Genomic DNA, 57671 nt, shown 5'->3' on the forward strand with positions numbered 1-57671 from the left:
CCGGCTTCCACGGCAGCAGCGTCAGTGTGTCCATATCCGGCATCACGAGCACATCGGGATCGGCCGGCGTCATGTCGAACCAGGCGGCAAATCCCGCGAAACCCGCGCCGGATTTGGCGACGCTGTCCATCGCGGTCGCCGGCACCAGCTTGGCGCGCATACCGCCGAACAGATCGACAAAGGCAACGAGGAAATATTTGAGGTCGTGCTGTTTGGCTAGTTCGGTCCAGGTCGTCATTGACATCTCCGAAGGTAAACCAGCCATTCTGGTTCGTAAGAATTACGGCGGCCTGTTAGATATTGCTGCCGGGAATCCAGTTCGTTCCGGCGAGAGGGACTCTCGCCATGGCCGCCGACTCCATTGTCAGCGCCACCAGATCTTCCGGTTCGAGATTGTGGACGTGGCTCTTGCCGCAGGCGCGCGCGATGGTCTGCGCTTCCAGCGTCATCACAGAGAGATAGTTTGCGAGCTTGCGGCCGGCGACCACGGGATCGAGCCGCGCGGCTAGCAAAGGATCCTGCGTGGTGATGCCGGCGGGATCGCGGCCTTCATGCCAGTCATCATAGGCACCGGCCGTGGTGCCGAGCTTCTGGTATTCGGCTTCCAATGCCGGATCGTTATCGCCCAACGCAATCAGCGCGGCCGTGCCGATCGCGACAGCATCGGCACCAAGCGCAAGACACTTGGCCACGTCGGCGCCATTGCGGATGCCGCCGGAGACGATGAGCTGTACCTTGCGATGCATGCCGAGATCCTGCAGCGCCTTCACGGCCGGCGGAATCGCGCACATGGTGGGCAGGCCGACATTCTCGATGAACACGTCCTGCGTCGCAGCCGTCCCGCCCTGCATGCCATCGAGCACGATGGCATCGGCGCCGGACTTCACCGCGAGTGCGATATCATAATACGGGCGAGAGGCACCGACCTTCACATAGATCGGAATCTGCCAGTCGGTGATCTCGCGCAATTCCTGGATCTTGATTTCGAGATCGTCGGGCCCGGTCCAGTCCGGATGTCGGCACGCCGAGCGCTGGTCGATACCGACGGGCAGACGTCGCATGCCGGCGACGCGCTCGGTAATCTTCTGGCCCAGCAGCATGCCGCCGCCGCCGGGCTTGGCGCCCTGCCCGACCACGACTTCAATTGCATCGGCCTTACGCAGGTCATCCGGGTTCATGCCGTAACGCGACGGCAGCACCTGATAGACGAGCAGATCGGAATGACCACGCTCTTCCGGCGTCATGCCGCCATCGCCTGTGGTGGTGGATGTGCCGACCGCCGACGCGCCGCGACCGAGCGCTTCCTTGGCGGGGCCGGACAGCGCACCGAAGCTCATGCCAGCGATGGTGATCGGAATTTTCAGATGGATCGGCTTCTTCGCAAAGCGCGCGCCGATGACGACATCGGTGGCGCATTTCTCGCGATAGCCTTCCAGCGGATAGCGGCTGATCGAAGCACCGAGAAACAGCAAATCATCGAAATGCGGCAGCTTGCGCTTGGCGCCGGCGCCGCGGATGTCATAGATGCCGGTCGCGGCAGCACGACGGATTTCCGCGATCGCGGCATCATCGAAGGTCGCGGACTTGCGCGGCGGCGTATGGATCCAGCGGTCTTGCGCGCTCATCAGTATGATCCGACGTTATCGATGTGGAAGTGATAGAGCTTGCGCGCCGAGCCATAGCGCTTGAACTCGTCGGGGCTGACGCCTTCGACGCCCGCGTCATCCAGCAGCTTCTTCAGCTCAACCTTGTGTTCGTCCTTGAGCGGCTTCTCGACGCAATCGGCCCCTAAGCTCGCCACCGTTCCGCGCACGAACAGCTGCGCCTCGTAGATGGAATCGCCGAGCGCCTCGCCGGCATCACCGAGCACGACGAGCTTGCCGGCCTGCGCCATGAAGGCCGACAGATGGCCGACCGAGCCTTTCACGACGATGTCGATACCCTTCATCGAGATGCCGCAACGCGCGGACGCATTGCCGTCGATCACCAGCAGGCCGCCATTGCCGCTGGCGCCGGCTGCCTGCGAGGCATCGCCGGTGACATGCACGCGGCCCGACATCATGTTTTCGGCGATGCCCTGCCCGGCATTGCCGCGCACGGTGACGCGCGCCTGCTTGTTCATGCCGGCGCAGTAATAACCGACGTGACCGTCGATCTCGATCTCGACGGGAAAGTCGAGACCCACGGCGATATTATGCTGGCCGCGCGGATTGCTGACGGTCCAGTGCGTCGCGTTGGTGTTATCAGTCAGCGCATGCAGCGCGCTGTTGAGTTCGCGCAGCGGCGAGGACGCAAGATCGACCGAAGGCATCAGTGCCGCTCCCACAGATAGACGCGGGCCGGCGCAGGCTCCCAGACTTTTGCCGCGTCGATGCCCGGCAGATCGACCAGCGCACGATATTCAGTGCCGAAGGCGACCCAGCGATCGGTCTCGGCCATCACAGCCGGCTTGCAGGCGATGGGATCACGCAGCACACCGAATCCGGTCTCGGTACCGATAACGAATGTATAGAAGCCATCCAGCGCGGAGAGCGAAGAGGTCATCGCATCCTGCAGCGATGCACCTGCCGCCATCTGCGAACTGATATAGCCGGCGGCGACTTCGGAATCGTTTTCCGTGCGGAACGTCATGCCCTGGCGGATCAGCTCGCGGCGCACGTCATTGTGGTTCGACAGCGAACCGTTATGCACCAGGCACTGATCGGTGCCTGTGGTGAAGGGATGCGCGCCATTGGTCGTCACGGCGGACTCGGTTGCCATGCGCGTATGACCGACGGCATGGGTGCCGGTCATCGCGTTCAAGCCGAAACGCCTGGCGACATCGGCAGGCAGGCCGACTTCCTTGAACACGGCCATGCGCTTGCCGCGCGCGACCATATCGACGTCTTTCATGCCGACGAGCGCAGACGCGACGGCAGCCTCGCGATCGGTGGGGATGCTGATGACGGCGTGGGTGTCGTGTACCTGATAGGAAATCGGCGCGCCGGCGAGTTTGCCCAGCGAAGCCATCAGTTCAGCGAAATCGAACGACGGCGCAGCGCGCAGCGTCAGCTTGATCTGGCCGTTATCTCCATCGCCATAGACCGCGAAGCCTGCAGAGTCGGGACCGCGATCGCTCAGCGCTTCCAGCATGCCGGACAGCAGCCCGCCCAATTCGGGGGCCAGCTTTTGATCTTTCAGGAACAGACCTGCAATGCCGCACATGAGGAACGTCTCACTCGTTGAATGCGCGTGGACCTTGCCCGAAACAAAACCGCCATGTCAACCATAGAGAAAATAGTTTTCCTGACAGGAAATATCGCTATTGTCGGGAAATCATCGCACGCAGGAAACGCCACCGTGAAAGCGAAACCGAAGAAGACCAAATCATCACCACCCGCGCGATCGAAGCCGGAGGAGCTACGCACCGGTTCGAACGCGCCGCTGGAAGTCGGCGGCTCGCTGGAATCGAAGATCGGCAACGAAGTGCGGCAACTGCGCAAAGAGCTGGAGCTGACGGTGGCCGAGCTCAGCACGTCGGCGGGTATCTCCACCGGGATGCTGTCGAAGATCGAGACCGGCAGCATCTCGGCATCGCTGGGCACATTGAATGCGCTGTCGAAAGCACTCAACGTGCCGATCAGTCGCTTTTTTCGCGAGACCGAGGAAGAGCGTGACTGCTCCTTCGTCAAGGCCGGCGCGGGCGTCAAGATCGAGCGGCGCGGCACCAAGTCCGGCCACCACTATCAATTGCTCGGCCAGTCGATCCACGGTGAACTTGGCGTCGAGCCATATCTGATCACGCTCAATGAAGACGCCGAGGCCTATAGCAATTTCCGCCATGCTGGCGTCGAGATGATCTACATGCTGTCAGGCAAGGTGCGTTATCGCCATGCCGACCAGACCTATCTGATGGAGCCCGGCGACACGCTGTTCTTCGATGCCGCCGCGCGGCACGGGCCTGAGGAGCTAGTGAAAGCACCGATGACATATCTGTCGGTGATCATCTATCCGCGACGGAGCTAGGTGCTGGCTTTTTTACCTCTCCCCGCTTGCGGGGAGAGGTCGGATCGCGAACGTCAGCGAGTGATCCGGGTGAGGGGCTTTCACTGCAGCGGCGCCATTCGCACACTCTCGGTTCGGAAACTTTTGCGATCCGTGATTGCGAGCATGATGAAGCGCCGTCTCCCGCCCCTCACCCGTCTCGAACCCGCTTCGCGTGTTCGATCCACCCACTCCCCGCAAGCGGGGCGAGGGAAATCAGCGCGCCTTCGTCGTCCCCGACATCCGGTCCTGCGACGGTGGCACATCGAAGGCCCGCCGATACATCCGTGCGAAATGGCTGGCGCTGGCGAAGCCGCATTCGGCCGAGACCTCGACCACCGGCATGCTGGTCTGCTGCAACAGCGCGCGGGCCTTGGCGAGACGCAGGGTCAGGTAATGCTGCTCGATGGTTACGCCGAGATGCGCGGTGAACAGCCGCTCGAGCTGGCGCACGGACACACCGGCCGCCTTCGCCAGCTCGTCGCGCGGCGCAGGGCTGGCCAGACGCCGTTCCATCACGGTGATCGCCGAGAGCACGGCGCGATTGCTGGTGCCGAGGCGCTCGCGCAATGAAATGCGCTGGCTGTCGTCGCCGAGACGCACGGCGGTTTGCAGAAACCAGTCACTGACTTTCGCTGCCAGTGCCTGGCCGTGATCGCGGCGGATGATGGCATGCATCATGTCGAGCGCGGCGACGCCGCCGGCGCAGGTCAGCCGGCTGCCGTCGATCTCGAACAAAGTGCGCGTCGGCTCGATCTCGGGAAAGGCCTCGATGAACGCATCGAGATGTTCCCAATGGATCGTGCAGCGGACATCGTTGAGAATGCCCGCTTTGGCGAGAATAAAAGGCCCACCAGAGACGCCGCCAATGGCGCAACCCGAACGCGCGAGGCGTCGCAGCCAGGCCAGCGTCTTCGCATCGTCAAACGCCGCGGGATTGCCGCCGGCGCAGACCAGCACCGTGTCATAGCGCACGCTGTCCGCAATGGTGTGATCGGACGCCACCGACAGGCCGTTCGACGCCAGGACCGCGTCGGCGCCGGTCGAGATCTGCAGCCACTGATACAGTTTCTTGCCGGCCAGCACATTGGCGGCGCGCAGCGGCTCGACCGCCGATGCGAAGGACATCAGCGCGAAGCCGTCGATCAGGAGAAAGCCGACGCGGTGGGGCTGGGCCATGATATCCGCGTCGGTTCAAGCCATGACGTCAGGTTACGCCCACTCGCCCTTGCGGAACACCGGCACGCGACGGCCGTCGGTGTGGACGCCGTCGATGTCGATCTCGCCGGAGCCGATCATCCAGTCGATATGGATGAAGCTCTTGTTGCCGCCCTGCGCCGCGATCTGCTCGGGCGTGAGGTCGCCGCCATTGACGAAGCACTTCGAATAGCACTGGCCAAGCGCGATATGGCAGGCAGCGTTCTCGTCGAACAGCGTGTTGTAGAACAAGAGGCCACTCGCCGAGATCGGCGACGAATGCGGCACCAGCGCCACTTCGCCGAGCCGGCGCGAGCCTTCGTCGGTGTCGAGCACCTTGTTGAGCACCTCCTCGCCGCGCGAGGCCTTGGCCTCGACGATCTTGCCGTCCTCGAAGCGTACCGCGATGTCGTCGATCAGCGTGCCCTGATAGGATAGCGGCTTGGTCGAGCGGACATGGCCATTCACCCGCGCAGCGTGCGGCGTGGTGAAGACTTCCTCGGTCGGAATATTGGCATTGCAGATGATGCCGTTCTTGGCTGTCGACGCGCCGCCTTCCCATTCGTGGCCATCGGCGAGGCCGACCACGAGATCGGTACCCGGTCCGGTGAAGTGCAGCGCGTGGAAGCGCTGCGCGTTCAGCCATTCGGTGCGGCTACGCAACGCAGCATTGTGCTTGGCCCATGCCGCGATGGGACCGGCATTGTCGACCCGCGACGCCGCGAAGATCGCATCCGCGAGCTTCTGCACGGCGATATCGTCCTCGTCGCCGGGAAACACCTGCTTGGCCCACGAGAGCGTCGGATAGGCAATGATGTTCCAGTTGATGTCGAAGCCGGCGATCTTCTGCAGCGCCGGCTGATAGGCGATGGAATTCGCCTTGCTGGCGCGCGACACCTTGGCGGGATCTTCGTTGGACAGCAGCATCGGATTGTCGCCGACGATGGCGAGGCGCGCGGTGTTGCTGCCGAGCGCCTTGGCCATGCCCTCATAGAGCCAGCCGGCGGCGCGATCGAACGACACATCGTGGCCGTAGCGATAGCGCGCCAGCGTCATCTCTTCATCGGAGAAAAACGGCGTCACCAGGCCTGCGCCGGCCTTGTAGGCATGTTCAGCGATCTTGCGTACCAGCGGCAGCGCCGCAGCGGGGCCGGTCAGCAGCAGATCCTGCCCCGGCGCCAGTTGCAGCCCGACTTTCACGGCGACTTCGGCCAGACGGTCGAGCTTCACGGGATCGATAGGGGTGGACAAATTGCGCTGGTGAACGGTCATGCAGAGGCCCTGACTGGTGTGAACGTAGCTGGACCCGAATGTAGGCGCAGATGCGCCTTGCCGCCAGCCGGTCAACCGCAAGCCTGCCGAACGCTTATGTGAGCGCGGGCTGCGGGACGAGGGCCCGGTAATGGGCCAGCGCGTAAAGACGAATCGCGGAGGAGAGATTGTTCTGCTGGCGGTTCTTGTCGATCTCGCCGACGAGCTGCGACATCGTGATCCGGCGCATGCCGGCAATCTCCTTGAGCGCCGTCCAGAACGCCTCTTCAAGACTGACGCTCGTCTTGTGTCCGGCAACAACGATTGATCGTTTCACGACGGGTGATTTCACCGCGCCTCCTCCATTTCCGCCCAGTGGTCATTTTCTTTTGAGAGCAGCTTATACGGATTGAAACCTGCGGCAACAGATCAGATCATCCGACCTTAGACGAGTACTCGCACACAACCGCGCGATCACGACACAACCTCTACGGAACTGTCGATGCCTTGCCTTCGCGGCGCGCATTGAGCAGAAGCAGCATAGCGCACAACTTCGGATTCGACTTTCCTAACTGACTCGATGGATTCCACTACGCTCGCACTTCCGGACGCCCGACACGTCGCCGATCAGATCGATCGCTGGATGCGCGAGCACGCCGCTTTTGCACTGCTCATCGAACAGGCCGACGGCGCAAGCTCGGCGCTACGGCAGTTTGCATCAATCAGCCGCAATCATGGTCAGAGCGATACGGCTATCGACGCGCTTCGTGCTGCACTTGCGTTGATGCCGACGGATGTTGCTGCGTGGCGCGCGCTTGCTTCGGACTACCAGGTGAGCGGGCGCGACGAACTGGCTGAAGCATGTGCGCGACAGGCGCTCGCCATCGATCCGGACCACGCGACGACATGGCTGCAATATGCGAGCCTCACCTACCGGCTACAGCGTATCGATGATGCTGAAGCGGCCTATCTGCGCGCTCTGTCCGGCGATGCCTCGCTTGGTGACGCTCATCTCGGCCTGGGCGTGCTGTATCTCGGGTCCCGACGGCCCGAGCAAGCGATCGTGCATCTGCAACGCGCACTGTCCTGGGGCGGCATCGACGCGGTCACGCATCTTTGCCTGGGACAGGCCTTCTACATGGCCGGCCGGTTTGGCGAGAGCGCCGATGCCTTGGCAATCGCAACCGGCTTTGTGCCGCTGGAAGGCGTGACACTGCGTCTCTACGCCCGTGCGCGTACCTTTGCCTCGATGCTGGACGGCGATGTTCACGGCGCCATCGCCCGCTACCCGACGCTTGCGGGACAAGAGACCGAATCGCTGGATGAGGTCTTGCGCACCGCATTCGCGTTATTCAGCGCCTATGGCATGCATGAAGCCGCTGCCACGGTCGGACATCTGCGACTGGAAGGCCAGCCGGACGATCCCGTGCAGCGCTACTTGCTGGATGCCGTCGGTGGACAGACACATGATCGCGCACCGGCAGCCTATGTCGAAGCGCACTTCGACGAATTCGCCGCAGGCTTCGACAGCAAGCTTGTGGACATTCTTGGCTACAAGGTGCCGCAGCAGCTCGCCGATATGGTTGCATCATGCCAGCCAACGCTTTCGACCATCCTCGATCTCGGCTGCGGAACGGGACTGGCTGCAGAGCCGCTTGGGCGGTTCGGCGCACGGCTGACCGGCATCGACCTGTCGGAGAAGATGCTCGCCATCGCGACACGGCGGAACACCTATCACGACCTTATCAAGGCCGATGTCGTGACCTATCTCGCGGACAGCCCGCGCAGCTTCGATCTCGTCTTCGCTGCCGATCTTCTGATCTATCTCGGCCGGCTGGACGAACTCATCGGCCTGATTGCGCACGTGCTGCCTGCAGGCGGCCTCTTCGCAGCGAGTATCGAGCGCGCGGATCACGGCGACTTCACATTGCTCTCGTCAGGCAGGTTCGCACATAGCGAGACATATTTCGAAGCCTGCGCCGCGACGAACTTCGAGATCCTGCGCAAGGAGAATTCCGAACTGCGCCTCGAAGCCGGGCGCCCTGCCCTCGGTACGCTCTATGTGCTGCGTCGCCGTGGCCGGCCGAGCACCGAGAACGGCCAGCTCACCACCGCAACAGACCACCAATAAATTGACGAGATCTTCGCCAAGCGCGCGTCGGCCGTCGAACCTGTTGTCTGCACAGATCGGGAGCCATCTCGAACCTGAAGCGCGCCGCACAAGATTTAATCACCTGCCTAGGAAATCAGTAACGCCGCTCGTTTTAACGGCACGACTGATCTGCGACAGCCGAGCTCATTTAGAAATAGTCGAAAAATCAGAATGTTAGACGACAGGTACGTTGGCACGCCATTTGCTAATAATATCTACGTCAATGATGACCGCCGTCCGCCGGATGCTGAAACCGCTGCTGGTTTCAAGCGCAGGGACACAGCTCGCTTCCTGATTGTCAGGTGCGAAGCGGTCATCGTGACTCCATCCCTACCGGGCTTGGTGTGCGAGTTCCTGTTTCCGATCGGCAGCGGTCCAAACAGGTTTGCACATGCTCGATCAACCGAATGCAAAGAAGCTGAAGCTCGTCATCCTCGGCAACGGCATGGCCGCCGGCCGCGTCATGGACGAGCTGTTCGCGCGCGCGCCAGAGCGCTACGACGTTGTGGTCTTCGGCGCGGAGCCGCGTGTTAATTATGACCGCATCATGCTGTCGCCGGTGCTCTCCGGCGAGAAGGCATATGCCGACATTCTGATCCACACCGATGAGTGGTACGCGACCAACAAGGTTGATCTCAGGCGCGGCGAACTCGTCGTCGCGATCGATCGCGCTGCGAAAACCGTCACCACACAGTCCGGCGCGGTCGAAGCTTATGACACGCTGATTATCGCAACCGGCTCCAAGCCGATCCTCATTCCGGTACCCGGCGCGGAACTGCCCGGCGTCGTCACCTATCGCGATCTCGACGACGTTAACTTGATGCTCGATGCAGCCGGCAAGGGCGGCCACGCTGTCGTCATCGGCGGTGGTTTGCTCGGCCTCGAGGCTGCAGCCGGCCTCGCCATGCGCGGCATGACAACGACCGTCGTCCATCTGATGCCAACACTGATGGAGCGCCAACTCGATCCCAATGCCGCTTATCTGTTGCAAAAGGCGATCGAGGCGCGCGGCATCGAGGTGCTGACCGGAGCCAACACGGCAGCCATCCTCGGTGACACATGCGTCGAATCAGTCCGGCTCGACGATGGTCGGACCCTGCCGACCGATCTCGTCGTGATGGCGGTCGGCATCCGCCCGAACACCGCACTCGCCAAGCTCGCCGACCTCAACGTCAAGCGCGGCATCGTCGTGGACGACCATCTACGAACCAGCGACGATCACATCTACGCGGTCGGCGAGTGCGTCGAGCATCGCGGCCAGTGCTACGGCCTTGTCGCGCCCCTGTATGACATGGCGAAGACCCTCGCAGCGACGCTCGCCGGCGAGACCGTGGACGGTTATATCGGGTCGACCACCTCGACCAAGCTGAAAGTCACCGGCGTAGATCTGTTCTCCGCTGGCGATTTCGCCGAAGGCGATGTCAAGGATGAGATCGTGCTACGCGATCCTGCCCGCGGCATCTACAAGCGTGTCGTCTTGCGCGACGACCGCATCATCGGCGCGGTGCTCTATGGCGATACGGCCGACGGCTCGTGGTATTTCGACCTGCTCAAAAAGAACGTCGATATCGGCGCCATGCGCAACGCGCTGATCCTCGGCCAGGCCTATCAGGGCGGCGTTGCACTCGATCCGGTCGCTGCTGTCGCAGCGTTGCCGGACGATGCCGAAATCTGCGGCTGCAACGGCGTCTGCAAGGGAGCGATCACGCAGGCGATCACCGCCAATGGCCTCACCACCCTCGATGACGTGCGCGCCCGCACCAAGGCATCGGCCTCCTGCGGCCAGTGCACCGCGAAGGTGGAATCGCTGCTCGCGGCCACGCTTGGCGACAACTACTCCGCCGCCGGCCGCAAGCCGATGTGCAAATGCACCGACCTCACCCATAGCGAAGTCCGTGGCTTCATTCTCTCGAAGGAGTTGAAGTCCGTTCCCGCCGTGATGCAGGAACTGGCGTGGAAAACCTCTTGCGGCTGTCCGTCCTGCCGCCCGGCGCTGAACTATTACCTGCTCTGCGCGTGGCCGGGCGAATATGCCGACGATGCGCAGTCGCGCTACATCAACGAGCGCGTCCATGCCAACATCCAGAAGGACGGCACCTTCTCCGTTGTGCCGCGCATGTGGGGCGGCCTGACTACACCTGACGAATTGCGCGCCATCGCCGACGTCGCCGACCGCTTCAAGATACCGACGGTGAAAGTCACCGGCGGCCAACGCATCGATCTGCTGGGCGTGCGCAAGGAAGACCTGCCCGCAGTGTGGGCGCAACTCAACAGTGCGGGCCTCGTCTCCGGCGCGGCCTATGCCAAGGGCCTGCGCACGGTGAAGACCTGCGTCGGCTCCGAATGGTGCCGCTTCGGCACGCAGGACTCGACCGGTCTCGGCGTCAAGCTCGAGCGCTTCATGTGTGGCTCATGGGCGCCTGCGAAGGTGAAGCTCGGCGTCTCCGGCTGCCCGCGCAACTGCGCGGAATCCACGGTGAAGGATATCGGCGTGATCTGCGTCGAATCCGGCTACGACATCCACATCGCCGGTGCGGCAGGCCTGCATGTCCGCCAGACCGATCTGCTTGGCCATGTCGATACGGAGGACGAGGCGATCGAATACATCGCCGCCTTCATGCAGATGTACCGCGAGGAAGCGGGCTATCTCGAACGCGTCTGGAAGTGGGTCGAAAATGCCGGCCTCGACAAGGTACGCGCGGCGATCATGGATGATGCCGACAACCGCCGCGCGCTGCTGGCGCGTTTCGAAAAATCACAGCGCGCGGTCCGTAGGGATCCCTGGGCCGAACGCGCCGCCGGCCGCGAACAGCATGAATTTACGCCGCTCGCAACACTCAACTCGATTATAGCCGTCCCGGCAGAATGAACATGACAATGGTCCCATCCAACGACTTCTGGTTCGACGTCGGCCCACTGCGCGCGATCCCGCAACGCGGCGCGCGCACGGTGAAGACTCCGCGGCGCGAGATCGCGGTATTCCGCACCGCCAGCGACGAGGTGTTCGCGCTGGAAAATCGCTGCCCACACAAGGGTGGTCCACTTAGCGAAGGCATCGTGCACGGTCGCAAGGTCGCCTGCCCGCTGCACAACTGGATCATCAACCTCGATGATGGCGAAGCCTCGGGCGCTGACAAAGGCTGCGCGCGCAGCTTTCCGGTCAAACTCGAGAACGGCCGCATCTATCTCAACATGAGCGTCGCCGCCGCCCCATAGGTGCACGCCACATCAACCGACCCCGCTCCAAAGAAAGTTTTTAAGTAATGGCCTATCTCGTTCCTTCAGAATTCGTGACCAAGATGGTGGATGCCGGAGAATCCAAGATCTTCATGTCCACGCGCGACACCATCATCCGCGCCTTCATGGCCGGCGCTATCCTGGCACTCGCCGCTGTATTCGCTGTCACCGTCACGGTGCAAACAGGCTATCCAATTATCGGCGCGATCCTCTTCCCGGTCGGTTTCTGCATGCTCTATCTGCTCGGCTTCGACCTGCTCACCGGCGTCTTCGTGCTGACGCCTCTGGCGTTGCTTGACAAGCGCCCTGGCGTCACTGTCGGCGGCGTGCTGCGCAATTGGGGGCTCGTCTTCGTCGGCAATTTCATGGGCGCGATCGTCGTCGCCATCATGATGTCGATCGTGTTCACCTTCGGTTTCTCGACGCCCCCAGACAAGGTGGGTCAGGTGATCGGCCATATCGGCGAAGGCCGCACGCTTGGCTACGCGCAGTATGGCGCAGCCGGCATGCTGACGCTGTTCATCCGCGGCATGCTCTGCAACTGGATGGTCTCAACCGGCGTGGTCGGCGCGATGATCTCAACGACCGTCAGCGGCAAAGTCATCGCGATGTGGATGCCGGTCATGGTCTTCTTCGCGATGACGTTCGAGCATTCGATCGTCAACATGTTCCTGTTCCCTGCCGGCCTGATGCTCGGCGGCAAGTTCACGATCATGGATTACATCATCTGGAACGAGATTCCGACCGTGCTCGGCAACCTCATCGGCGGTCTTACCTTCACCGGCCTGACGCTTTATGCCACACACATCAAGACAGCTCCGAAGCGCACTGCTAGTCTCGCCCGCTAGGCTGATCCGCAATCCTCGCAACACGACGCCTCGGCTTCTCCAGCTGGGGCGTCCTCTTAGTGCGTGACCCATGCCGCGTGAACTAACGATCTCGGTCGGCCAATATTCGGACAAGGGCCGCAAGGACACCAATCAGGACTTCCACGGCGCCCTGATTCCCACCGAGCCGCTGTTGAGCCTCAAAGGCATTGCCGTCGTCATCGCCGACGGCATCAGCAGCAGCGCAGTCAGCGGCGAAGCCAGCGAATCTGCGGTCAAGTCGTTTCTCACCGACTATTACTGCACCTCCGAATCCTGGTCGGTGAAGACATCGGCGCAGCGCGTCATCGCTGCGACCAATTCATGGCTGCAATCTCAGACGCAGCGCGGCCGCTACCATTACGACAAGGATCGCGGCTATGTCTGCACACTGAGTGCAATGGTGATACGCGCACGCGCAGCGCACATCTTTCATGTCGGCGATTCCCGCATCTATCGCGTATCGGACCGCGCACTCGAGCAACTCACCACCGACCACCGCGTCGTGATCTCAGCCGAGCAGAGCTACCTCGCCCGCGCGCTTGGCGTAAACCCACAAATCGAGATCGACTATCAGGCGCTGCAGATCGATGCCGGCGATGTCTACGTCCTCGCCACCGACGGAGTCTATGATTTCGTCGGGGCGCGCTTCATCACTTCGGCGATCGCCGATCACGCTGACGATCTCGACGCCGCCGCGAAGCTGATCGTCGACGAGGCCTATGCACAGAACAGCCCGGACAACCTCACCGTGCAGATCGTGCGGATCGATGCGGTGCCGGACGGCGAGGCCAGCGACATTCTGATGTCGCAATTGCCGCTGCCGCCGCTGCTCGAAGCCCGCGCGGCGTTCGACGGCTACAGGATCATACGCGAACTGCACGGCAGCAGCCGTAGCCACATCTATCTCGCGGTCGATATCGAGAGCGACGACCAGGTTGTCATCAAGATTCCGTCAATCGATCTGCGCGACGACCCGGTCTATCTCAAGCGGTTCATGATCGAGGAATGGGTGGCGCGGCGCATCGACAGCGCGCATGTGCTGAAGCCGTGCCGACAGTTGCGCAAGCGCAACTACCTCTACATCGTCGCGGAATTCATCGAAGGTCAGACGCTGAAGCAGTGGATGCTCGACAATCCGAAGCCGGATCTGGAAACCGTGCGCGGCATCACCGAGCAGATCGCGCGCGGCTTGCAGGCGTTTCATCGAATGGAGATGATCCATCAGGATATCCGCCCAGACAACATCATGATCGACAAGACGGGCACGGTGAAGATCATCGATTTCGGTTCGACCCGTGTCAACGGCGTCGCCGAAGCTGATTCACCCGGCAAGCACAGCGACATTCTCGGCACGCCGCAATACACCGCACCCGAGCTGTTTCTCGGCAAGCGCGCCACGTCGAGTTCCGATCTCTATGCGCTTGGAATTCTGACCTACCAGATGCTGTCCGGGACGCTGCCTTACGGAGCGGAGGTTGCGAAGGCGACGACGGCCGCACAGCACCGCAAGCTGCATTATCGATCGCTGCTCAACGACGCCAGCGATATCCCTGAATGGATCGACGGCGTGTTGCGTAAGGCCGTGCACCCTGACCCGGCGAAGCGCTACGACGAACTCTCCGAGTACGTTTACGACCTGCGCAATCCGAAGGCGGAGTTTCTCAATCCGCCGACCGTGCCGCTCCTGGAGCGCAATCCGAACATGGTCTGGAAGGGCCTGTCGCTGCTGCTCGCCATAGCTGTCGTGGTATTGCTGGCGAGGCGCTAATGGCGTAGCTAGACCGGCTGACCGCCCCAATGCGCGGCCGCTGCATTCATCGCCGATATTCTGAAGTCGGCGTCCACCGTCAGGTAGGAATCGGAGACCCGGTCCAGGATCGCGCGCAGATCGGTCTCGCTTGCTCCTTCGAACTGACCGGACTTGTGTGCAAGGGTCTCGTTCATCTCGCCCCCTTATCGAAGTCTTTCGTCGAACTTAGCTCAACGTTTCATCGACAAACGTGCGTGAAGCACAGCGCACGCTGCGGTTGCAGGGTATTCCAATCCAGCAGGCAACGTCAGTGTATTTCTTGGATTTCTGGAAGATTTCTATAGCTCTCGCTGCAGAGACGTCGCCGTTTGCGGGCGAGGCGTCGAGGAACTTCATAGAAATCAACAACAGCAGTCTCTGCGTCTGCGACGCGGCCGCGATCAACGCAACCCCGGTTGGATGTATGGGGACATTCCTGCCCCATCGGTCAGGGTTTCGTCGGATATCGACATTGCGGATCGGAAGATACCATCCAAAGCCTGCCGATCATCACGCAGATCAGGAGCCTGGCATGACAGTCTACGATCGCCAGTCCGGCATTGAGGCCCTCGGTCCACCTCCACTCTGGGCTTGCGCGCTGCTCGGCATCGTGATGATCGCCGTCGGAATATTCGCACTCCGCGACGTCGCGTTCGCGACCATCATCAGCGTCAAACTGATCGGGCTGACAGCAATCGCAGCTGGCGCGTTCGAGATCATGCATGCGTTCTGGACCAGGGGATGGGGCAGCATCCATTGGCAGATGATCCTCGGCGCGCTCTATCTCGCTTTCGGACTCGTGCTGCTCACGCAGCCGGCCTTTACCCAGGTGATGGAGGAAACCGTGCGCAGCAAGAACCGATGGCTTCTTGCCGCCCTGCTGGCAGCTCTTCTTGTTGGGGCAACCTGGTACTGCGTATCGGTATGGCGAGCGGCGCCATCAATGCCACTCTACGGCAACATCATCGTGGGAGTTGCCGCCATACTGGTTCTCGTGGCCGGGTGCGGCCTGATCACGCTCATATTCTACACCCATCGCAAGGGTTACGACGAGTCAGCGCGCAGCAATCGGCCTCCGCGAGAGTGAGCGAGGTCTAGCAGGTCTTCGAAGAGTACTGGCCCAGCAGTTGTTTTCCGAACTCGGGGCAAGGAGTGCAAGATGTACCTTGCCAAGGTCTCGTTCAGACTGTTCGCGGCGAGCCTTGTCACGATCGCGACCGGCGGAGCGGGCTTGACCCAGCCAGCTCCGGCCGGTCCGCCCGCGGTTGGCGTGATCGAAGCGACCAGGCGACCGATCACCGAGACCAGCGAATTCCTTGGGCGGATTGAGGCGATCAATCGGGTCAACGTCGTCGCTCGAGTCACCGCGTTTCTGGAGCGGCGCCTGTTCGAGGAGGGCGCCGAGATCAAGAAAGGCGATCAGCTCTATCAGCTCGAGCGTGGTCCCTTCGAAGCCGATCTCGCATCGAAGCAGGCGCAGGTGGCGCAACTCCAGGCAACACTCGAAAATGCCAGGCTGACGACCGAGCGCGCGCGCACCCTGCTGGGCGGGCCAGCAGGGCAACAGTCGACTTACGACGCGGCCGTCGCAAACCAGCGCAGCCTCGAAGCGCAAGTCCAGGCCGCGGAAGCGCAGGTCCAGGCGTCCCGGATCAATCTCGACTACACCATGATCAGCGCGCCGATCGACGGCAAGATCGGACGCACAGCGGTGACGGAAGGTAACGTCGTCGGTCCAAGCTCGGGCGTGCTGACCACGATCGTCAGCCAGGACCCGATGCATGTCACCTTTCCGGTGCCGCTGCGCCAGGGGCTGGAGCTGCGCGAACGATACGGGCCGCAAGGCGGCCTGGAAGCCGTGGTGATCAGGCTAAGACTGCCCGATGGCCGCATGTATGGTTACTCAGGCAAACTGAATTTCGTCGACAATACCATCGCGCAAAACACCGACACGATCACCGTGCGGGGCGAGATCGTCAATCCGATCCTGCGTGCTCCATCCGTGGCAGGCGTGACCATTCATGAGCTGACCGACGGCGAATTCGTCACCGCCGTGCTCGAAGGCGTCCATCCGATCGAGGTTCTGGCGATCCCGCGCTCGGCGGTCCTTTCCGACCAGCAGGGCGATTACGTTCTCGCGGTCGGTCCCGACAACAAGGCCGAGCAGCGCCGTATTCAACTCGGACAATCGACTCCAACTGTCGCCTCCGTCATCAGCGGCCTTGCCGTCGGCGACAAGGTGATCGTCGAGGGCCTGCAGCGGGCTCGTCCCGGTCAGGCCGTATCGCCGGGACCGGCAAGTCCGCAGATTCTGTCGAGTATGAAGGCCGCCGCCGGCGACGCAACTCCGCAAGCGGATCGCGGCGCCTCCAGCAAGACGCACCCGGTGGACAACAAGCCATGATATCTGCCGTCTTCATCGATCGTCCGCGGCTTGCGATGGTGATCGCCTTCATCATCACCATCGCCGGCGCGTTGGCGCTGATGCAGATCCCGGTGGCGCAATTTCCGGACATCGTGCCGCCGCAGGTCACGGTCGCCGGTACCTTCCCCGGCGCTTCCGCCGAGGTCGTTGAGAGCAGTGTTGCCCAGCCCCTGGAGGCGCAGGTCATCGGCGTCGACCGCGCACTCTACATGAAATCGACCAGCGCCAATGACGGCAGCTACACACTGACGGTTTCGTTCGCGCTCGGCACCAATCCCGACATCAATACCGTCAATGTCAACAATCGCGTGCAGAGCGCCCTGTCGCAATTGCCGACCGAAGTGCAGCAGCAGGGGCTGACGGTACAGAAGAGATCCTCATCGATCCTGCAATTCCTCGTGCTCTACAGCGCCGACGGACAACAAGATCCGCGGTTCATCACCAACTATGCCATCATCAACGTGCTCGATGCGATCGCGAGTACGCCGGGCGTCGGCCAGGCGAATCTGTTCGCCAAGATGAACTATTCGATGCGGATCTGGTTCGATACGCAGCGGCTCACCAGCCTCAATCTCACGCCATCGGATGTCATTGCCGCGATCCGCACACAAAGCGTCCAGGCGCCGGTCGGCCGCATCGGAGCGCGGCCGATCAGCGACGACCAGCAATTCCAGTTCAACGTGCAGACCCTGGGTAGGCTCGCCACCGTCGATCAATTCGCCAATATCGTACTGCGCGCCAATCCGGACGGTTCGTCACTGTTGGTGAAGGACGTCGCCCGTGTCGAGATGGGCGCACAAAACCTCGACAGCGAAGCGCGGATCGATGGGCGCGCGGCAGTGCCGATCGCGATCTATCTGGCACCAGGTGCCAATGCCGTGACCACCGCGCAGGCGGTCGCGGCTACGATGCAGCGCCTGTCCAAGCGATTTCCAACGGGGCTCAGCTACCTCGTGCAATACGACTCCACGAGCTTTGTGCGGGATACGATCACGGAGGTGTTGCGGACGCTGGGCGAGGCCTTCGTCCTGGTCGTGATTGTCGTCTACCTCTTCCTCGGCAATCTCCGCGCCACCGTGATCCCAGCTGTTGCCGTTCCCGTCAGCCTGATCGGTACCTTCGCCGTCCTGCTCGTCCTCGGCTATTCGGCGAATACGGTGTCGCTGCTCGCAATGGTGCTCGCCATCGGCATCGTGGTGGACGACGCCATTGTCGTCGTGGAGAACGTCGAGCGCGTTATGGAGGAAGAGCCTGATCTGTCTCCGGCCGAGGCTAGTAAAAAGGCCATGACGCAGATCACCGCGCCGATCATCGCGATCACGCTGGTGCTGCTCTCCGTGTTCGTGCCAATCGCATTCATCCCCGGCATCTCCGGCACACTGTTTCGTCAGTTTGCGGTAACGATCAGCGCCGCCATGATGATTTCGGCGCTGAATGCACTGACGCTGTCGCCTGCATTGTGCGCGCTGTTCCTGCGTCACACCGGCCCTCGGCGCGGCATCATGGGCCGCGTCCTCGGCGGTATCGACTGGCTACGCGATCGCTACAGTGGCGGCGTACGCCGGCTGGTGCGCGTGGCAGGCCTCTCCCTGCTGCTCGTCGCCGTCTTCGCCGCCAGCATCTTCGGCATGTCGCTGATCACGCCAACGGGGTTCCTCCCCGAGGAAGACCAGGGCGCCTTCTTCACCTCGGTGCAACTGCCGGATGGCGCGTCGGTGGCACGAACCAGCGAAGTCACCCGACAGGTCGAAGATATCCTGAAGCAGATGCCCGCTGTCGACCACGTCCTTGCCATCATCGGCTTTTCCTTGCTCGATGGCGCATCCGAACCGAACAGCGCGCTGGTGGTCACGCGCCTGAAGCCGTTTGCCGATCGCAAGGCAGCAACAGATTCTGCGCTAGCGCTGATCCGACAAACCTTCGCGGTCGGCGCGCAGATCCGACAGGCCAACGTGCTGCCGTTCAACCTGCCGCCGATCATCGGGCTCTCCACCAGCGGCGGGTTCGAATACCAGCTCCAGGCGCTGGAAGGACAGAGTCCAGCCGCGATCTCCAGCGTCGCGGGCGCGCTGATCGGTGCTGCCAACGCCGATCCACGGCTTGCACGCGTCTTTTCGACCTTCACTGCGACCAATCCATCCATCTATCTCGACATCGACCGCCGCAAGGCACAGGCGCTCGGAGTGACAATCAGCGACATCTTCACAGCCCTGCAGGCAACGCTCGGCGGCATCTACGTCAACAACTTCAACCGGTTTGGCCGCACCTGGCAGGTCAACGTTCAGGGCGAAGCGTTCGACCGCGCCGACATCTCGGACATCTGGCGCATCTATCTGCGCAACGACACCGGCCAGATGGTGCCGATACGGTCTCTGGCTGGCATCAAGATCGTCACCGGACCGCAGGTGATCACCCGCTACAACAACTATCGCTCGGTGACGGTGAATGGCAGTCCGGCGCCCGGTGTCTCGTCCGGCACTGCGATTGCGGCGATGGCTGACATCTCCAATGCGGTGCTGCCTGCGGGCTACAGTTTCGCTTGGACCGGCACCGCCTATCAGGAGCAACAGGCTGCCGGCCAGACCGGTATCGTGCTCGCACTTGCCGTGCTGTTCGCCTATTTATTCCTGGTTGCACTCTATGAGAGTACGATCATCCCTATCCCGGTGCTGCTGTCGGTCATCGTCGGCGTGTTCGGCTCCTATGTCGGCATCAAGTTCGCCGGCCTCAATCTCGATCTCTACGGCCAGATCGGGCTCGTGGTCCTGATCGCGCTCGCCGCCAAGAACGGCATCCTGATCGTCGAATTTGCAAAGGAGCAACGCGAAGCGGGTGTGGCGCTTAACGAGGCTGCGATCCTGGGCGCACATATGCGCTTCCGCGCGGTCATGATGACCTCGGCCGCCTTCATCCTTGGTCTCTTGCCGCTCGTGATTGCAACCGGTGCCGCTGAGCTGAGCCGCCGAGCTGTCGGTACCGCCGTCTTCGCCGGCATGCTCGCCGCAAGTTCGATCGGGATCTTTATGGTGCCGATGCTCTACGTGACGTTCCAGCGCTTGCGCGAACGCGTGAAGGGAGCTTCCAAATCAATCAATCAGCTGACGCCGCCTGTCGATGAACGGTCTAGGCCATGACAGGCAATCGAAAACGCCGGCTGATCGCCCTCCTCGCTGTGGTCCTGCCGCGCGAAAGCGCCCACGTGCCGGCAAATCAGACCAGTATCTCGGTCGCTGAAGTCGCCAAGTTGCCACTCATTCTCCCGACCAGCGTCGGTGCGCAACTCAGGTGAAGGCGTTCGGCCTATCACGCGCCGACAGAATTTAGCTGAGCGACTGATGATGATCGACAAAATGTGCCGGAAGTTAAACACAATGCAAGGCTGTGAAGCTAAGAGCTTCTATTGATCCAAGGGTCACGCACTCGTGTCCGATCAGCGCAGATAGCTCGCCAGATTCAGACTCTGGACCTTGGCAATCGCAGCGTAGGATGCCGTGAGCTGCGCCTGATAGGTCGATAGTTTGGCGGTGACCGCTGCAACGTCCACACTGGTGAGATCGCTACCGAGCGTCTGGGCATAGGATTGATAATCGGTCTGATAGGCGCTGGCCCGCTCGATCGAGGCCGATGCATTGGATATTCGCGTCTGCACCACGCCAAGCTTGTCGATCGAATCGACCGCCAGATCGAGCGCCTCATTGAGCGTGTCGGTCGAGAGCGGCGAATTGCTCGCCACCAGATTCATCGCCCGCATGATCTGCTCGAACGCAGTATTGTCCGCCGTCACGCCGTAAGAGACTGTCTGATTGTCCGAAACGCGCACGGCAGCAAGCTGGCTGTCGCCCTGATAATAGCCGGTATCAGCAGTGGACGGCGACGACGCTGCGGCATAGACGGAGCTTGAGAGGTCTACCGGCGCGGTCGTGGTGGCGGAGCCGCCGAACAGATAGCCGCCGTTGTATTGAGTGTTGAGCAGCGACGCCATCTGCTCAAGCATGTTGCGAGCCGTTTCGGTGACGCTGGCCGCGTCGGTGCTCGACGCGCTCGAGGCACTGGTCAGCAGGGTCCGGAACTGGGTGACCAGATCGGATACCGAATTGACGGCCGAATACATCACCTGGACCTTGCTATTGGTCAGCGTGGCCGCATCGATATAGGACTGCGCGCGGGTGACCGAGACCTGCAGATTGAGCACCTGTTGCGCCGACGACCCGAGCCCACCGAAATCCGACGAGACGAGCCCCGAGGCTTCCTGGATCTGCTGATTGGCCATCGTGCTTTGCGTACGCAAGGCGGATGCGATCATCTGATCATTGATCGCAAAGGTGGCAACGCGCATCTGCATCAGTTCAGCTCCCGTCAGCTTGCGCTCTGCACCGCGGCGATCAGTGACGAGAACATATCATTGATGGCCTGCATGAGCTGCGATGCGGCGGTGTATTGGTTCTGCAGCGTGCTGATCTTCGCGGTCTCTTCGTCGAGATTGACGCCTGACTGCGAAGCCAGCGCATTTGCAAATGACGACTGCGCCGTCGACTTCGACGTATAGGTGGTCGCTGCCAACGTCGCCTTTGACGCGACATTGGCAATCACGGTGGCCGCATAGTCGGCAAAGGAGCCGGTCGACGAACCGAGCCCGCCAGACGCGCCAAATGTGCGGGAATCCGTCAGTGCCGAATAGATCTCGTCAACCACATCGGTCGCGCCTGCGCTCAGCACCGTGCTGCCTGTGGTCAACGTCGCCGACGCATCGAGGGTCGCGACAGCGAACAGACCGGAATTGCTCAGGAGATCGCTGCGCACGGCAATGTTGGACGCACCGGTTCCGGTCACCAGGTCATTGAGGCCGAGATAGTCCGACAGACCGATCGCGCTGCTGCCGACGGCACTCGTCATCTCGTTGATGGCGATACCGTTGGTGCTACTGGTGCTGGCAATCACCACCTTACCGCTGGCATTGATCGACGCGCTCAGGCCAGAAATGCCGTTGATCGCAGAGACCAGGTCGCCCACCGTCGCATAGGTCGACAGATCGAGATCCGCGTAGGACACCAGGCTACCGGACTGATCGGCAACGGCGATGCGCACTGTGCCGGTCGCATCCAGCGCGGTCGCCGCGGTGACCGTCGTGGTCCCGGTCAGCGTCGTCGGCGGCGGCAGTGACGTGCCTTGATTGTTCGCGGCGTTCAGGCTGTCTGCCAGCGTATTGGCGAGCTGGTCGAGCTGCGACTGCGCTGCGGGCAGCACGCTATCACGCAGGCTGAGCAATGAGCCGATCTCACCGGATGTGATCTGTGCGGTCACATCGACGCCATTGACCGAAATACCGCTCAATCCGCTGGAGGAACCCGCGGTGTAGCTGACATTGGCTGTGACGGACGATGCAGCCGTGAAACTGAGCAGATGCGCACTGCTATCGACCAGCGTTTGGCCCGATGCCGTATAGACCTGCATATCGCCGGTCGATGAGATGAAGTAGCTGACATTCATCTTCGACGCGACGGTCTGCAGCGCGACATTGCGCTGGTCCTCAAGATCGCCAGTCGGCTGGCCGGCGGCCGCCGCCTGTTTGATCTGGGCATTCAGGCTGGCGATGGCCGTCAGATTGGCATTGACCTGATCGACGTCGGAGGAAATCGCAGCATCGGCCGTCCCGCGTAGTTGCTGGATCCCCGACGACGTCTCGCGCAGTTGCGAGGCGAGATTGTCGAGTGCGCTGACGACGTTGGCCTGCAAAGATGCGCTGCTGGTGGTACCGGCCAGCGACGAGACGGCGGTTTCAAGGGATGCCAGGGTATTGGCGATCGACGTGCCGGTATCGTCCGCTCCCGTCATGCTGCCATACAGCGCCTGCAACCGGTCCAGATAATCGGTGTTGATGTCGGCTGCGCCGAGGTCCGAGGTGGCGGAGATCAGCGATTTGAACAGCAGGCGGTCGACGCTGCTGGTGATACCCGTGATCGACACGCCGGTGCCGACGCCGCCACTGGTGGTCGCCACCTGATTGGCGGTCTTGACCGTGTAGCCGGTAGTGTCCGCGTTCGAAATATTCGACGAGGAAACACTTATCTGAACCTGGCTAGCCATCAGGCTGCTGACGGCAATGCTGCGGGCTATCTCCAGCGACACGGCGGCGACCTCATTTTGCGGTTGGGTTCAAATCCGCACGTTGCGTGCGTAGGATGCCGATTGCGCGCTGACGCGACCATTGGCGCCATAAGGCGCATTGTCCGACATCTGCTCCCGGATCGCCACCATGACCGCATCGATGCGACGTTGGCTCGCTTCGATCGCCGCCCGCAGGCGGGTGACGTTCTCGTCCATCACGGTACGGAGTTGTTCGAGCCGCCCAAGGATACGCGTCTGCAACTGGCGATCCTGGGTGCCGAGCATCATGTTCTTGCGGTCGACTTCCTTGACCCACGCCTCGAACAGCTCGGATAATTCGAGCTTGGTCGCTGTGTGCTGCGACTGCGAGGCCGGAAGCCCCATGGCCAGAGCGATATTTTCCTCGGTGACGACGTCGATCAGGCGCTCGATCAATTCGATGAGATCCTCGATGCGGGATCCGTCATCGGCACCCGCGGGCTGCAGCGGTGGGCTTCGAGTCATCATGTAGTCACTCCGTGATCGAATGGGTTGTGGCAACGGCGTGCCGTCCAAGTGAGGCTATCCGTGAATATGTCGTCGCCGCCTTGCTGCGTGCGCTGGCGATGTTGAGTTTCTGCGCGAGTGCATCGCGCCGTTGATGCAAGACGGCCCGCAAGGTGTTTAGATCGCCCTGCAACGCCAAAATCATACGCCGGTCGCCGCCCTCGATGCGCCGCGCAACCGCGATCAGCCGATCGAGCTGCCGCATCAACGCATCGTCGTCCGTTTCGACTACCATCCCGATCACCGCATGCTCGAAATCAAGGTATCGAACATCTTGTTGACCGCGGTGATCACCTGCGATGCAGCCGAATAGGCCTGCTGCGCCGAGATCATGCTACTGAACTGCTCGTTCGTGTCGGTCGTGCTGGATTCCAGCTCGCTGCCGTAAATGGTGCCCGCGCCATTAGTTCCGGATTCCTGCAAAGCGGCGGTGCCTGACTCCGCCGTGGTCGAATACAACCCGTTGCTCTGGGCTTCCAACTGGTCCGCCGCCGCAAAGGTCGCCACCGGAATCTTGTAGATCGCAATGGTCTGGCCATTCGAATAAGTGGCATTGACGACCCCGTTGTCACCGACCGAGATGTTGCTCAGCTTGCCGAATGCAAGTCCGTTGGACTCGATGCGCGTGATATTGACCGCGGGCGTGGACAGGCCGGACGCATACTGCGTCAGACCATCGGTTCCGCCCACCGTTCCGAGATTGAGCGTGATCGTATTGTCGGCTGCGCCGGTGGTCGATCCTGTGAGCGCAAGCACGGGAGGGTCTGGCGTTGTGCTTGCCAGGGTGCCATCGGTATTGAACGTGACCGCTACTGTGCTGGTTGGCGTCGCGGCCGTCGTCACCGTCGAGTCGGATGAAAGAGTCGGCTGGCCGAAGCTCGCAGACCAGGTGTTGTCGGCAGTCTTTGACCACGTCACCTGGATCGAGCTTGAGGTTCCCAAAGAGTCATAGGCAGACATGGATGTCGTAAACGTATCACCAACCGCCGCATCGGCGGGCAAATTGGCCGAGAAGGTCGTCGTCGTCGTCGCACTGCCGCTGGTCTGCGCCACGCTGGTGTCGATCGCCGTGAGGTTGCCGCTGCTGGCGCTGCCGATCACATTGCCTGACGCATCGGTGCGCCAACCCAGGAGATATGCGCCGTTATTGACAAGATATCCGTCGGAGTCCGTCGTGAACGCGCCGTTGCGCGTATAGAGTGTCGATCCGCCAGTCAGCGACGTCGTCACCGGGAAGAAACCGTTGCCCTGGATCGCGATGTTGGTGGAGGTCGACGTCGCAGTCAGCAGGCCTTGCGTCGTGATGTTGGACTTCGACAGCGTCGACACACCGCCGGAGGAATAGGACGATGCGCTCGATGAACTCGTTACCAAAGATTCGAACGACGCCGACGTCGTCTTGTAACCGACCGTCGATGAGTTTGCGATGTTGTCGGAAATCATCGCCAGCGCCGAGCTCTGGGCGTTGAGAGCGGAGATCGCAGACGATAGCGCGCCGGAAAGACTCATAATCAGTACTCCAGAATGAAATTAAGAGGTCACGCCGATGACGTTGCTGGTGCTCACGGATGTGCTTCCGATGTTGAGCATCGGAGTGCCGGACGAGTTGTCGATCGAGGTCACCTTTCCGGTGACGGTCGTGTAGCCATAGACCGACTGCCCGGTGCTATCGGTCGCCGAGACGCTGAGCGTGTACTGGCCACCGTCGGTCAGCTGCGTGCCGTCCGTCGTTGTGCCGTCCCAGGTAAAGCTGTTGGTGCCGGAGGTCGTCGTTCCGCTGCCGGTCCACACTGTGTTGCCGGATGAATCCTTGACGCTCAGCGTGACATCGGAGGCGGCGGACTCCAGCGAATAGCCGAACGAGATCTGGCTATCCTTCAGCGTGCCGGTATCGGTTTTCGCAGTGACAGTCTGGCCGATGTAGTTCGACGAATTCAACGTGAGCAGGCTGTTGAGCGACGACACCAGCGTGCTCATATTGCTGTTCAGCGTCTGCTGCTGATCGAAATTCGCGTAGGACGTGAGCTGATTGATGAAGTCGGTCGAATTGGTCGGGTCGAGCGGATTCTGGTTCTGCAATTCGGTTACGAGCAGGCTCAGAAACTGCTGCGACGTGATGGCGGAGGTCACCGACGAAGACGACGTTGTCGAGGCTGTCGTGGTCGCGGTCGACGTCGTTGCAGCTACAGTCATGGCGTGCTCCGGCCATTTCCGCGCGCACGGCGCTGCGGAATTGCATAAGTAAGAGAAGTGCTCGTGAAGTCCGTTCCCTATTGAAACGGGCCGTCCTGGCCATTCAGGCAAAGATTCTTTGCGGGCCGATCGGGTGCGTGAACCATCGCACGTCGTTGCAAGAAGCCGCTGTGCCGCAGGGGTTTTGCGAAATCAGATGCAAAGACCACGCGTGCCACGCGCGCGGCAAAAATTGCCCCGAACATTGAAGGAGGCGATTGGGCGGCTGTCCGGATCAGAATGCAGTCGTGCGCGATCTACCCGCGATCATTGGCGGGGTGAAATCACCGTAGCGGGAGGTCGGCTAGTTTTTATCGGGCTTGGTTGCCGGTCTTGTGGGAGCCACATCGGATTGCCGGGCCTTCTGCATGATCCGGTCAACCAGACCATCCGGCGCACGCACGGTTCCTGGCGACAAGGCGCGTCGCAGCAGTTGCGCCTCGGCTAAGGCCGCACGCGCCTGTTCCGACGTCCGCAGCAATGCGAGCGCGGCGTCCCGCCGGTCCTCTGGCCAGCTCGACACGTCTTCACCGTGCCGACCCAGCAGGTCTTCAAACTCGGGAATGTCCATTCTGGAAACTCGCCCGGCACGCACTTGATCGTGCGGTGCATGTCAGCCCTGGTTGAGACTGTCACGCCAGCGTCCTAAAACAGACCGGGTTGCGAGGCAATGCTGCCCCGACTTTTCAACCACAAAAAGACGTCGAATGATCCTAAACCTTGCAGGTGCAATGACCCTACCCTGCCCGCCGGTATCGGTCCGGTCAGACGGGCTTTGCCGTGCTCCGGGCGACGACAACCCAGGCGTCACGAAGCTCGGTCAGGCTCGCAATGATGCGGCCATAGCACTGCGCCGCGTTGGGCTGGCCGAACGACCGCAGGCAGGCCATGATCAGCGTATGATAGGTGGCGTGCAGGCCCTCCGCGACCTCGCCTCCGCGATCGAAATTCAGGTTGTGGCTCAGCCCGCGCAGGATGGCAGTCGCCCGGATCATCAGATCGTGGCTCTCCTCAAATTTTTTGTCTTCTGACGCCGCCACCGACTTCTGCAGCGCCGTGATCGCGCCATCGATCATCATGACCACGGCCCGCAACGGCGGCACCGCAACCGCCGCCTGCCGATAGGCCTGGGCCGCCTGAAAATTTTCTTGATGCTGCATGACTAGTCACTCGACGCGTTGAGAAGGGCGGACAAATAGTCCAGGGTGGAATTGGCCGACGAGATCGCCGACTGATATTTGGCATATTGGGTAACTAGCATCGCGCGATAGACTGCGGCGCGCTCATTGATGTCATCGATCTGTTGCTCCATACGGTCGTCCTGAGATTGCAGATTAGTGATCAGATCTTGCAGCGATCCCGTATTCTCATTCGACGCGGCACTCGCGATTGCGTTGATCTGCGCCGCAATCCCGGTGGTTGACTTGATGGTCACCGACGCTGATGACGTACTGCTATAAGTGAAGGCCATGCCGGAATAGATCGTACCGGCCTTGCCGATGATGGTCTGGCCGGACACGGTAAACAGCGAACTATCGCCTCCGACCGACACCGACAATGCGCCGGAGCTATCCACCGCAATATCCATCACGAAGGACGACGGCGGCGATGAACTGGTATTGACCACAGCAAGGGCGCCCGAAGAACTTGTCGTCTTGGTCGCGAGTAGCGCGATGACACCGTCAAGATTGTCGGCCAGGGTCGTGGCGAGCGTGCTTGTGTCGAGCACAAGATCGTTGGTGTCAGAGAACGACAGCCCGAGATCGGTCATCGATAGATCGCCGATGATGGAATTCAGGACCTGCTCCATCTGCGTCATGACGCTACGCATCGTGCTGTCACCAAACAGAACCGCACTCGAATCCGCGGTTCCGCTCGACGACAGCGTCTGCTGGGAGGTCACATAATCGCGTACAGCATTGTAGGATGTCACGAACTGCTGCAACACCGTCTGGATCGAACTCGTGTCGGCCTCGATGCTGATATTGACCGTTGATCCGGACGGCGTGCTCTGCAGCAGACTGAAGGAGACGCCGCTTAGCACGTCAGTAACATTATTGGTATCGCGCGTCAGGGTAATGCCGTCGACGCTGAAAATTGCGGGTTGCGGTTCCTGCAGCACATCCGTGAATGCGCCGGAGCTGTTTGTCACGCCGAGCGTTGTGAGGGCGTCGTCGCCTGACACGACGCTGGTCGTGATGTTTGCATTGTCCTCGGTCGCGCTCAGGATCATCTCATACTGGTTGCTCGATATCTGGATGATCGAGGCCTGGACGTTTGTCGTCGATGTCTGTGCATTGATCGTGTCGACAAGATCTTCCAGCGTCATGCCGCTGGTGATCGAGATATCGGCACTGGTGCCGCCTTCCAGCCCGATCGAGAAGATACCGGCCAGGCCCAGATCCGCACTCTTGTCGGCAACGGCTGTCCCGATCACCTTGTGAGCCGTGGCGATCTGCGTCACCGTGAGCGTGTGATCGCCGGTCGCAGCACCATTGCTGATAGCCATCGACACAGCGGAACTGGCACTGACGTCACCAGTGGACGTAATGGTCGCCGATCTTGCCCCATAGGCGCTCGACGACAATGAATTGACGATCGATTTGGAGAGCGAGGTCGTGTCGGTCGTCAGCGTCGTAAGCAGTGTCTGCAACTGCTGATAGGCCGAGATCTTGGCCTCATTGGCGGTGATACTGGTCTGGATGGTGGTCGCCGCTGCGGTCTTGGTTGCAACCTGGGCCTCGATCAAGGCGTCCCAATCGACGCTGGTCGTCGTCTTTGTGCCGGACGTGGTCGTCGCCAAGGCCGCAGTTGCTGCCGCGGAAGTCGAACTCGTCACCGTCGCCATGCCGCCTTACTTTCCTGCACGAGAGTGCGAGCCGGCGCTGCCGCCGGCTCGCGACTTTTATGGTCTAGCCGAGCAACTTCAGCAGATACTGCGGCATCTGGTTCGCCGACGATTCCGCGGCGACAGCGGCCTGCACTTTCACCTGCGATGACGAGAGCTTGGCCTGCTCAGCCGCGATGTCGACGTCGGTGATCGCAGAATTGGCGGCCTGCAGATTCTGGGACTGTGTGGAGATCGAGCTGGCGCTGAAATTGAAGCGCGATTCCTGCGCACCGATCGTCGCACGTGCGCCCGAGACAGTATCGATCGCAGTGTCGAGCGCGTCGATGGCTGCCGTCGCACCCGCCTGCGTGCTGATATCGAGGGTGTCGACACCGAGCGTGGCAGAGGTGAGATCGTCGAGCGTCACGGTGATGGTGTCGGCAGAGGTGGAGCCGACGAGTACCGAAGCGCCCGCAGCGAAAGCGCTCGTGCCGTCGAGAAGGCTCTGCCCGCTATAACGCGTACCGGTCGCAATGCTGTCGATCTGATCGCTCAGCGCGGTAAATTCCGAATTGAGATAGGCGCGGCTGCTGTCGGTGACAGTGGCCGATGACGACTGCGAAGCCAGCGACTTCATACGCGAAAGAATGTCGCTGATGTTTGAGGCACCGCCATCGGCGGTCTGCAGGATCGAGGTCGCCTGCGACGCATTGGTTGCGGCCTGCTGCAGCGTGGTGACATCGGATGAAATGCGCGTCGAGATGGCGAGACCGGCTGCGTCGTCGGATGCCTGCGTGATCTTCGAGCCGCTCGACAGCTTCGAGAGCGAGCTCGACATCTGCGACGAATTGATATTCAGGTAACGAACTGCAGAATTGGCCGCGGTGTTGGTTGAAATAACGGGCATTAAATTGCTCCTTGAATGTGGCCGCGGATGCGGACCGATCGGGGACCTCTGGACGCAGGCCAGCCCCCGTCCATTCGCTAAACGGAATGGCCCTCACAATTCAGGCGCAGTTTATTTCGGGACCGGATATTTATGGTTAGCAATCGCTTAACGAGTGCAGAATGTCCGGCTCATGGCGGCGCAGAATTTCACGCAGCTGCTGCCGCCCGCGCTTGAGCAGCGACTCGACCGCGGACACAGTCGTGTTCATGACTTCGGCGATGTCGCCGTTGCTCATGTTTTCATGATAGGACAGGATCACCGCGACACGCTGCTGCTCGGGCAGACGCTGCATCGCCGTCTCCAGCAATTTGGCCACTTCATCACGCTGCATCGTGCTGAACGCGTCGGGCTTGATGTCGGCTGGCTCCGGCACAGCATCGACATTGTCGGTGCGTGGCCGACGATGCAGATCGATGCAGCGATTGGTGACAACGCGGTAGAGCCATGTCGAAAATTTTGCGCGGCCGTGCTCCCATTGCCCGCGATGCGTCCAGACCTTCAGCATCGTATCCTGCACCACATCCTCGGCATCGGCACGACTACCCAGAAGTCGAAGCGCAATGCCAAACGCACGATCGATATGACGCTCGACAAGACATCTGAACGCCGTCTCGTCATTTGCAGCTAGTCTGTCCAGCAACTCCTCGTCGCTATCGCCCGCAGGCTCGCACGCGTTGAGCATCAGAGAATCCCCCGCAGCTTCGAGCTGCACCGGCACTGTCTCGACAGCGTCTGCAATCTGGAGCGCGTACGTCATGCCCTTCTCCCACTTCTCCGCCGACAAACGGCCGTTCTGGTCGACCTCTCACTCTTGAACGGGTGGCGCACGACGATCAGGCGATGATTTTTGCTTATTTTACAAATACTTGATGGGAAAAAGCTGCCTAGAACTAGGCAGAAATTTCTACTCTGGCTGTTGCGACCGCGTCGGGCCTGATGTGAACGTGTCATCAAAGTATCTCGAGAAATCGCATCGACTGCAGCGAGCGATGCAAAGAATTCTTACGCACACAACGACAACACCTGCAGCGATACGACATTACTCAGCAATCGAAGACCGATGCCGGCAACTCTGCAGCGATGGATTCGACAGCAAGCAAAGCCACGCTCTCACTGGGAAATTCTTGCCGAATCGCAACTTTAAAATAGCGGACTGCGTCCTCGGAAAAAGAAAAAACGCTTGCACGCAGTGCTCATCTGCGGCGCGTCGCGATCTTTTTTGTTTCAGAACATTGACCACGTGCATTCAATGCGCACGCGCAATGAAGATACACACAATAGAAACAAATAGCGTCGATCTGAAACACATAGAAGCATATGGTGCCGACGCATCGCAGAGATATTCGCCTGACGACGCCGGCTCGTTCGTATCAGTCAAAGCATTCAAACGAACGGGACAGGCGGCGATGAACGACAGCTTGGACGATATCCTCCGCCAGCATGCGCGCACGCCGCGACTGGGCGCGCTTCAACTTGCGCGCTTGCGTCAGGTAATTAGCCGGTGCCATGGCATTGTCGACTGGGATGGCGTCAGTGCTGTATCTCAGCCCGGCGCTGTGGTCATTGTGTTCGAAGCGACGCACGCTGTGCGCGTTCAGGCGCTGATTGAATCCCTGCACGAGAATGCAATCGTCATTTTGCTCGTTGGTGAGAGCCCAGCCTTCGACGGCCTGAAGTCGAAACTACATGCACACGGGTCACTCGGCGCCGAGGGCGCGGATGCGCCGCATCAGGTGTGGTGGGGCGGCGTCAAGCCGCTCGCGGTGCCGACCGGATTATATCGAAAGCAGGATACGCTTTTCATCTCGTCATTCGAGGGCTCAACCACTCAGGACAAGGATGTCGGCCTTACCGCAGACCTGAAGCGGCTGGGCCTCGATCACGTCGTAACGCAGATATCACCGGACACCGGCAACGCCCGGCAAGGAATGTCGAAAGTCGATTTCATCATCGAGCAGTGGAGCCAGGCATGCCGCCCGGTATTCTGGATCGACGCTCAGGCGCGGCTCGCCAATCTTCCGCTGCTTCCGCACGCGCTGGGCTGTGACTTCGCAGTCAACCGCCGCCCGAATGGCGTGATGAATACTGGCGCGCTGTTCTTCCATCAGACCGAGCGCGCCGAAGCGCTGCTCGACATCTGGCGGCGCCTCACCTGCAGGCACTCCAATCTGCCGGAGTCCTTCCTGCTGGATCAGGCATGGGCGCTCACAAATGCTCAGCGGGAGATCGAAACCGCCTGGCTGCCAAACACCTACTGGCAGAAAGATGATGTGAAGCCGCGCGCCGACAGCACGATCCTCGCTCATGCCTGTAACAATGATGATCATCCATTGGAAAAATTCGCTGAACAAATGCAATTGGGGCGCAGGTTCGAACGCCATCAGGCTCCGGAAGCTCACCTCGTCATGAAAGGTGCCGCCGGCGGCCGCGGGCTGATCACAGTCGTGATCAGGGACATCCTTGCAGGCAGCACGAGTGACATCGCCGAGTCAGTGGAAGCAGCAGCAACAGCGTTTGCCGCTGACAATGGCGGGTTTTCGCAGATGGAGATTGTGCTCTGCGGCTGGGAGGACGAAGTCAGGTCCGTTCTCCAGATCGAGGACTACGCATGGACACTGATGACCGACGTATCGGAGCGTCTGCGGCCGAACTGCTTCAGTTCGCTCAAGCGCCGACGCGCCAAGCATGATTTGCATGCGCCAGAATCAAGCCTGTCATCGGGTTCGTTCCCGATTGGTCTCGCGCCGAACAGCGACCATCAGCCAGATTCGAGCCTTCCTGACCGAACAAGGCATAGCCGTACGAACTAGCTCGCGCGCCTTGCGCGCCTCACTATTTTAGATTCTGAAGAACCGAGAGGAGGAGATATCGCCGCGTATGCGCGACCTGGTCGTCGGGCCCCATGAGGACTGGTTCATGACGAGCACTTCGTCGCGTGCTACCGGATCAATGAGATCGCCCCTCCGGATTTTGCATCCCTGTGAGACATCGCAGCAGCAGTCGGACGTCACTTTGCGCCGGAAGCGGCCATGTGGAGATCCAAAGACAGCGGAATTTCGCGAAGTCTTGCATAAAAGGCGACACCAATTGAGAATGGGTGGCTCATCCAGAGCTTCGGCTTGGCCAGCGGCGAGAACGTACCGTACGTCTACCGATATGGCGGCATTTCTATCCAATCGTCGAAAGCAACGTCCGTGCCTTCTGTCAACAAAGCAAAGAAATCAACCAGCAAACGCCCGGCACGGACCAATGGCAGCATAACAGACGCAACCTATTTGAAGCTGCACAACCTGATCGAGTCGCGACAGTTGCAGCCCGGCGAGGTGATCGAAGAGCGCCGGCTTGCACTGCGGCTGAAAGTCTCGCGGACACCGCTGCGGGCTGGCATCAGCCGGTTGCTGGGCGAAGGCAGGCTGGAGCAATTGTCTAACGGCACTGTGGTGGTCCGCACAATCGAGATGGCAGAATTGCTCGAATTGGTCCATCTCCGCATGGTGCTGGAGAGCGAAGCGACTTTCATTGCGGCGACCCGCATCGCGCTGGATATCCTTGCACCGATCAGGGCCGCGCTGGAGAAGATCATTGCTGCGTCGACAGTGTCCGGGACGGTTCACTGGACGCTCGACGATGAAATTCATGACCAGATCGCGCGGCATTGCGGCAATCGTTCGCTCGAGAAGCTGATTGGAGAAATCCGGCAGAAGATCCGGATGTGCAATGTGGAGCGCCACCCTGGCCGGCTGCTGCCCGCCACCCGCGAGCATCTGGCGATTATCGATGCCATCATCGATCGTGATGCCGCCGCAGCCCGTCAGGCGATGATCCTGCATCTCACTAATGTGCGGCAGGGGTTGCTCGAACGATTCGGGATCTTCCTGCCCGAGCCTCACGGCTAGGTCGAGATCAGGCAGAAGCCCTGCGGGCTGCATGTCCGAAAATTCTGCAGCTGCCCGCAATTTTGTCGGACTCCGTCCAAATTTAACGCAGCTTCCCTGGCTTCGAAGCTTGACTGAAATCAGCATGGGCGGTTCACTGGTATACCAGTGGAATATCGAGCCGCTTCGCAGCAGGCCGACCAACCAGATGACCCGCCTGAATGACGCCGAACCACACTGCTTCCCATACCGTCGCGGCCGAATCGCTGTCCCCGGCCGCCTTTGCTGCCTTCGGCGATGTAGCCGAGCGACCGATCGACGTGCGCCGGCGCTATCTTCCGACATCGGACGATCGCACCGAGGACGCCACCACCTTTTCCTTCTGGATCAGCAGCGCCGCCAGGCTCGGCAATCTGCCCCTGCCAATCACGACGCTCGAGCGTCATCCGTTCTCCGCCCAGACCTTCATCCCGCTCGGCAGCAGCCAATACCTGGCGATCGTGTGCGATGCCGGCCCGGATGGCCTGCCTGATGTGGCCACCCTGCGGTGCTTCATCGCCGGAGCACATCAAAGCATCACCTTCGCCCGCAATGTCTGGCATCATCCCATGACCGTTCTCGGCGCGGCCATGGAATTCGCTGTCGCCATGGGCATGACCGGCCGGCAGGACGACGACGTGTTCGTCGATATCGCTGGCGACGTTCGCGCCGTGATGCCGCAGAGCGCATAGGGATCGCAACGATGCCACATGATGATCACCTCACGCGCGACTTCGTCGGCTACGGCCGCACCCCGCCGCATCCGCAATGGCCGGGCGCAGCGAGAATCGCACTCAACTTCTGCATCAACTACGAAGAAGGCTCCGAGCCGTCGTTCGCCGATGGCGACGGCGTCACCGAAACGGCCCTGACCGAAGGTGGCGGCGGCGGCTTCGAGGGCCGCGACCTCGCCGCCGAGTCGATGTTCGAATATGGCAGCCGCATAGGCTTCTGGCGCGTGCTGCGCCTTCTGTCCGAGCGCGGCATGATCGCCACCGTCATGGGCTGCGCGCTGGCGCTGGAACGCAACGACGAAGCCTGCGCCGCCATTCACGAATATGGCTACGATGTCTGCGCCCATGGCTGGCGCTGGGAGCGACATCCATTGCTGTCCGAGACCGACGAACGCGAGCGCATTCGCAGGACCGTCGAGAGCCTCAAGCGCACCACCGGCGAGCGTCCGCTCGGCTGGTATTGCCGCTATGGGCCGAGCGTGAACACGCGGCGCCTCGTGGTCGAGGAAGGCGGTTTCCTCTACGACTCCGACGCCTATAACGACGAATTGCCGTACTGGACACGTGTGCTCGGCAAGCCGCATCTCGTGGTGCCTTACGGCCTTGCCAACAACGACGCAAAGTTCAGCCGCGGCGCGATGGCAACGGCGGATGATTTCTTCGTCTATCTGCGCGACGCCTTCGACATGCTCTACGCGGAAGGCGCCACCGCGCCGAAGATGATGTCGGTCGGACTGCACACCCGCCTGATCGGCCATCCCGGCCGCGCCGCTGGCCTGCAACGCTTCCTCGATCACGTCGCCAAGCACGACAACGCCTGGGTCTGCCGGCGCGGCGACATCGCCCGTCACTGGCAGGCCACTCATCCCCCCACGCCCTGATCTCCACCACATCCGCACCCGAAAGGACGTCCCCATGAGACTGAAACCCACGCATTGGCTGTTCACGCTGATGCTTTCGACTGCGGCATTCGCCGGCGGCGCCAGCGCGCAGGAAGCCGATCATCCGTCCGACAAGCCGATGGTGGTCGCGTCCGACTTTGGCGTCGCGCCGTGGATGGTGCGCGGCCCCAACGGCCCCGAGGGCTTCGGTGCAGATCTGATCAACGAGATCGGTAAAGATCTCGGCCGCCCGAAGGTCGAGATCGTCGACATCAATTTCTCCGGCTTGTTCGCGGCGCTATTCGCTAAGCGCGCCGAATTCCTCGTCAACCCGCTCAACCTCACTGTCGAACGCTCCGAGCGCATGCTCTATACTGAGCCGCTATTCTCCACCGGCAACGGCTTCATCGTCCGCGCCGCCGACGAGATGAAGAGCTTCGAGGATCTCAAGGGCAAGGCCGTCGCCGTCAACCGCGGCACCATCTCGGATACCTGGGCCACCGCCAATGCCGAGAAATACGGCTTCGAAGTGCAGCGTTACGATGTATTCCCCGACACGGTGCAGGCCGTGCTGACGCGCCGCGCCTTCACAGCGCTCAATGAGATCCCGACGACCGTCTATGCCGCCAGCCAGAACAAGGCGATCAAGGTCGGCTTCAAGGATTTCAACGGCCGCAACTTTGCCTATGCGTTCCGGCTGGAAGACACCGAATATCGCAACAAGGTCGAGGCGGTCATCGAATGCATGAAACTGGATGGCCGTCTGCGCAAGCTACACGAGAAGTGGTATGGCGCGGCACCCGATGCCGGCTCAGCCATCGACACCGTGTATTTCGGCTACGGCCCTCCCGGCTTCAAGGGTTTCGAGCCGACCTCGCACGTCCCGAAGTGCAAGTAAGGCACTTGCCCTGACAAGATAGCTGCGAACACCGGACCGGCCCGAGCCGGTCCGACTGCGGTTGGCGGACACCCGATGGACCGGATCGTCGAATACTATTTCAATGCAGAAGTCATCGCGGGCGCCTTCCCCCAGGTCCTCGCGGGCTTTCGCACGACGGTCATCGTATCGCTTTTGATTATTGTCTGCGGCACGCTGTTCGGCCTGTCGCTGGCACTGCTGCGCTGCGCCAACCTGCGCCCCGTCAATTTTATCATCACCGCTTATGTCGACGTGCTGCGCACGCTGCCGCAGCTCGTCGTGATCGTCTTCATCTATTTCGGCCTGCCTTATCTGGGCCCGACGCTGTCCCCCTTCGCGACCACTGTGCTGGCGCTCGGCATGGTGCTGTCGGCCTTTTCCACCGAGATCTTCTGGTCCGCAATCATGGCGCTGCCGCGCGGACAATGGGACGCCGCCAGCGCACTTGGTTTCAGCCGGCTGCGGACGCTGGTCACCATCATCCTGCCGCAGGCCATTCGCCTCGCGATCCCACTTCTGACCAACCGCGCCATCTCCATCAGCAAGGGTACCGCGCTCGGCACCGCCGTATCGCTCCCAGAAACGCTCGGACAGGCGCAGAGCGTGATGGCGCTGGTCGCCAATCCCTCGCCGCTGACGCTGGCCGCGGCGTTCTACCTCACCTTCTTCCTGCCGCTGGTGATCGCCAGCCGGTGGATTGAATATCGCTACAGCACGGGGCGTTGAGCGGATCGCATGCAGGACTTCCTGGACAATTTCGCTAACTGGGAGTCGCTGTTGCGGGTCTATCCGCTGCTGCTGCAGGGGCTGATCTATACAGTCTGCCTCGCGGTGGTGGCGCTGCCGCTCGGCATTCTCGCCGGCCTCGCCATCGCCGTGCTGTACAGCTTCAAGAACCGCTGGGTGAATATCTCGCTGCTGATCTATATTGACCTGTTCAGGTCGTTTCCCGTGGTGGTGCTGCTGATCCTGATCTTCTACGGCATGCCGTTTCTGGGCCTGACGCTCGGCAGCTTCACCGCGGCGGTGCTAGCCATCGTGCTCAACAATTCCGGCTACTATGGCGAGATCTTCCGCGCCGGCATCTTGTCCGTGCCCCACGGCCAGACCGAGGCTGCCCGGGCGCTCGGTTTCAAGCCGCTGCATGTGGTGTTCTCCATCGTGCTGCCGCAGGCGATCCGCAACGTGCTGGCGCCGCTCGCCAGCAATTCGCTAGAACTCGTCAAGGCGACACCAATTGCCGCCTTGGTCGCGCTGCCTGAGCTGCTGCGCTCAGCCCGCGTCGCCCAGGAGCAAACCTACAACCCGACGCCGCTGATGGCGGCCGCCGTGATCTTCTTCGTCATCCTGTATCCGTTCGCGCGCTGGGTGGCGCGGCTGGAGCGGCAAGCACTGAAAGCCCGCTGACATGGCCACACTGATCACCGGCGGCAGCGGTTTCATCGGGCTCGCGCTCGCCGAACGCCTGATCGCCGACGGCGAGACCGTTATCCTTTTCGACCTCTCAGCCCCCGGCCACGACATGCTGGTGCGCCCCGAACTCGCCGGCGCTACGCTGGTCACCGGCGATGTCACAAGCGCCGACGACGTCGACCGCGCGTTGAACATGGCCGGCATCGACCGCGTGATCCACACCGCCGCGATGACGCCGAATGCGCAGCGCGAGCATGACGCTGCGCGCCAGATCGTCGACGTTAATATCGGCGGCACCGTCAATCTGCTCGAACGCGTAACACTGCGGCCCGCCATCAAGCGCGTCACCGTGCTCAGTTCGGTCGCAGTGTACGGCTTCTCGCAACCGGCCGCATCGGGCCTGTTCGAGGAGGATTTGTCGCCGCCGGCGCCAGCCGCACTCTATGGCATCACAAAGCTCGCATCGGAACAGGCGGCGCTGCGGATCGCCGACCTTCACAAGCTCGATGTGCGCGTGATTCGGCTCGGGCCGGCCTTTGGCCCATGGGAATTGCAGACCGGTGTCCGCGATGCACTCAGCCCGCATTATCAGGTGCTCCGCATGGCCTTCGACGGCCGTGAAGCGATTCTCCCGCGCAGCATGGCCGGCGATTGGATCTATTCCCGTGACGCTGCCCTCGGCGTCGCGAGGGTGAGCACCTCCGACGCGCTGAAGCACCGCACCTATCACGTCAGCGGCGGTGTGTTGTCCGATCTGCCACGATGGTGCGAGATCATCGCGACGCACATACCCGGCTTCCGCTGGCGGATGGCGGAGATCGAGGCGGAGGGCAACGTAATCTATGGCCTGCCGAAGGACCGTGCGCCGCTGAACATTGCGCGACTGGCCGCGGATGCCGGCTTCAAGCCTCAATTTCATCTGGAAGATGCGGCGCGCGACTATCTCGGCTGGTTGCCGCAGGCAGGAGAACCCGCATGAGCAAGCGTCTGGCTGGAAAATCCGTTCTGATCACCGGCGCCTCCTCGGGCATCGGCCGCGCCATCGCCCGCCGATTTGCTGCCGAGGACGCGAGGCTCATGCTCGCGGATCTCACCATGGACGTGCGCGAGGGCGGCACTCCGACATTGGAGCTGCTGCGTGCAGACGGTTATGAGGTCGATTTCATCCAGATCGACGTCGCCTCGGAGGACGACACCGTCCGCGCCGTCCAACAGACCGTTGCGCGCTACGGCCGCCTCGACGTGCTCGTCAACGACGCCGCCATCGGCACCGGCAAGCGTCTGACCGACACCAGCCTTGCCGAATGGGACAGGACGCTGGCGGTCAATCTCACCGGCGTATTCCTGATGTCGCGCGCCGCCGTCAACCAGATGCTGACGCAGGACATCCGCAACGAGGCCCGCGGCCGCCTCGTCAACATCTCCTCGCAACACGGCATGATCGCCTGCCCGGAAGACATCGCCTATGGCACCTCCAAATCCGGGGTCATCTACATGACGCGACAGATCGCGGCAGACTACGCGAAGGATCACATCATCTGCAACGCAGTCGCGCCCGGCAAGATCGTCACCGGCAAACCGGGCCGCGCTGCGGAGCCGCGTTGGATGGACTACTCCACCAGCCGCACGCCGATGCCGCGGCTGGGCCGTCCCGACGACGTCGCCAATGCAGCGCTGTTTCTGGCCTCCGACGAGGCAACTTTCATGACGGGCGAAAACATTCTCGTCGATGGCGGCTGGATGGCGTCATGAGCAACGTTTCGGAGAGCACCATGGAGCAAGCGCCTGCAGAAACGTCCGCGCCGATCATTCAGATGTCCGGCGTCACCAAATGGTATGGCGACGTCCAGGTGCTCAAGGACATCAACTTCACGGTGGCGCGCGGCGAGCGCGTCGTGATCTGCGGGCCTTCGGGGTCCGGCAAGTCGACCATGATCCGTTGCATTAACCGGCTGGAAGAACATCGCGACGGCCGCATTATGGTCAATGGCGTCGAGCTGGATCACTCGACGCGCAATGTCGACGTGGTCCGCCGCGATGTCGGCATGGTATTCCAGCAGTTCAACCTGTTTCCGCATCTGACCGTGCTGCAGAACCTCACCATCGCGCCGCGCAAGATCCGCGGCGCAACGAGGCAGGAAGCTGATGAGGTTGCGCGCTATTTTCTTGAGCGCGTACGGATCTCCGAACAGGCTGATAAATATCCGAGCCAGCTCTCCGGCGGCCAGCAGCAGCGCGTCGCCATCGCGCGTGCGCTGTGCATGAAGCCGCAGATCATGCTATTCGACGAACCTACCTCGGCGCTTGATCCGGAAATGATCCAGGAGGTGCTCGACGTCATGGTCGGCCTCGCCCGCGAAGGGATGACCATGGTCTGCGTCACCCACGAGATGGGCTTCGCGCGCACGGTCGCCGACCGCGTGGTGTTCATGGACGCTGGCCGGATCATCGAGGAAGGCGCGCCGGTCGATTTCTTCTCGGATCCGAAACAGGACCGAACCCGTGCATTCCTTAAGCAAATTATGCATCGATGACCGAAGCGTCCGCTTTGCGCCAGAATCCGTCACTAAAGCGCTCTGGCCAGCATAAGTATCCGGTTGATATCGCGCCAGTAGTCACCGGCCGTTTCTCTCCTTGAGCAACATGCCTACAGCGCTGTCGAAAAGCATTTTCGGTACGATTGGTCCAGCCGACATCGCCAGGAGAATAGTTGATGCGGTCACGACGTTATCCGTCATCATTGTGAGGATCGTGCCAGTCGCAGCATTGAATTCGAGCATACCGCTGAGAGTAATCACCAACTGCCGCATCGGCTAATTGTGGGGCACGAAAGCCCCTCCCGATCTGGTCTTCGCGAAACGAGATGCTCGATGTCACTACCGTGTCGCTCAGAATGTCGCCGGCTCTCCCTTAGGAAGGTCGATTTTACCTTCCTCGAAAATCGCGGCAACACATTCTGAAAACTTCTCAGCTGGGGTTTGATAGAGCGATGTCTCTTTCGCGGCGTTTCATTGAGCTGTCTTGCTATTGCGCTGAGCTTAGTCTGGCTATGCAGGGACAGATCCGTGCCACGCGGAAGATATTGGCGCGGCAATCTGTTGGTATTTTCGCCTGAACCGCGCTGCCAGGGAGACCGAAGGTCACAAAAATAGACATCGACCAATCGGGAACGTGTTAGGTCGGGCGCCATTACCCACCAGAACCGTTCGAGAACACCCGGCTCGCGAGCACATCCGAAGCCTCCAGTGACATGATGTCGTCAACGCTCAGTATGCGGTCGAGATCGGCGACAAGCCGATTGGCCTGACGCAGCCGCATGCGGTCGAGCGCGTTGCGGATCGAACGGGCATTGGAGAACAGCGGCTGGGTCTTGCGCAGCGCGATGTAGCGGACGAACGCCGCGCGCGCATCGGCGCTGAATTTGTAATTCATATCCCCGAGCATCAATTCGGAAATGGCGAGCAATTCGTCGTCGGCATAGTCGGGGAAATCGATGTGGTGGGCGATGCGCGAGCGGAAACCGGGATTGCTGCCGAAGAACTTGTCCATGCGGTCGCCGTAGCCGGCGAGGATCACCACCAGATCCTCGCGCTGCGATTCCATCACTTGCAGCAGGATCTCGATCGCCTCCTGGCCGTAATCGCGCTCATTATCGGGCCGATGCAGGTAATAGGCCTCGTCAATGAACAGCACGCCGCCCATCGCCTTCTTCAGGATCTCCTTCGTCTTCGGCGCGGTATGGCCGATATATTGCCCGACCAGTTCGTCGCGCGTCACCGACACCACCTGCCCTCGCCGCACGAAACCCAGCTTATGCAGGATGCTGGCGATGCGCAGCGCCACCGTCGTTTTGCCGGTACCGGGATTACCGGTGAACGACATGTGCAGCGTCGGGTTGCCCGACGCCAGGTCCATGCGCTTGCGGATACGCTCGATCAGCAGCAGCGAAGCGATCTCGCGAATCCGCGTTTTCACCGGCTTCAGCCCGATCAATTCGCGATCGAGCTGATCGAGCACCTCGCCGATGCCGACTTCGTCGAACTCGCGGCGCAGATCGACCTGCGTCGCAGGCAACGCGTCGCCGGCGCTATCGACCACGGCCAGCGTGCTCACGACCCACCGTAGCGCTGGCCTTCGGGTCGATCGACGGCATAGGATTTGGTCGTATAGCGGATGTTGCGGCCTTCCACCTCATGCCGCTCGAGCCGGAAGCCTGGCTCTTCCTTCGGACGGTTGACGATGAAGGAGAGCCGCACCGATTCCCAGCCATGGCTGGAATCGAATGCCGACAACCGGATGTAGCGATCGCCATACACCTTGCGGCATTCGGTCAATTCCATCAGCACGCCGGCGGCGTCGCGCAGATCGAACATCGGCAGGCCCCACATTTCCCAGAAATTGTTGCGGGGATGCGGATCGTCGGTGAATTCGATGTTCACGGCCCAACCATTGGCGAGGCAATACTGCACCTGTTTTGAAATCTGTTCATCAGTGAGATCGGGCAGGAACGAGAAGCAGCCCTGGGTAATGCGCATGATCGTACTCCTTACAGCGAGACGCTGGCGGTGGGGGCGTAGTCGGGCATGTCAGTGGATTCGTAGTTGAAGGTGACGTTCTTCCACGTCTCCAGCGCCGCCTTCAGCGGCGTGCAGGTCATCGCCGCCTTGGCAAGAATCTCCTCGCCTTCATGCAGGTAGTCGCGGCCTTCGTTGCGAGCGAGGATCATCGCTTCCAACGCGACGCGGTTGGCGGTGGCGCCGGCCTGGATACCCATCGGATGACCGATGGTGCCGCCGCCGAACTGCAGGATGACGTCTTCGCCAAGGTGATCGAGCAACTGATGCATCTGGCCGGCATGGATGCCGCCCGATGCAACCGGCATCATCTTATTGAGACTGGCCCAATTCTGCTCGAAGAACACGCCGTGTTCGAGCCGCATTGGATTGTAGTCTTCGCGGCAGATGTCGTAATAGCCGCGCGTCGTCGCCGGATCGCCTTCGAGCTTGCCGACGACTGTCCCGGCATGGATGTGATCGACGCCGGCGAGCCGCATCCATTTGGCAATGACGCGGAACGAGACCCCGTGATTGCGCTGCCGCGTATAGGTCGAATGTCCGGCGCGGTGCAGATGCAGGATCATGTCGTTCTTGCGTGCCCATTTCGCCATCGACTGAATCGCAGTGTAGCCGATCACGAGGTCGATCATGATGATGACGGAGCCGAGCTGCTTGGCGAATTCGGCGCGTTCGTACATGTCCTCCATGGTGCCGGCGGTGACGTTGAGATAGGTGCCCTTGATCTCACCGGCCGCCGCCTGCGCCTTGTTGACCGCCTCCATGCAATAGAGAAAACGCTCGCGCCAATGCATGAAGGGCTGCGAGTTGATGTTCTCGTCGTCCTTGGTGAAGTCGAGCCCGCCCTTCAGCGCCTCATAGACGACGCGGCCGTAGTTACGACCGGACAGACCCAACTTCGGCTTCACAGTCGCGCCAAGCAGTGGGCGGCCGAACTTGTCCATACGCTCTCGCTCGACCACGATGCCGGTGGCCGGGCCCTGGAACGTCTTCACATAAGCGACCGGAAGCCGCATGTCTTCCAATCGCAGAGCCTTCAGCGGCTTGAAGCCGAACACGTTGCCAATGATCGAGGCCGACAGATTGGCGATCGAGCCGTTCTCGAACAGGTCGAGATCGTAGGCGATATAGGCAAAGTACTGGCCGGGCGAATTCGGCACCGGATCGACCCGAAAACACTTGGCGCGGTATTTTTCCGCAGCCGTGAGGCGGTCGGTCCACACCACGGTCCAGGTCGCGGTCGAGGATTCGCCGGCCACTGCTGCCGAAGCCTCGATCGGATCGACGCCGTCCTGCGGCGTCACCCGGAACAATGCGATGATGTCGGTGTCCTTGGGTACATAATCGGGCTCCCAATAGCCCATCTTCTTGTATTCCATGACGCCGGACTTGTAGCGATCCTTGCCGCGGATCGTGATCGAAGCATGTTCATTCATGGTGGCCTCCTCGTTTGGACCCGGCGTCACCGGATGGAATAAGGTCTGTTCACTCGGCAGCTTGCGCGATGTTGCCGATCTTCGGGTCGAGCGCGCCGCTGCGATAGCGCTTCGCCATTTCGGCCAGCGGAATCACCTTGATCTTCGCGGCGTGACCCGCGGTGCCGAATTGTTCGAAGCGTTCGCGGCAGAGGTCGCGCATCGCGTCCATCGCCGGTTTCAGGAATTTTCGCGGATCGAATTCGCCTCTGGTTTGCGCGGCAACCTTCCGGAAGGCGGAGGTCATTGCGAGGCGGCAGTCGGTGTCGATATTGACCTTGCGGACGCCGTGCTTGATGCCGCGCACGATTTCCTCGACCGGTACACCCCAGGTCTGCGACATCTCGCCGCCGAATTGATTGAAGATGTCCTGCAGCGGCTGCGGCACCGATGACGAACCGTGCATCACCAGATGCGTATTCGGCAGCCGGCGGTGAATTTCTTCGACGACCGTCATGGCGAGAATATCGCCGTCCGGCTTGCGCGAGAACTTATAGGCGCCGTGCGAAGTTCCCATCGCGATCGCCAGCGCGTCAACCTTGGTGGCACGGACGAAATCGACCGCTTGATCCGGATCGGTGAGCAACTGGTCGTGGCTGACCTTGCCCTCGACACCGTGGCCGTCCTCCTGCTCGCCGCCGCCATGCTCCAATGAACCGAGTACGCCGAGTTCGCCTTCGACAGAGGCGCCGATCCAGTGCGCGATATCGACCACGCGACGCGTGATGTCGACATTGTAATCGTAGTCAGCAGCAGTCTTGGCGTCGGCCTTCAGCGAGCCGTCCATCATGACCGAGGTAAAGCCGTGCTGTAGCGCGGTGGCGCAGGTGGACTCTTCGTTGCCGTGGTCCTGGTGCAGGCACAGCGGAATCTGCGGATGCATCTCTTCCAGCGCATCGATCATCCTCGCCAGCATGAAGTCGTTGGCGTAGGAGCGCGCGCCGCGCGAGGCCTGGATGATGACCGGCGCATCGACCTCGGCGGCGGCCTCCATGATCGCCAGACCCTGCTCCATGTTGTTGATGTTGAAGGCCGGCACGCCGTAGCCATGTTCGGCGGCGTGATCGAGCAGTTGCCTCAGTGTAATGCGTGCCATAGGTCCTCCATTTCGTTGTCTTGTCCCGAACAACTCATTCGGCGGCAGCGATGCGCGAGCGGGCAATGCAGCGCATCGCCGCCGTTGCGACCGCCGCGGCGGTGATACCGAATTCGCGATACAGATCATCCGCAGGCGCCGAGGCCCCGAATCCGGCCATGCCGACGAACTCACCGCCATCGCCAAGCCAGCGCGCCCAATCGCCTTCGATCGCCGCCTCGACACCGACGCGCGGAGCGCTGCCGAGAATTGCGGCCCGATAGTCGCCGGGCTGTTGCCGGAACAAATCGAAACACGGCGCCGATACCACCGCGGCGCGAATGCCGTCATCGGCAAGCAGCTTTGCCGCAACAATCGCAATCGACACTTCGGAGCCGGTCGCGATCAGGGTGACGTCGCGGCCACCTTCCGGCTCGATGACGACATAGGCACCGCGCGCGACCCGGTTGGTGGAATCGATGCCATCGCGGAACACAGGCAGCGCCTGACGCGACAGGCAAAGCACCGACGGCGCATGGGGCGTCCGCAACGCGCAATCCCAGGCCTCGGCGGTCTCGACGGCGTCGCCGGGACGGAACACCAGCAGATTTGGAATCGCGCGCAGGGAAGCCAGGTGCTCGACCGGCTGATGGGTCGGGCCGTCCTCGCCAAGCCCGATCGAGTCATGCGTCATCACGTGAATGACGCGGATGCCCATCAACGCGGCCAGCCGGATCGCGGGGCGGCTGTAATCGGCAAAGCACAGGAAGGTGCCGCCGTAGGGAATTAGGCCGCCATGCAAAGCGACGCCGTTCATCGCCGCCGCCATGGCGTGCTCGCGCACGCCATAATGGACGTAGCTGCCGTCGAAGGCATCGTGCTGGACCGGCGTCTGCATCCTGGCGCGCGTGAGGTTCGAATGGGTGAGGTCAGCCGATCCGCCGAGCAGATTCGGCAAGACACTGGCAATGACATCGATGACGAGTTGCGAGGCCTGCCGGGTGGCGATCTTCGGCCGCTCCGCCAAGAAATGGGCGCGAATCTTGGCCAACGCATTGTCGTATCCGCCGGAAAGCTGGCCCTTCAGCGCGGCTTGAAAGTAGTCCCGCACAGCGCCGTCAAGACGCGCAACGCGCCCCGCCCATTCCGCATGCGCCGCCTGTCCGCGCGCGCCGACCGCGCGCCATTGTCGCGCCACCGCATCGGGAACGTGGAACGGTGCGTGCGGCCAGTGCAGCGCGTCGCGCGTCTTCGCGATCTCGTCCGCGCCGAGCGGCGCGCCATGCGCCTTCTCGCTGCCTTGCCGATTCGGCGCGCCGAAGCCGATCACCGTGCGGCACGCGATCAGCGACGGGCGGTCGTTGTCACGCGCCTGTGCAATGGCCGCCGCCACAGCCTCGGGATCATGGCCGTTGACGCGGCTGGCCGACCATCCCGATGCAGTGAATCGCGCAAGCTGATCGTCCGAACACGACAGCGAGGTCGCGCCATCGATCGAGATCTGGTTGTCGTCGAACAGCACGATCAGACGATTGAGCCGCAGATGTCCTGCCAGCGAGATCGCCTCGTGGCTGAGGCCCTCCATCAAGCAGCCGTCGCCGGCGATCACGTAAGTGTAGTGATCGACGAGACCGTCGCCGAAGCGGGCATTCATCAGGCGTTCGGCCAAGGCCATGCCGACCGCCGTGGCGATACCCTGGCCGAGCGGGCCGGTGGTCGTCTCGACGCCCGCGGTGTGGCCGTATTCGGGATGCCCGGGTGTCTTCGAGCCCCATTGCCGGAACGACTGCAACTGATCGAGCGTCATCTCCGCCGATCCAGTCAAATGCAGCAGCGCGTAGAGCAGCATCGAGCCGTGGCCGGCGGACAAGATGAAGCGGTCGCGGTCTGGCCAGGACGGATCGACGGCATCGAATTTGAGAAAGCGTGAGAACAGCACTGTCGCCACATCGGCCATACCCATCGGCATGCCGGGATGGCCCGACTTCGCCTTTTCCACCGCATCGATCGCGAGAAAGCGAATCGCATTCGCCATATCCGCGTGCGGAACGGTCGCTTGATCCATCTGGGGAGCGGGACTCTGAATATTCATACCGTGCGCCTTTTGCGTTCCATCAATTGCAGGATCAGCGGGGTGAGGATGAGCTGCATCGCCAGATCCAGCTTCGAGCCGTGGATCACGATCGAGTTGGCGCGCGACATGAAGCTGTTGGGGATCATCGACAGCAGATAGGGGAAATCGATGCCGCGCGGATTCTTCAACCGGATCACCACCATCGATTCATCCGGCGTCGGGATCCACCGCGCGATGAAAGGATTCGAGGTATCGACCGTCGGCACGCGCTGGAAGTTGATGTCGGTCTCGGCAAATTGCGGGCAGATGTAGTTCACATAGTCCGGCATCCGCCGCAGGATGGTGTCGGTGACGGCTTCCTGCGTGTAACCGCGATCCTTGCGGTCGCGATGCAACTTCTGGATCCACTCCAGATTGATGACGGGAACGACGCCGACCTTGAGGTCAGCATGCTGGGCGATATTGACCCTGTCGGTCACCACAGCGCCATGCAGGCCTTCGTAAAATAGCAGGTCGGACTTTTCCGGCAGCGGGCCCCATTCGGTAAAGGTCCCCGGTGCCGCCCCGTATAATTTGGCTTCGTCCTCGTCGTGCACGTAATGACGGGCGGTGCCGGTGCCGGATTCGCCGTAGTCGCGGAAGACTTTCTCCAGCTCCTCGAACAGGTTGGTTTCCGGGCTGAAGTGGCTGAAGTGCTTGTTGCCCTTCTCGCCTTCCTCCAGCATCTTCGTGCGCATCTCGACGCGGTTGTAGCGATGAAACGCATCGCCCTCGATATAGGCGGCGGCGACCTTCTCGCGACGGAAAATGTTCTCGAACGTCCTTTTCACCGAGGTGGTGCCGGCGCCCGACGAACCGGTGATCGATATGATGGGATAGCTGCGCGACATTTTGCTCTATCTCCGGCTCAGCGAAACAGGCCGCGCCGCGCAAATAGCGGCGCGTCGCTATTGTCGAACATCGGCTCGATTCCTTCGTGAATGGCGGCGACGTCGCGAACGCCGCGCATCGAGCCCATGATCAGCGGCACGCGCTGGTGCGGCGTTCGCGCCGAGAGTTCGAGGATGCGGCGACGGCCGGTGGTTGCGGAGCCTCCGGCCCACTCCATGACCAGCGCCATCGGGTGTGCTTCGTATAAAAGGCGCAGGCGCCCTTCGCGATATCCGGGGCGCGCGTCGGCCGGATAAAGGAACACGCCGCCGCGGACGAGAATGCGAAGTGACTCGGCGACCAATGAGCCGATCCAGCGCATGTTGAAATCGGCACCGCCGTTGCCGCCAATGCCGGCCAGGCATTCGTCGATATAGGCTCGCACTGGACCGTGCCAGTGCCGCCGGTTCGACGCGTTGATGGCGAATTCCGGCGTATTGGGCGCAATCCTGACGCCTTGTGCGACAAGCAGGAATTCACGCGCGCGGCGGTCGAGAATGAAGATGTCGACACGCCCGTTATGCGCCAGCACCAGCGTGGTCTGGGGACCGTAGACCACGAAGCCTGCGGCGCATTGGGCCGTGCCGGGCTCGAAGAAGGTGGAAACCACATCGTTGCCGCGCGGACGGATCGAGAAGATAGTTCCGACCGAAATGTTGTTCTCAAGGTTGGCGGAGCCATCCAGCGGATCGATCGCGACGCAGAGCGGCGCGGCGACGTCGAGGATTTCTGGCAATTCAGCCTCTTCAGACAGAATGGCGGCGACGGGGGTCACGAGCAGCGCGCGGCGCATCATCCTGTCCGCGACAAGATCGATGTCCTTCTGCGCATCGCCGTCGGAATTCACGCCGCTGAGACGACCGGTGATGCCGGCCAGCGGGCCGTCGGCAATGAGGTCGGCAAGGTCGATGGATGCGGCGGCGATTCCCTCGATCACGGCGGCGATCGCAAGCCGGTTCGGCGTCTTCGCCCCCGCGCGATCGAGATGCGAACGCAATGTCACGCGTTCATCCATAGCCGTTCCCTCATCGCTGCCCTCTGCGGGGCCATTTTCAAAGCGTCGTGCCGTTCGGCCGTCCGCGCACCAACAACATCCCAGTTTGCGCAATTAGTAAAATATTCTTATCTTTGACCGGGACAAAGTTTTCCTTATAAAGGCAACGACGATGATGAAGCGGTTTCTGCAGGAATTGATCCGTCGCCAGTTGCGCGCCGGCACCGTTCACCGCGATCGCTCGGTCACGGCTGCGGCCAAAAAAATGCATCTGAGACAGCCCGCGGTCACGCTGCAGATTCGCAATCTGCAGACACTGGCGGGCCGCTGATTCAGCGCAGCAGCGACGGCATGCTCCTGACCGACGCCAGGCGCGAGGTGCTGGTACGCTCTCCGAGCGTAGCGCGATCGCGGACTGCGAAACCTCGCTGAAAATGATGATGGGCAAGACCGCCGGTACGGCGCCTCATCACCGATTGTGTTGAAAAAGTCCCCGTTGAAGCGGAGCGCTATCGCTGCAATGCAGCTCTTGGCCGCGGAGCAGCGATAGACTGACATTGGTGAGTCCGCTTCGGGACGACGTTAGAACGAAAGGTATCAGAGAAATTTTCAGCGCACTGCCCAACCTATAGGCTTGCCGGATTGAACGCTTCTTGGTGAATTACCCTCAGAGTAGAAGCGGTCAGAACCAGTGCGGTTCGGGACATTGCTCGGCAAGGATCGTTGTTTTCGTTCTGGCGCCGGCAAGATGCAATTTTACTGTTCATTTTACAGTCCGTCAGATCTGCAGCGATCCCGCTCAACGGGAGGAGCAGCGATAATCACGCGCAAACGGCATCATCATGCCGTTTAAGTTATTGCGCCTCGCTCCTGCAGTTTCGCACCTTAGCCAATGATGGAGTGTGACATGACAACAAAAAGCAACGCTGGGTACGCCCTCGACGAACTGAACCAGGAAACCAACTTTGGCGGCGTTGGTGGTCTCAAGCACCGGGACATCCCGCGTATTGACCTTGCCAGTTTCAAAGTTCGAAAGCAGGAGATTGCCGACCAGCTCTGGACTGCGTCGACGGAGATCGGCTTTTTCCAGCTGATCAATCACGGCATTCCGCAAGAGCAGGTCGACGAGGCCTTCGATATGACCGCGAAGTTTTTTGCGTTCGCCTCTGACGTAAAGGCAAAGTACCCGCTCGGCAAAGGCACCAATGCCGGCTGGGAGTACAAGAGCCAAGTTCGCCCATCCACGGGAACTGCGGACAATAAAGAATCCTACCAAATCACTCTGCCTCGGATGGCTCAGCTGTGGCCGACGGGTGACGAAATCCCCGGATTCAAGGCTGCGATGCTGGCCTTTGAACGCGCCAATTGGGCAGTCGGCATGAAGGTGTTGTCGTGCTTCGCACTCAAACTCGGCTTCAAGCCGGACTTCTTCACCGAAGCGCACGATCCGCAATCCGCGGAATATCAGAGCACTCTACGACTGCTGCATTACTTGCCGATGACGAACGCCAAACCTGAGGACTATACCGGCTGGCGGGCCGGAGCCCATACTGATTTTGATTGCCTGACGCTCCTGCACCAACGGCCTGGCCAGGGCGGCCTACAGCTGTGCCCGGGTAAGGAATCCGCCGAATTGGAATGGACCGATGTTGAACCGGCATTGGGCGTCATCACTTGCAACATTGGCGATATGTTACGCCGCTGGAGCGACGACCGGCTCCTCTCGACTTTGCACCGCGTGCGGATGCCCAAGGCCGACGAATATCTAGGCCCGCGCTATTCTCTCCCGTTCTTTTGCCAGGCGAACAAGGATGCGATGATTCAGGGCCCTGGCAAGATCTACGACCAGATCTCCGCGCACGATTACCTGCAGCAGCGGATCGCAGCGAACTTCGCACAGTAGACTAAGGCACAGATCGAAATGGATCGATGCAACGCGCACTTCACCGCATCGATCCTCTCCTGCTGGCATGTAACATGGACATTCATATCACCGCATCGCGATGAAACGGGCTGCATGTCTATCAGTGCGGTGGCCAGCCGATCGGATGGGCTAGCTGCAGGAACTTCATCGCCGACAGAATGAGCGGTTCTTCGAAACGTGGGCCAACGACTTGAATGCCGGTCGGCAGGCCTTCGCTCGTGAGTCCTGCTGGCGCCGAGCCAGCTGGGAGGCTCATGAGGGTGACGAGGAATGATCCTGCAATCCAGTCGGTATAGTTGTCGAGCGTTCTGCCGTTGACCTCGGTCGGAAAGTTCATGTTCACCGGAAACTGTTTGACCGGCGATTGAGGCGTCATCAGGAGATCAAAATTTTCGAAGAACCTGGCAAAGGCGAGGAACAACTCCATGCGCTTCTGCTCGGGCGCGGCAAAATCCAGCGGCGAAATCTTCAGACCGGCCTTCGTTGTCCTTCAGGTTCATGCCGAACTCCTCGAGTTGATCAAGATTTTCATATTGCTGACCAACCATCCAAAGCCCACGCCACGCCTGATACGGAGCCTTGCCATCCGATATATCAAAATGGATTTCCTCGACGGTCGCACCGACATCTCGCAGCGACATTGTGGCAGCGCGGCAGATCACATCGATCTCGTTATCTACGCCGATCCCGGAAATATCCGAGACATAAGCGATGCGGAGCCCTTTCAAGTCCTGAACGGTGTCGACGATCGTGAACGCGCTCGACCATGGCGGCGCCACCGAAATCGGAGAGCGTCGGCTGAAGCCGATCATTGCATCCAGCATCAGGGCAGCATCTTCCGCCGTGCGCGCCAAAGGGCCATGCACCTGGCCAGGATCCCAAGCCAATGGCATCGGGTAGTTCGGGGTCAGCCCCGGTGTTGGACGAATACCCACGATACCATTGAACGATGCCGGCATCCGGATCGAACATCCAAAGTCGGTGCCCTGCGCCAGCGATGCCATCCCGGTGGCAACAGCGACTGCCGAACCCCCGGATGAGCCGGATGGGCTCAGCGCTGAATTCCATGGATTGCGCGTGACCCCAAATACGTCATTGAAGGTGTTGGCCCCAGCAGCGAATTCAGGCGTGTTGGTCTTGCCTAGAATGATGGCGCCGGCGGCTTTCAGCCTCCGCACGACTTCAGCATCCTCCGTAGGGACATGATCTTTGAACCGCGGCGAACCATAAGTGGTGCGAATGCCGGCCGTCGGCGTGATGTCCTTGATCACCACGGGCAGCCCGTGCAGCGCGCCAAGGCGATCGCCACGCATCGCCGCTGCCTCAGCATTTTTCGCCGCAGCCCGTGCGCTGGCATCGGCCAAAGTGACGATGGCATTGAGCTTCGGGTTGACGCGCGCGATGACATCCAGATGCGCATCCAGCACCTCGACGGGACTGACCGACCTGCTCGCAATCAGCGAAGCGAGTTCGACGGCGGATTTACGCGTGAAGTCGTCAGTCATGCGGTTTCTCATTCGTCACCGCGGGTCAGCGACCAAAGGCAATGACAACGGTTAAGCTGGTTATTTTCCCGACCAGTGCACGAAGCGGCGTTCGATGGTCAGGAAAAGCAGATTGAGCCCATAACCCAGAGCGCCGGCAGCGAAGATGGCGGCGTACATGTCCGGCATTTCGAACATCTGCTGCGCCTCAAACACACGCTGGCCAAGGCCATCGACCGAGCCGATGAACATCTCGGCAACGACGACGATGACCAGCGCCAGCGACACGCCGTTGCGCAAGCCCACGAATGTGGCCGGCATCGATTCCAGCAACATAACGTCCCATAACACCCGCAAGCGCGAGGCACCCATCACCTTCGCGGCCAGGATACGGGTCTTACGCGCATTCATAACGCCATAGGCGACGTTGAACAGGATGACCAACGCTGCGCCGAATGCGGCGACGAAGATTTTCGTGCGATCGCCCACGCCGAATAGGACCAAGAACAGCGGAAACATGGCCGATGCTGGCGTGGAGCGAAAGAAGTCGATCAGAAATTCAACCGAACGATAAAGCCGCTCAGAAGACCCGAGCAGAATGCCGAGCGGAATGGCGACGATCGCAGCAATGATCGTCGAGTAGATCGTGCGCTCGACCGTTTTGACAAAATCGACACCAAGCTTGCCGTGAAACATGCCGGTCCACAGCGCCTTGAATGTCGCAGCCGGCGACGGTAGCAGGACGGGATCGACGATCCGCAGCCACGTCACGACCGACCAGACGGCCAGCAGCACAACGACGCCGACGAGTGGCAGCAGGACTTCCAGGCGCTTCCAGTTCATCGGTTCGTCAGCCCTTCCGCACTTCGCGCTGGAAGATCTCGAGGCAATGCGCCTTGGTGCTGATGAAATCCCCCTCGGTCATGGTCTTGTCGGTACGCGGACGCGGCGCATCGTAATGTACGAATTCGACCGGCCGTGCCGGATGCCGCGACAGCAACAGGATGCGGTCGGACAAATAGACTGCCTCCTCCAGATCGTGGGAGACCAGGACGGTCGTGGTATGGGTCTCAACGAACACGCGCTGCAACTGCTCACGCATGAACAACGTCATCTCGTAATCCAGCGCCGAGAACGGCTCGTCGAGGAACAGGATCTCAGGGTCGACCACCAGAGCGCGCATGATCGAGACCATCTGCTGCTGGCCTCCGGACATCTGATAGGGATACAGGTTGAGGTCGATCTTGACGTTCAGACTGGCAACGATCTTCTCAACCTTGAGATTGCGCTCCTTCTTCGGCACGCCCATCACCTTCAAGGGATAGGCGATATTGTCGAAGGCGCTCAGCCAGGGAAACACGGCCTCGCGGTAGTTCTGGAATACGTAACCGAACTTGATCTTGTTGAGCGGTTGGCCATCGAACAAAATCTCGCCTTTGTCGGCGGGAAACAACCCGGCGATCATGTTGATCAGCGTGCTCTTGCCGCAACCGTTCGGGCCGAACACCGACATCAGCTTGCCGCGCGGAATGTCGAAATCGAAATTGTCGTAGATCGTGGCGTCCGCGAACCGCTTGCTGAGGCCGCGGATCGTCACGTGCGGCGCGGTCCGCGTCGCCGCGGCCCGCGCGTTGGCGGACAGCTCCATACTTGCAGCGGGGTGCATCACGATCACGCCAGCTTCAATATTTGTAGATATATTTGGTGACGTCGAGCTTCTCCGGCACGACACCGATCGAGGTGCCGAAGTCCGACAGTTTCTGCAGATCGGCGATCTGCGTCGGCGTCATGTCCTTGGCCATGGTGTAACCGAGCATCGAGACCATATCGACGACGTTATCCGGCGTGAACGTGTTCTTGGCGAGATATTTACGCGCGTCATCCGGGCTCTTGTTGATGTAGTCCACGGCCTTGCTCCAGGCCATAGCGAAGCGCTTCGCCACGTCCGGCCGCTTCTGGATGAAGTCGCTGGTGATGGCACAGCCCGCTGCATAGGCGTCGGCTTTTGGATTCCCGAGAATGTATTTCGAGATCACACCGGCCTCCAGCGTCCGCGCGACGCCAGCCTTGATCATCATCGACGCATTCGGTTCCAGCGTGTAGCCGCCATCGAACGTGCCCGCGGTCATTGCATTGACATGCTGGCTCATGTCGAGCTGATCGATGGTATAGTCACCGTCCTTCAGCCCATTCTTGGCAAGAATGCCCTTGGCGGTGTTGAGATTGGCCGGCCCCGGCGCCGACATCAACTTCATGCCCTTGAGGTCGGCAATCCTATCTGCCTTCACGCCGTTGCGAACGACGAATTGCTCCATCTTGAATTCAGGGGTCTGGCTGTTCAGGGCGATATACATCGCAACGCCGGGCTTCTTGATATTGGCGTTGAGACCCTCGAGCGTGACGAGCACTGCGGAGACCTCGATCTGGCCGGTAATCATCGCTGCAACATTGGCCGGACCGCCCATTAGCTTGGTCATTTCCGGTTCGATATTCTGCTCCTTGAAGAACCCCTTCTCCAGCGCAACAAAATACGGCAGCGACGAGCTCAGCGGGAACACACCTACTGCAACCTTGTCCTGCGCCGACGCGCGTCCAGTACAAAAACCGGTCAGGGTTGCTGCGACGGCCAAGGCAAATGTCAAACGAACCAGCGACTTCATACGTGCAACTCCTGTTACCAGCATGGCGAGCCCTCTCGCCTTGAACGTTCACGCCCGATGAGGCGGCTGCCTCATTTCAGAGCAAGACTCGTGCCGCATGAAAGGATTCGGCGGCTGCTTTTGTCGCCGCTACATCCGGGACCGAAATTCTCCGCGCAGCATCTTTTCGTAACCCTCCCCGCGATCGATCATAGGCAGATCGCCTGGCCGCGCCTTGGCCACCGCCGCACGCTTTGCCGCAGTCGCGGCTTCGTCGATCACCGGTTCGTCCGCCGTGCTGGCCGCCGTGAAAAACACACCGTAGTCCCACTGCGCCGCGGCGATCGAGACCCGCCCTTCGATAACGTCGCGCAGCACCAGCGGCAGTTCCCGCGTTAACGGGTCGCCCCAGCCGCCGCCGCCTGTGGTGACCACCTGCACGACCTGGCCCTTCTTCACCTCGGCGCCATCGACCAGGCCCCCGAGCTTGCGGGCTTCGCCTTCGGCATCCACCGTGACGCAGAACGGCTCGCCTGCCTTGCCACCCTTCAGCCCGTAGCAGCCCAGGCGGACGCGATCTGCAGTGACGATGGTGCGGCAATCCACCAGCGCACGATAGTGTTTCTCATAACCCTGCCCGCCGCGCCGCAAGCCGGCTCCACCGGAATCGGTCGACAGCGCCAGTTTCTCCACCAATACCGGAAACCGGGTCTCGGTGAATTCGGCTGGTTGGTTACGGGAGTCCGGCACGATATGGATCGCATCGTTGCCGTCGGCATAATAACGGCCCCCGGACCCGCCACCGAGCACCTCGCGCGATAGGAATGGCTTGCCGTCCGCATCGTTGCCGTAGAAGCCGGTATAGCGGATGGTCTCCTGATCCGCCGGCATCCGCCCGTCCACCGCCTTTGCCACCACGCCGGCCAGCAGCCCGAGGCTACGTAGCAGCACGAATGAGCGCGCATTGGTCGCCGCCGGCCATTCCGGCGTGATCAGCGTGCCCTTTGGCGGAAAGACGATCTCGAATACGTCGCACACGCCTTCATTGACGTGAATTTCGGCGGCGCGCTCCGGCGTGTCGGCGAGATTCCGCAGGATCGGCGCGATCCATTTGATCAGGAAGGCACCGTCGGCGTAGTCGGTCGGCCAGTTGATCGGACCGGTAGATTGCGGATCGGTGCCATTGAAGTCCAGCACAATCTTGCCGGCCTTCTTGGTCATCTTGATCGCGATCTTGTGCAGCTTGGGATCAGTCAGACCATCGTGTTCGACATAGTCCTCCCACGCGTATTCGCCATCCGCGATCTTGCTCAACAACTCGTTGCGGTAGATGTCGCGGCACTTGTCCAGGATGGCCTGAAAACAGGCCTCGACCTGGTCCTTGCCAAAACGCTCGAACAATCCCTGCATGCGGCGCGCGCCCATCAGGCAGGCCTGCACCTCGCTGTCGAGATCCGCGGACAGCATTTCCGGCACGCGGGTGTTGCGCTTGATGATGGTGAAGACGGCATCGTTCTTGACGCCCTCGCTGTAGATCTTCACCGGCGGAATCGCCATGCCTTCCTCGAACACCGTGGCAGCCGTGCCGGGCATCGAGCCAGGCACCTTGCCGCCGACGTCGTCGTGATGGCCGAATGCCTGGATATAGGCGACCACGATTCCTTCGTGGAACACCGGCACCGTACTGCAGAGATCTGGCAGATGGCCGATCGAGCCCTCGGTCAGATAGGTGTCGTTCATCAGGAACACGTCGCCGGGCTTCATGGTTTCCGGCGGGAAGTCGCGAACGACTGCATTCGGCATCGCCGAATAGGAACGCCCCGTCAGCTTGCGGCAATAGCGGTCGAACAGGCCGACGCGATAGTCATGCGCCTCGCGGATCATCGGCGAGCGTGCGGTGCGCTCGATGGCATACTCGATTTCCGCCTCGATGGAATTCAGCGTGCCCTCGACGATCTGTAACACGATAGGGTCGACATGGGCGACGTCACGCGCGGGCGCAGTGGGCCAGGGATGCTTGCTATGCTGGTTCATCTCATCGCCTCCTTCGACGACACCGGACGGATCAAGAGAATGCCGTGCTGATCGACCTCGACATACTGTTTGGGAAAAACCATCGTTGTGGAGCCAAACTCCTCGACGACAGCTGGACCGACAATCTGTGCGCCGGGCGGCAGCGTCGCACGATCATAGAGCGGCGTATCGACGAAGCCGGATTCGAAATACACCGGACGCGTGCCTTTCGCTGCAAACTTGCCGTCGCCTGCGGCGAGCTTCGGCATTTGCGGCCGATCGATCACGCCGAAACCGGAGACGCAGAGATTGACGAGTTCGATCTTCTGCTGGCCGGCATAATCGTAGCCGAACGTCTTCCTATGCGCAGCGTGGAATGCGCCGGTGAGACCCGCAAGGAACGCCGCGTCCGTGGGTCCTGCAGGCGCGGTGACCCGCACCTCCATCGACTGCCCGGCGTAGCGAAGGTCTGCCTCGCGCACCAGCCGGATCTGCGAGACAGCAATGCCATCGCGCTCCAGATTGGCAACGGCTTCTTTTTCCAGCACCGCATAACGCTGCGCGATGTCGGCGAGGTCGATGGCGTCCTCATGCATCACCTTGGTGACCATATGATCCGTGCGCCAGTCCACTGCGAGCAGGCCGAAGGCGGAGAGGTTGCCGGGATTCGGCGGCACGATACAGGCCTTCATGCCGAGAAGGTCCATCACCGCCGGCGACTGCACCGGGCCTGCACCGCCGAACGACAGCAGTGCGAAGGTGCGCGGATCGATGCCGCGCTGGATGGTCATCTGGCGGATAGCGTTGGCCTGCGCCCAGTTAGCGATCTCGATGATACCCAAAGCGAGTTGTTCCGCGGTCATGTTACCCGGCAGCCTCGAAGCCAGCGCGGCGATGCCGGCGCGGGCGCGCGCGACACCGAGCACGATGCCGCCGCCGATCAGCGCCGGGGGCAGCCGCCCCAGTACCAGATTGGCATCGGTGATCGCGGGCTCATTGCCGCCGTTCGGATAACACATCGGC

General features: G+C 61.2%; 55 protein-coding genes and 1 pseudogene (2 of these 56 only partly in view). 22 read left to right on the forward strand and 34 right to left on the reverse strand.

Annotated elements, in window-relative coordinates:
- The 4 genes in view from glnT to A4A58_RS01095 are tightly spaced (at most 55 nt apart) and all read right to left on the reverse strand, a layout consistent with a single transcriptional unit that may run on beyond the window.
- Positions 1-238: the 5' end (the start) of a type III glutamate--ammonia ligase gene (gene glnT / locus A4A58_RS01080; RefSeq protein ID WP_068729019.1), read on the reverse strand. Its footprint begins 1067 nt before the window's first position; the window shows 238 of its 1305 coding nt (coding positions 1-238); it begins with the start codon at positions 236-238; its stop codon lies off the left edge, out of view.
- Between the two features lie 55 nt (positions 239-293).
- Positions 294-1625, reverse strand: coding sequence for an FMN-binding glutamate synthase family protein (locus A4A58_RS01085; protein ID WP_068729021.1), 1332 nt, complete (start codon positions 1623-1625; stop codon positions 294-296).
- Entirely contained in the window at positions 1625-2311 is a 687-nt protein-coding gene (locus tag A4A58_RS01090) for a protein glxC (RefSeq protein WP_068729023.1), read from the reverse strand. Before A4A58_RS01090 ends, A4A58_RS01085 begins: the two co-directional genes overlap by 1 nt.
- A complete protein-coding gene (locus A4A58_RS01095; protein WP_068729025.1) occupies positions 2311-3204 on the reverse strand; it encodes a class II glutamine amidotransferase in 894 nt (297 codons plus the stop codon). The genes A4A58_RS01090 and A4A58_RS01095 overlap by 1 nt, the downstream gene beginning before the upstream one ends.
- Positions 3205-3339: 135 nt before the next feature.
- On the opposite strand from A4A58_RS01095, the gene A4A58_RS01100 reads away from it, so the two are divergent.
- Positions 3340-4005, forward strand: a complete 666-nt coding sequence (locus tag A4A58_RS01100; RefSeq protein ID WP_068729027.1) for a helix-turn-helix domain-containing protein — start codon at positions 3340-3342, stop codon at positions 4003-4005.
- 234 nt (positions 4006-4239) lie between these two features.
- Here A4A58_RS01100 and A4A58_RS01105 read toward each other — a convergent pair whose 3' ends face one another.
- The 3 genes from A4A58_RS01105 to A4A58_RS01115 form a co-directional block, all read right to left on the reverse strand.
- A complete protein-coding gene (locus A4A58_RS01105) occupies positions 4240-5202 on the reverse strand; it encodes a GlxA family transcriptional regulator (protein ID WP_068729029.1) in 963 nt (320 codons plus the stop codon).
- 33 nt (positions 5203-5235) lie between these two features.
- Entirely contained in the window at positions 5236-6492 is a 1257-nt protein-coding gene (locus A4A58_RS01110) for an aminopeptidase (RefSeq protein ID WP_068729031.1), read from the reverse strand.
- 94 nt (positions 6493-6586) lie between these two features.
- A complete protein-coding gene (locus A4A58_RS01115) occupies positions 6587-6823 on the reverse strand; it encodes a ribbon-helix-helix domain-containing protein (protein ID WP_068729033.1) in 237 nt (78 codons plus the stop codon).
- A gap of 228 nt (positions 6824-7051) precedes the next feature.
- Here A4A58_RS01115 and A4A58_RS01120 point away from each other — a divergent pair, with 228 nt between their 5' ends.
- The 5 genes from A4A58_RS01120 (at position 7052) to A4A58_RS01140 (ending at position 14497) form a co-directional block, all read left to right on the forward strand.
- Positions 7052-8602 (forward strand): methyltransferase domain-containing protein, encoded by a 1551-nt coding sequence (locus tag A4A58_RS01120; RefSeq protein WP_068729035.1) that lies wholly within the window; start codon positions 7052-7054, stop codon positions 8600-8602.
- Between the two features lie 412 nt (positions 8603-9014).
- Positions 9015-11492: a nitrite reductase large subunit NirB gene (gene nirB / locus A4A58_RS01125; protein WP_068729037.1), complete on the forward strand. Its 2478-nt coding sequence runs from the start codon at positions 9015-9017 to the stop codon at positions 11490-11492.
- Positions 11493-11494: 2 nt separating this feature from the next.
- Complete coding sequence (gene nirD / locus A4A58_RS01130) at positions 11495-11839, forward strand: nitrite reductase small subunit NirD (RefSeq protein ID WP_374725601.1); 345 nt, start codon at positions 11495-11497, stop codon at positions 11837-11839.
- Positions 11840-11886: 47 nt separating this feature from the next.
- Positions 11887-12708 carry a formate/nitrite transporter family protein gene (locus tag A4A58_RS01135; protein ID WP_068729039.1) on the forward strand — a complete coding sequence of 274 codons (822 nt, stop codon included), beginning with the start codon at positions 11887-11889 and terminating at the stop codon, positions 12706-12708.
- Positions 12709-12778: 70 nt separating this feature from the next.
- Positions 12779-14497 (forward strand): bifunctional protein-serine/threonine kinase/phosphatase, encoded by a 1719-nt coding sequence (locus tag A4A58_RS01140; protein ID WP_068729041.1) that lies wholly within the window; start codon positions 12779-12781, stop codon positions 14495-14497.
- Positions 14498-14505: 8 nt separating this feature from the next.
- Here the strand turns inward: A4A58_RS01140 and A4A58_RS30675 are convergent, their stop codons facing one another.
- Positions 14506-14673: a hypothetical protein gene (locus tag A4A58_RS30675; protein WP_158005631.1), complete on the reverse strand. Its 168-nt coding sequence runs from the start codon at positions 14671-14673 to the stop codon at positions 14506-14508.
- Positions 14674-14729: 56 nt separating this feature from the next.
- On the opposite strand from A4A58_RS30675, the gene A4A58_RS31350 reads away from it, so the two are divergent.
- The 4 genes from A4A58_RS31350 to A4A58_RS30680 all read left to right on the forward strand — a co-directional run bounded on the left by A4A58_RS31350 (position 14730) and on the right by A4A58_RS30680 (position 20232).
- The gene (locus A4A58_RS31350; RefSeq protein WP_244499618.1) at positions 14730-15605 is read left to right on the forward strand and encodes an HdeD family acid-resistance protein; all 876 of its coding nucleotides are present in this window, start codon (positions 14730-14732) and stop codon (positions 15603-15605) included.
- 72 nt (positions 15606-15677) lie between these two features.
- Positions 15678-16922, forward strand: coding sequence for an efflux RND transporter periplasmic adaptor subunit (locus A4A58_RS01160; RefSeq protein ID WP_081421650.1), 1245 nt, complete (start codon positions 15678-15680; stop codon positions 16920-16922).
- Positions 16919-20077 (forward strand): efflux RND transporter permease subunit, encoded by a 3159-nt coding sequence (locus A4A58_RS01165; protein ID WP_068729045.1) that lies wholly within the window; start codon positions 16919-16921, stop codon positions 20075-20077. The genes A4A58_RS01160 and A4A58_RS01165 overlap by 4 nt, the downstream gene beginning before the upstream one ends.
- Entirely contained in the window at positions 20074-20232 is a 159-nt protein-coding gene (locus tag A4A58_RS30680; protein WP_158005632.1) for a hypothetical protein, read from the forward strand. The genes A4A58_RS01165 and A4A58_RS30680 overlap by 4 nt, the downstream gene beginning before the upstream one ends.
- Before the next feature lie 141 nt (positions 20233-20373).
- Here A4A58_RS30680 and A4A58_RS01170 read toward each other — a convergent pair whose 3' ends face one another.
- From A4A58_RS01170 to A4A58_RS01220, 11 genes are all read right to left on the reverse strand, one after another.
- A complete protein-coding gene (locus tag A4A58_RS01170; RefSeq protein WP_068729047.1) occupies positions 20374-21285 on the reverse strand; it encodes a flagellin in 912 nt (303 codons plus the stop codon).
- A 14-nt stretch (positions 21286-21299) separates the two neighbouring features.
- Positions 21300-23069: a flagellar hook-associated protein FlgK gene (flgK, locus tag A4A58_RS01175; RefSeq protein ID WP_068729049.1), complete on the reverse strand. Its 1770-nt coding sequence runs from the start codon at positions 23067-23069 to the stop codon at positions 21300-21302.
- A gap of 27 nt (positions 23070-23096) precedes the next feature.
- Entirely contained in the window at positions 23097-23552 is a 456-nt protein-coding gene (locus A4A58_RS01180) for a flagellar basal-body protein FlbY (RefSeq protein ID WP_068730363.1), read from the reverse strand.
- A 7-nt stretch (positions 23553-23559) separates the two neighbouring features.
- Positions 23560-23799, reverse strand: coding sequence for a hypothetical protein (locus tag A4A58_RS01185; RefSeq protein WP_139069765.1), 240 nt, complete (start codon positions 23797-23799; stop codon positions 23560-23562).
- A gap of 35 nt (positions 23800-23834) precedes the next feature.
- Positions 23835-25103 (reverse strand): flagellar hook protein FlgE, encoded by a 1269-nt coding sequence (flgE, locus tag A4A58_RS01190; protein WP_068729053.1) that lies wholly within the window; start codon positions 25101-25103, stop codon positions 23835-23837.
- A gap of 21 nt (positions 25104-25124) precedes the next feature.
- The gene (locus A4A58_RS01195; protein WP_068729055.1) at positions 25125-25787 is read right to left on the reverse strand and encodes a flagellar hook assembly protein FlgD; all 663 of its coding nucleotides are present in this window, start codon (positions 25785-25787) and stop codon (positions 25125-25127) included.
- A 343-nt stretch (positions 25788-26130) separates the two neighbouring features.
- Entirely contained in the window at positions 26131-26397 is a 267-nt protein-coding gene (locus A4A58_RS01200) for a hypothetical protein (RefSeq protein WP_068729057.1), read from the reverse strand.
- Between the two features lie 193 nt (positions 26398-26590).
- Positions 26591-26986 (reverse strand): flagellar protein FliS, encoded by a 396-nt coding sequence (locus A4A58_RS01205; RefSeq protein ID WP_068729058.1) that lies wholly within the window; start codon positions 26984-26986, stop codon positions 26591-26593.
- A gap of 2 nt (positions 26987-26988) precedes the next feature.
- The gene (gene fliD, locus A4A58_RS01210) at positions 26989-28674 is read right to left on the reverse strand and encodes a flagellar filament capping protein FliD (RefSeq protein WP_068729060.1); all 1686 of its coding nucleotides are present in this window, start codon (positions 28672-28674) and stop codon (positions 26989-26991) included.
- A 64-nt stretch (positions 28675-28738) separates the two neighbouring features.
- Positions 28739-29563, reverse strand: coding sequence for a flagellin (locus tag A4A58_RS01215; protein ID WP_068729062.1), 825 nt, complete (start codon positions 29561-29563; stop codon positions 28739-28741).
- A gap of 136 nt (positions 29564-29699) precedes the next feature.
- Positions 29700-30362, reverse strand: a complete 663-nt coding sequence (locus A4A58_RS01220) for an RNA polymerase sigma factor (RefSeq protein WP_081421721.1) — start codon at positions 30360-30362, stop codon at positions 29700-29702.
- Positions 30363-31011: 649 nt separating this feature from the next.
- Between A4A58_RS01220 and A4A58_RS31785 the strand changes: the two genes are divergently transcribed.
- The 10 genes from A4A58_RS31785 (at position 31012) to A4A58_RS01270 (ending at position 40000) form a co-directional block, all read left to right on the forward strand.
- Entirely contained in the window at positions 31012-32415 is a 1404-nt protein-coding gene (locus A4A58_RS31785) for a hypothetical protein (RefSeq protein WP_068729066.1), read from the forward strand.
- A 465-nt stretch (positions 32416-32880) separates the two neighbouring features.
- The gene (locus tag A4A58_RS01230; RefSeq protein ID WP_139069766.1) at positions 32881-33501 is read left to right on the forward strand and encodes a GntR family transcriptional regulator; all 621 of its coding nucleotides are present in this window, start codon (positions 32881-32883) and stop codon (positions 33499-33501) included.
- A 200-nt stretch (positions 33502-33701) separates the two neighbouring features.
- Positions 33702-34211, forward strand: coding sequence for an ureidoglycolate lyase (locus A4A58_RS01235; protein WP_068729070.1), 510 nt, complete (start codon positions 33702-33704; stop codon positions 34209-34211).
- An 11-nt stretch (positions 34212-34222) separates the two neighbouring features.
- Positions 34223-35134, forward strand: coding sequence for an allantoinase PuuE (locus A4A58_RS01240; RefSeq protein ID WP_068729072.1), 912 nt, complete (start codon positions 34223-34225; stop codon positions 35132-35134).
- 34 nt (positions 35135-35168) lie between these two features.
- On the forward strand, positions 35169-36032 hold the full coding sequence (locus A4A58_RS01245) for a substrate-binding periplasmic protein (protein ID WP_068729074.1): 864 nt from the start codon (positions 35169-35171) through the stop codon (positions 36030-36032).
- Positions 36033-36107: 75 nt separating this feature from the next.
- A complete protein-coding gene (locus A4A58_RS01250; RefSeq protein WP_068729076.1) occupies positions 36108-36779 on the forward strand; it encodes an amino acid ABC transporter permease in 672 nt (223 codons plus the stop codon).
- A gap of 9 nt (positions 36780-36788) precedes the next feature.
- Positions 36789-37460 (forward strand): amino acid ABC transporter permease, encoded by a 672-nt coding sequence (locus A4A58_RS01255; RefSeq protein WP_068729078.1) that lies wholly within the window; start codon positions 36789-36791, stop codon positions 37458-37460.
- Between the two features lies 1 nt (position 37461).
- Entirely contained in the window at positions 37462-38445 is a 984-nt protein-coding gene (locus A4A58_RS01260; RefSeq protein WP_068729080.1) for an NAD-dependent epimerase/dehydratase family protein, read from the forward strand.
- A complete protein-coding gene (locus A4A58_RS01265) occupies positions 38442-39218 on the forward strand; it encodes an SDR family NAD(P)-dependent oxidoreductase (RefSeq protein ID WP_068729082.1) in 777 nt (258 codons plus the stop codon). Before A4A58_RS01260 ends, A4A58_RS01265 begins: the two co-directional genes overlap by 4 nt.
- Positions 39215-40000: an amino acid ABC transporter ATP-binding protein gene (locus tag A4A58_RS01270; protein WP_283804885.1), complete on the forward strand. Its 786-nt coding sequence runs from the start codon at positions 39215-39217 to the stop codon at positions 39998-40000. The genes A4A58_RS01265 and A4A58_RS01270 overlap by 4 nt, the downstream gene beginning before the upstream one ends.
- Before the next feature lie 354 nt (positions 40001-40354).
- Here A4A58_RS01270 and A4A58_RS31790 read toward each other — a convergent pair.
- The 8 genes and pseudogenes from A4A58_RS31790 to A4A58_RS01310 form a co-directional block, all read right to left on the reverse strand.
- Positions 40355-40626: pseudogene (locus A4A58_RS31790) on the reverse strand (transposase); the annotation flags it as partial.
- Between the two features lie 29 nt (positions 40627-40655).
- On the reverse strand, positions 40656-41570 hold the full coding sequence (gene cbbX, locus A4A58_RS01280; RefSeq protein WP_068730365.1) for a CbbX protein: 915 nt from the start codon (positions 41568-41570) through the stop codon (positions 40656-40658).
- A gap of 5 nt (positions 41571-41575) precedes the next feature.
- A complete protein-coding gene (locus A4A58_RS01285) occupies positions 41576-42001 on the reverse strand; it encodes a ribulose bisphosphate carboxylase small subunit (RefSeq protein WP_068729086.1) in 426 nt (141 codons plus the stop codon).
- Between the two features lie 11 nt (positions 42002-42012).
- Positions 42013-43476 (reverse strand): form I ribulose bisphosphate carboxylase large subunit, encoded by a 1464-nt coding sequence (locus A4A58_RS01290; protein WP_068729088.1) that lies wholly within the window; start codon positions 43474-43476, stop codon positions 42013-42015.
- 49 nt (positions 43477-43525) lie between these two features.
- Positions 43526-44611: a class II fructose-bisphosphate aldolase gene (gene fba / locus A4A58_RS01295; RefSeq protein WP_068729090.1), complete on the reverse strand. Its 1086-nt coding sequence runs from the start codon at positions 44609-44611 to the stop codon at positions 43526-43528.
- 34 nt (positions 44612-44645) lie between these two features.
- A complete protein-coding gene (tkt, locus tag A4A58_RS01300; RefSeq protein WP_244499619.1) occupies positions 44646-46655 on the reverse strand; it encodes a transketolase in 2010 nt (669 codons plus the stop codon).
- A gap of 23 nt (positions 46656-46678) precedes the next feature.
- A complete protein-coding gene (locus A4A58_RS01305; protein WP_068729093.1) occupies positions 46679-47554 on the reverse strand; it encodes a phosphoribulokinase in 876 nt (291 codons plus the stop codon).
- Between the two features lie 17 nt (positions 47555-47571).
- A complete protein-coding gene (locus A4A58_RS01310) occupies positions 47572-48609 on the reverse strand; it encodes a class 1 fructose-bisphosphatase (protein WP_068729095.1) in 1038 nt (345 codons plus the stop codon).
- 154 nt (positions 48610-48763) lie between these two features.
- Between A4A58_RS01310 and A4A58_RS31365 the strand changes: the two genes are divergently transcribed.
- Positions 48764-48919, forward strand: coding sequence for a LysR family transcriptional regulator (locus tag A4A58_RS31365; protein ID WP_244499620.1), 156 nt, complete (start codon positions 48764-48766; stop codon positions 48917-48919).
- Between the two features lie 576 nt (positions 48920-49495).
- Positions 49496-50491: an isopenicillin N synthase family dioxygenase gene (locus A4A58_RS01315; RefSeq protein ID WP_068729097.1), complete on the forward strand. Its 996-nt coding sequence runs from the start codon at positions 49496-49498 to the stop codon at positions 50489-50491.
- Between the two features lie 121 nt (positions 50492-50612).
- Here the strand turns inward: A4A58_RS01315 and A4A58_RS01320 are convergent, their stop codons facing one another.
- The 7 genes from A4A58_RS01320 to A4A58_RS01350 all read right to left on the reverse strand — a co-directional run.
- Positions 50613-50939, reverse strand: a complete 327-nt coding sequence (locus tag A4A58_RS01320) for an amidase family protein (protein ID WP_081421652.1) — start codon at positions 50937-50939, stop codon at positions 50613-50615.
- Positions 50896-51939 carry an amidase gene (locus A4A58_RS01325; protein WP_158005633.1) on the reverse strand — a complete coding sequence of 348 codons (1044 nt, stop codon included), beginning with the start codon at positions 51937-51939 and terminating at the stop codon, positions 50896-50898. Before A4A58_RS01325 ends, A4A58_RS01320 begins: the two co-directional genes overlap by 44 nt.
- A 138-nt stretch (positions 51940-52077) precedes the next feature.
- The gene (locus A4A58_RS01330; protein ID WP_068729103.1) at positions 52078-52839 is read right to left on the reverse strand and encodes an ABC transporter permease; all 762 of its coding nucleotides are present in this window, start codon (positions 52837-52839) and stop codon (positions 52078-52080) included.
- A gap of 7 nt (positions 52840-52846) precedes the next feature.
- On the reverse strand, positions 52847-53662 hold the full coding sequence (locus tag A4A58_RS01335) for an ABC transporter ATP-binding protein (protein ID WP_086936963.1): 816 nt from the start codon (positions 53660-53662) through the stop codon (positions 52847-52849).
- Between the two features lie 16 nt (positions 53663-53678).
- Complete coding sequence (locus A4A58_RS01340; RefSeq protein ID WP_068729108.1) at positions 53679-54656, reverse strand: ABC transporter substrate-binding protein; 978 nt, start codon at positions 54654-54656, stop codon at positions 53679-53681.
- 129 nt (positions 54657-54785) lie between these two features.
- Positions 54786-56669 (reverse strand): hydantoinase B/oxoprolinase family protein, encoded by a 1884-nt coding sequence (locus A4A58_RS01345; RefSeq protein WP_068729110.1) that lies wholly within the window; start codon positions 56667-56669, stop codon positions 54786-54788.
- Positions 56666-57671: the 3' end of a hydantoinase/oxoprolinase family protein gene (locus A4A58_RS01350; protein WP_068729112.1), read on the reverse strand. 1082 nt of this gene lie beyond the right edge of the window; 1006 of the gene's 2088 nt are visible here — the last part of the coding sequence; its start codon lies beyond the right edge, outside the window; the stop codon is at positions 56666-56668. The genes A4A58_RS01345 and A4A58_RS01350 overlap by 4 nt, the downstream gene beginning before the upstream one ends.

Origin of the sequence: Tardiphaga robiniae (assembly GCF_001618955.1) — a bacterium.
GTDB lineage: Bacteria > Pseudomonadota > Alphaproteobacteria > Rhizobiales > Xanthobacteraceae > Tardiphaga > Tardiphaga robiniae_A.

What these genes read in the sequence shown, in the direction of transcription:
- A4A58_RS30675 (WP_158005631.1), bottom strand. Translation starts at nt 14,673, where the DNA reads ATGAACGAGACCCTTGCACACAAGTCCGGTCAGTTCGAAGGAGCAAGC.
- A4A58_RS01340 (WP_068729108.1), bottom strand. Translation starts at nt 54,656, where the DNA reads ATGAAGTCGCTGGTTCGTTTGACATTTGCCTTGGCCGTCGCAGCAACC.
- A4A58_RS01270 (WP_283804885.1), top strand. Translation starts at nt 39,215, where the DNA reads ATGAGCAACGTTTCGGAGAGCACCATGGAGCAAGCGCCTGCAGAAACG.
- A4A58_RS01305 (WP_068729093.1), bottom strand. Translation starts at nt 47,554, where the DNA reads ATGTCGCGCAGCTATCCCATCATATCGATCACCGGTTCGTCGGGCGCC.
- A4A58_RS01205 (WP_068729058.1), bottom strand. Translation starts at nt 26,986, where the DNA reads ATGCAGCATCAAGAAAATTTTCAGGCGGCCCAGGCCTATCGGCAGGCG.
- A4A58_RS01090 (WP_068729023.1), bottom strand. Translation starts at nt 2,311, where the DNA reads ATGCCTTCGGTCGATCTTGCGTCCTCGCCGCTGCGCGAACTCAACAGC.
- A4A58_RS01160 (WP_081421650.1), top strand. Translation starts at nt 15,678, where the DNA reads ATGTACCTTGCCAAGGTCTCGTTCAGACTGTTCGCGGCGAGCCTTGTC.
- A4A58_RS01165 (WP_068729045.1), top strand. Translation starts at nt 16,919, where the DNA reads ATGATATCTGCCGTCTTCATCGATCGTCCGCGGCTTGCGATGGTGATC.
- flgE (WP_068729053.1), bottom strand. Translation starts at nt 25,103, where the DNA reads ATGAGTCTTTCCGGCGCGCTATCGTCTGCGATCTCCGCTCTCAACGCC.
- A4A58_RS01110 (WP_068729031.1), bottom strand. Translation starts at nt 6,492, where the DNA reads ATGACCGTTCACCAGCGCAATTTGTCCACCCCTATCGATCCCGTGAAG.
- A4A58_RS01200 (WP_068729057.1), bottom strand. Translation starts at nt 26,397, where the DNA reads ATGGACATTCCCGAGTTTGAAGACCTGCTGGGTCGGCACGGTGAAGAC.
- A4A58_RS01095 (WP_068729025.1), bottom strand. Translation starts at nt 3,204, where the DNA reads ATGTGCGGCATTGCAGGTCTGTTCCTGAAAGATCAAAAGCTGGCCCCC.
- tkt (WP_244499619.1), bottom strand. Translation starts at nt 46,655, where the DNA reads ATGGATCAAGCGACCGTTCCGCACGCGGATATGGCGAATGCGATTCGC.
- A4A58_RS01185 (WP_139069765.1), bottom strand. Translation starts at nt 23,799, where the DNA reads ATGCGGCAGCTCGATCGGCTGATCGCGGTTGCGCGGCGCATCGAGGGC.
- nirD (WP_374725601.1), top strand. Translation starts at nt 11,495, where the DNA reads ATGACAATGGTCCCATCCAACGACTTCTGGTTCGACGTCGGCCCACTG.
- A4A58_RS01260 (WP_068729080.1), top strand. Translation starts at nt 37,462, where the DNA reads ATGGCCACACTGATCACCGGCGGCAGCGGTTTCATCGGGCTCGCGCTC.
- A4A58_RS01135 (WP_068729039.1), top strand. Translation starts at nt 11,887, where the DNA reads ATGGCCTATCTCGTTCCTTCAGAATTCGTGACCAAGATGGTGGATGCC.
- A4A58_RS01310 (WP_068729095.1), bottom strand. Translation starts at nt 48,609, where the DNA reads ATGGATGAACGCGTGACATTGCGTTCGCATCTCGATCGCGCGGGGGCG.
- A4A58_RS01345 (WP_068729110.1), bottom strand. Translation starts at nt 56,669, where the DNA reads ATGAACCAGCATAGCAAGCATCCCTGGCCCACTGCGCCCGCGCGTGAC.
- A4A58_RS01085 (WP_068729021.1), bottom strand. Translation starts at nt 1,625, where the DNA reads ATGAGCGCGCAAGACCGCTGGATCCATACGCCGCCGCGCAAGTCCGCG.
- A4A58_RS01315 (WP_068729097.1), top strand. Translation starts at nt 49,496, where the DNA reads ATGACAACAAAAAGCAACGCTGGGTACGCCCTCGACGAACTGAACCAG.
- A4A58_RS01265 (WP_068729082.1), top strand. Translation starts at nt 38,442, where the DNA reads ATGAGCAAGCGTCTGGCTGGAAAATCCGTTCTGATCACCGGCGCCTCC.
- A4A58_RS01255 (WP_068729078.1), top strand. Translation starts at nt 36,789, where the DNA reads ATGCAGGACTTCCTGGACAATTTCGCTAACTGGGAGTCGCTGTTGCGG.
- fba (WP_068729090.1), bottom strand. Translation starts at nt 44,611, where the DNA reads ATGGCACGCATTACACTGAGGCAACTGCTCGATCACGCCGCCGAACAT.
- A4A58_RS01220 (WP_081421721.1), bottom strand. Translation starts at nt 30,362, where the DNA reads ATGACGTACGCGCTCCAGATTGCAGACGCTGTCGAGACAGTGCCGGTG.
- A4A58_RS01105 (WP_068729029.1), bottom strand. Translation starts at nt 5,202, where the DNA reads ATGGCCCAGCCCCACCGCGTCGGCTTTCTCCTGATCGACGGCTTCGCG.
- A4A58_RS01250 (WP_068729076.1), top strand. Translation starts at nt 36,108, where the DNA reads ATGGACCGGATCGTCGAATACTATTTCAATGCAGAAGTCATCGCGGGC.
- nirB (WP_068729037.1), top strand. Translation starts at nt 9,015, where the DNA reads ATGCTCGATCAACCGAATGCAAAGAAGCTGAAGCTCGTCATCCTCGGC.
- A4A58_RS01180 (WP_068730363.1), bottom strand. Translation starts at nt 23,552, where the DNA reads ATGACTCGAAGCCCACCGCTGCAGCCCGCGGGTGCCGATGACGGATCC.
- A4A58_RS01335 (WP_086936963.1), bottom strand. Translation starts at nt 53,662, where the DNA reads ATGCACCCCGCTGCAAGTATGGAGCTGTCCGCCAACGCGCGGGCCGCG.
- A4A58_RS31365 (WP_244499620.1), top strand. Translation starts at nt 48,764, where the DNA reads ATGAAGCGGTTTCTGCAGGAATTGATCCGTCGCCAGTTGCGCGCCGGC.
- A4A58_RS01245 (WP_068729074.1), top strand. Translation starts at nt 35,169, where the DNA reads ATGAGACTGAAACCCACGCATTGGCTGTTCACGCTGATGCTTTCGACT.
- fliD (WP_068729060.1), bottom strand. Translation starts at nt 28,674, where the DNA reads ATGGCGACGGTGACGAGTTCGACTTCCGCGGCAGCAACTGCGGCCTTG.
- A4A58_RS01120 (WP_068729035.1), top strand. Translation starts at nt 7,052, where the DNA reads ATGGATTCCACTACGCTCGCACTTCCGGACGCCCGACACGTCGCCGAT.
- A4A58_RS01285 (WP_068729086.1), bottom strand. Translation starts at nt 42,001, where the DNA reads ATGCGCATTACCCAGGGCTGCTTCTCGTTCCTGCCCGATCTCACTGAT.
- A4A58_RS01240 (WP_068729072.1), top strand. Translation starts at nt 34,223, where the DNA reads ATGCCACATGATGATCACCTCACGCGCGACTTCGTCGGCTACGGCCGC.
- A4A58_RS01235 (WP_068729070.1), top strand. Translation starts at nt 33,702, where the DNA reads ATGACGCCGAACCACACTGCTTCCCATACCGTCGCGGCCGAATCGCTG.
- A4A58_RS01140 (WP_068729041.1), top strand. Translation starts at nt 12,779, where the DNA reads ATGCCGCGTGAACTAACGATCTCGGTCGGCCAATATTCGGACAAGGGC.
- A4A58_RS01170 (WP_068729047.1), bottom strand. Translation starts at nt 21,285, where the DNA reads ATGCAGATGCGCGTTGCCACCTTTGCGATCAATGATCAGATGATCGCA.
- A4A58_RS01330 (WP_068729103.1), bottom strand. Translation starts at nt 52,839, where the DNA reads ATGAACTGGAAGCGCCTGGAAGTCCTGCTGCCACTCGTCGGCGTCGTT.
- A4A58_RS01320 (WP_081421652.1), bottom strand. Translation starts at nt 50,939, where the DNA reads ATGGAGTTGTTCCTCGCCTTTGCCAGGTTCTTCGAAAATTTTGATCTC.
- A4A58_RS31785 (WP_068729066.1), top strand. Translation starts at nt 31,012, where the DNA reads ATGAACGACAGCTTGGACGATATCCTCCGCCAGCATGCGCGCACGCCG.
- A4A58_RS01195 (WP_068729055.1), bottom strand. Translation starts at nt 25,787, where the DNA reads ATGACTGTAGCTGCAACGACGTCGACCGCGACCACGACAGCCTCGACA.
- A4A58_RS30680 (WP_158005632.1), top strand. Translation starts at nt 20,074, where the DNA reads ATGACAGGCAATCGAAAACGCCGGCTGATCGCCCTCCTCGCTGTGGTC.
- A4A58_RS01290 (WP_068729088.1), bottom strand. Translation starts at nt 43,476, where the DNA reads ATGAATGAACATGCTTCGATCACGATCCGCGGCAAGGATCGCTACAAG.
- A4A58_RS01215 (WP_068729062.1), bottom strand. Translation starts at nt 29,563, where the DNA reads ATGCCCGTTATTTCAACCAACACCGCGGCCAATTCTGCAGTTCGTTAC.